Source organism: Shewanella sp. WE21 (genome assembly GCF_002966515.1).
Classification (GTDB): Bacteria; Pseudomonadota; Gammaproteobacteria; order Enterobacterales; family Shewanellaceae; genus Shewanella; species Shewanella oncorhynchi.
This window is the reverse complement of sequence record NZ_CP023019.1, coordinates 4,325,358-4,383,028: the sequence shown is the minus strand read 5'-3', so window position 1 is coordinate 4,383,028 and position 57,671 is coordinate 4,325,358. Positions and strand designations below refer to the sequence as shown.

Annotated in this window: 42 protein-coding genes and 8 tRNA genes (2 of these 50 cut by a window edge); 35 read left to right on the top strand and 15 right to left on the bottom strand. The window is 46.5% G+C overall.

What is annotated here, in order from left to right; all coding sequences use genetic code 11:
• Positions 1 to 765 carry the 3' portion of a pyruvate kinase gene (gene pyk, locus CKQ84_RS19565; RefSeq protein ID WP_105252459.1) on the top strand. 675 nt of this gene lie to the left of the window's left edge, so 765 of the gene's 1,440 nt are visible here — the last part of the coding sequence; the start codon falls outside the window, past its left edge; it ends in the stop codon at positions 763 to 765.
• Positions 766 to 1,008: 243 nt separating this feature from the next.
• Here pyk and CKQ84_RS19560 read toward each other — a convergent pair whose 3' ends face one another.
• Both CKQ84_RS19560 and CKQ84_RS19555 read right to left on the bottom strand, forming a co-directional pair.
• On the bottom strand, positions 1,009 to 3,288 hold the full coding sequence (locus CKQ84_RS19560) for an acyl-CoA dehydrogenase (RefSeq protein WP_105252458.1): 2,280 nt from the start codon (positions 3,286 to 3,288) through the stop codon (positions 1,009 to 1,011).
• Between the two features lie 16 nt (positions 3,289 to 3,304).
• On the bottom strand, positions 3,305 to 3,943 hold the full coding sequence (locus CKQ84_RS19555; protein ID WP_028760001.1) for a TetR/AcrR family transcriptional regulator: 639 nt from the start codon (positions 3,941 to 3,943) through the stop codon (positions 3,305 to 3,307).
• A 220-nt stretch (positions 3,944 to 4,163) separates the two neighbouring features.
• Between CKQ84_RS19555 and CKQ84_RS19550 the strand changes: the two genes are divergently transcribed.
• On the top strand, positions 4,164 to 6,029 hold the full coding sequence (locus tag CKQ84_RS19550; protein ID WP_105252457.1) for a M2 family metallopeptidase: 1,866 nt from the start codon (positions 4,164 to 4,166) through the stop codon (positions 6,027 to 6,029).
• Between the two features lie 84 nt (positions 6,030 to 6,113).
• Here CKQ84_RS19550 and smrA read toward each other — a convergent pair whose 3' ends face one another.
• A complete protein-coding gene (gene smrA, locus CKQ84_RS19545; protein WP_105252456.1) occupies positions 6,114 to 6,704 on the bottom strand; it encodes a DNA endonuclease SmrA in 591 nt (196 codons plus the stop codon).
• Between the two features lie 118 nt (positions 6,705 to 6,822).
• On the opposite strand from smrA, the gene CKQ84_RS19540 reads away from it, so the two are divergent.
• Entirely contained in the window at positions 6,823 to 7,398 is a 576-nt protein-coding gene (locus tag CKQ84_RS19540) for a DUF4440 domain-containing protein (protein WP_028760004.1), read from the top strand.
• Between the two features lie 104 nt (positions 7,399 to 7,502).
• Positions 7,503 to 8,018: a YchJ family protein gene (locus CKQ84_RS19535; protein WP_105252455.1), complete on the top strand. Its 516-nt coding sequence runs from the start codon at positions 7,503 to 7,505 to the stop codon at positions 8,016 to 8,018.
• 173 nt (positions 8,019 to 8,191) lie between these two features.
• Here the strand turns inward: CKQ84_RS19535 and CKQ84_RS19530 are convergent, their stop codons facing one another.
• The 3 genes from CKQ84_RS19530 to CKQ84_RS19520 form a co-directional block, all read right to left on the bottom strand.
• Entirely contained in the window at positions 8,192 to 10,375 is a 2,184-nt protein-coding gene (locus CKQ84_RS19530) for a bifunctional diguanylate cyclase/phosphodiesterase (protein WP_105252454.1), read from the bottom strand.
• Between the two features lie 243 nt (positions 10,376 to 10,618).
• Positions 10,619 to 10,906, bottom strand: a complete 288-nt coding sequence (locus tag CKQ84_RS19525; protein WP_105252453.1) for a DUF406 family protein — start codon at positions 10,904 to 10,906, stop codon at positions 10,619 to 10,621.
• A gap of 208 nt (positions 10,907 to 11,114) precedes the next feature.
• A complete protein-coding gene (locus CKQ84_RS19520) occupies positions 11,115 to 11,603 on the bottom strand; it encodes a VC2046/SO_2500 family protein (protein WP_105252452.1) in 489 nt (162 codons plus the stop codon).
• 125 nt (positions 11,604 to 11,728) lie between these two features.
• Between CKQ84_RS19520 and CKQ84_RS19515 the strand changes: the two genes are divergently transcribed.
• From CKQ84_RS19515 to CKQ84_RS19500, 4 genes are all read left to right on the top strand, one after another.
• Positions 11,729 to 11,813, top strand: a tRNA-Tyr gene (locus CKQ84_RS19515).
• A 71-nt stretch (positions 11,814 to 11,884) separates the two neighbouring features.
• Positions 11,885 to 11,969: transfer RNA gene (locus tag CKQ84_RS19510), tRNA-Tyr, on the top strand.
• Between the two features lie 142 nt (positions 11,970 to 12,111).
• Positions 12,112 to 12,196: transfer RNA gene (locus CKQ84_RS19505), tRNA-Tyr, on the top strand.
• Between the two features lie 341 nt (positions 12,197 to 12,537).
• Entirely contained in the window at positions 12,538 to 13,695 is a 1,158-nt protein-coding gene (locus tag CKQ84_RS19500) for a PLP-dependent cysteine synthase family protein (protein WP_105252451.1), read from the top strand.
• 78 nt (positions 13,696 to 13,773) lie between these two features.
• On the opposite strand, the gene queE is transcribed toward CKQ84_RS19500, so the two are convergent.
• Positions 13,774 to 14,442, bottom strand: coding sequence for a 7-carboxy-7-deazaguanine synthase QueE (gene queE / locus CKQ84_RS19495; protein WP_105252450.1), 669 nt, complete (start codon positions 14,440 to 14,442; stop codon positions 13,774 to 13,776).
• A 171-nt stretch (positions 14,443 to 14,613) separates the two neighbouring features.
• Between queE and queC the strand changes: the two genes are divergently transcribed.
• Together queC and rrtA are read left to right on the top strand one after the other, a co-directional pair.
• The gene (queC, locus tag CKQ84_RS19490; protein ID WP_105252449.1) at positions 14,614 to 15,336 is read left to right on the top strand and encodes a 7-cyano-7-deazaguanine synthase QueC; all 723 of its coding nucleotides are present in this window, start codon (positions 14,614 to 14,616) and stop codon (positions 15,334 to 15,336) included.
• Positions 15,333 to 15,929 (top strand): rhombosortase, encoded by a 597-nt coding sequence (rrtA, locus tag CKQ84_RS19485; RefSeq protein WP_105252448.1) that lies wholly within the window; start codon positions 15,333 to 15,335, stop codon positions 15,927 to 15,929. The genes queC and rrtA overlap by 4 nt, the downstream gene beginning before the upstream one ends.
• Before the next feature lie 77 nt (positions 15,930 to 16,006).
• On the opposite strand, the gene uvrB is transcribed toward rrtA, so the two are convergent.
• Complete coding sequence (uvrB, locus tag CKQ84_RS19480; protein WP_105252447.1) at positions 16,007 to 18,013, bottom strand: excinuclease ABC subunit UvrB; 2,007 nt, start codon at positions 18,011 to 18,013, stop codon at positions 16,007 to 16,009.
• A gap of 305 nt (positions 18,014 to 18,318) precedes the next feature.
• Positions 18,319 to 18,471 (bottom strand): hypothetical protein, encoded by a 153-nt coding sequence (locus CKQ84_RS23805; RefSeq protein WP_158497640.1) that lies wholly within the window; start codon positions 18,469 to 18,471, stop codon positions 18,319 to 18,321.
• Between the two features lie 610 nt (positions 18,472 to 19,081).
• On the opposite strand from CKQ84_RS23805, the gene CKQ84_RS19475 reads away from it, so the two are divergent.
• The 14 genes from CKQ84_RS19475 (at position 19,082) to gloA (ending at position 29,865) form a co-directional block, all read left to right on the top strand.
• Positions 19,082 to 19,157, top strand: a tRNA-Asn gene (locus CKQ84_RS19475).
• Positions 19,158 to 19,214: 57 nt separating this feature from the next.
• Positions 19,215 to 19,290: transfer RNA gene (locus CKQ84_RS19470), tRNA-Asn, on the top strand.
• Positions 19,291 to 19,322: 32 nt separating this feature from the next.
• Positions 19,323 to 19,398 (top strand) — tRNA-Asn (locus CKQ84_RS19465).
• A 43-nt stretch (positions 19,399 to 19,441) separates the two neighbouring features.
• Positions 19,442 to 19,517, top strand: a tRNA-Asn gene (locus CKQ84_RS19460).
• Between the two features lie 50 nt (positions 19,518 to 19,567).
• Positions 19,568 to 19,643: transfer RNA gene (locus tag CKQ84_RS19455), tRNA-Asn, on the top strand.
• Between the two features lie 211 nt (positions 19,644 to 19,854).
• A complete protein-coding gene (locus CKQ84_RS19450; protein ID WP_105252446.1) occupies positions 19,855 to 21,759 on the top strand; it encodes a GGDEF domain-containing protein in 1,905 nt (634 codons plus the stop codon).
• Between the two features lie 125 nt (positions 21,760 to 21,884).
• Positions 21,885 to 22,463, top strand: a complete 579-nt coding sequence (gene rsxA / locus CKQ84_RS19445; RefSeq protein WP_006081543.1) for an electron transport complex subunit RsxA — start codon at positions 21,885 to 21,887, stop codon at positions 22,461 to 22,463.
• A gap of 1 nt (position 22,464) precedes the next feature.
• Positions 22,465 to 23,064 carry an electron transport complex subunit RsxB gene (gene rsxB, locus CKQ84_RS19440; RefSeq protein WP_063884360.1) on the top strand — a complete coding sequence of 200 codons (600 nt, stop codon included), beginning with the start codon at positions 22,465 to 22,467 and terminating at the stop codon, positions 23,062 to 23,064.
• Positions 23,058 to 25,637, top strand: a complete 2,580-nt coding sequence (rsxC, locus tag CKQ84_RS19435; protein WP_105252445.1) for an electron transport complex subunit RsxC — start codon at positions 23,058 to 23,060, stop codon at positions 25,635 to 25,637. Before rsxB ends, rsxC begins: the two co-directional genes overlap by 7 nt.
• A gap of 26 nt (positions 25,638 to 25,663) precedes the next feature.
• Positions 25,664 to 26,713 carry an electron transport complex subunit RsxD gene (rsxD, locus tag CKQ84_RS19430; RefSeq protein ID WP_028760017.1) on the top strand — a complete coding sequence of 350 codons (1,050 nt, stop codon included), beginning with the start codon at positions 25,664 to 25,666 and terminating at the stop codon, positions 26,711 to 26,713.
• A gap of 74 nt (positions 26,714 to 26,787) precedes the next feature.
• Positions 26,788 to 27,426, top strand: a complete 639-nt coding sequence (rsxG, locus tag CKQ84_RS19425) for an electron transport complex subunit RsxG (protein ID WP_105252444.1) — start codon at positions 26,788 to 26,790, stop codon at positions 27,424 to 27,426.
• Positions 27,419 to 28,117, top strand: a complete 699-nt coding sequence (locus CKQ84_RS19420) for an electron transport complex subunit E (RefSeq protein ID WP_105252443.1) — start codon at positions 27,419 to 27,421, stop codon at positions 28,115 to 28,117. The genes rsxG and CKQ84_RS19420 overlap by 8 nt, the downstream gene beginning before the upstream one ends.
• A 204-nt stretch (positions 28,118 to 28,321) precedes the next feature.
• Positions 28,322 to 28,963 carry an endonuclease III gene (gene nth, locus CKQ84_RS19415; RefSeq protein ID WP_105252442.1) on the top strand — a complete coding sequence of 214 codons (642 nt, stop codon included), beginning with the start codon at positions 28,322 to 28,324 and terminating at the stop codon, positions 28,961 to 28,963.
• Between the two features lie 491 nt (positions 28,964 to 29,454).
• Entirely contained in the window at positions 29,455 to 29,865 is a 411-nt protein-coding gene (gene gloA / locus CKQ84_RS19410) for a lactoylglutathione lyase (protein WP_006087315.1), read from the top strand.
• A 159-nt stretch (positions 29,866 to 30,024) separates the two neighbouring features.
• Here gloA and msrQ read toward each other — a convergent pair whose 3' ends face one another.
• Positions 30,025 to 30,687 (bottom strand): protein-methionine-sulfoxide reductase heme-binding subunit MsrQ, encoded by a 663-nt coding sequence (gene msrQ, locus CKQ84_RS19405; RefSeq protein ID WP_105252441.1) that lies wholly within the window; start codon positions 30,685 to 30,687, stop codon positions 30,025 to 30,027.
• 46 nt (positions 30,688 to 30,733) lie between these two features.
• On the bottom strand, positions 30,734 to 31,768 hold the full coding sequence (msrP, locus tag CKQ84_RS19400; protein ID WP_028760022.1) for a protein-methionine-sulfoxide reductase catalytic subunit MsrP: 1,035 nt from the start codon (positions 31,766 to 31,768) through the stop codon (positions 30,734 to 30,736).
• 253 nt (positions 31,769 to 32,021) lie between these two features.
• On the opposite strand from msrP, the gene rmuC reads away from it, so the two are divergent.
• From rmuC to CKQ84_RS19350, 10 genes are all read left to right on the top strand, one after another.
• Positions 32,022 to 33,596 (top strand): DNA recombination protein RmuC, encoded by a 1,575-nt coding sequence (gene rmuC, locus CKQ84_RS19395; RefSeq protein WP_028760023.1) that lies wholly within the window; start codon positions 32,022 to 32,024, stop codon positions 33,594 to 33,596.
• A gap of 81 nt (positions 33,597 to 33,677) precedes the next feature.
• A complete protein-coding gene (locus CKQ84_RS19390) occupies positions 33,678 to 35,603 on the top strand; it encodes a transglycosylase SLT domain-containing protein (protein ID WP_105252440.1) in 1,926 nt (641 codons plus the stop codon).
• Between the two features lie 239 nt (positions 35,604 to 35,842).
• Complete coding sequence (locus CKQ84_RS19385; protein ID WP_105252439.1) at positions 35,843 to 36,547, top strand: EAL domain-containing protein; 705 nt, start codon at positions 35,843 to 35,845, stop codon at positions 36,545 to 36,547.
• A 185-nt stretch (positions 36,548 to 36,732) separates the two neighbouring features.
• Positions 36,733 to 37,644: a MoxR family ATPase gene (locus tag CKQ84_RS19380; RefSeq protein ID WP_028760026.1), complete on the top strand. Its 912-nt coding sequence runs from the start codon at positions 36,733 to 36,735 to the stop codon at positions 37,642 to 37,644.
• 71 nt (positions 37,645 to 37,715) lie between these two features.
• Complete coding sequence (locus tag CKQ84_RS19375) at positions 37,716 to 38,813, top strand: DUF58 domain-containing protein (RefSeq protein WP_105252438.1); 1,098 nt, start codon at positions 37,716 to 37,718, stop codon at positions 38,811 to 38,813.
• A complete protein-coding gene (locus tag CKQ84_RS19370; protein WP_105252437.1) occupies positions 38,810 to 40,969 on the top strand; it encodes a DUF3488 and transglutaminase-like domain-containing protein in 2,160 nt (719 codons plus the stop codon). The genes CKQ84_RS19375 and CKQ84_RS19370 overlap by 4 nt, the downstream gene beginning before the upstream one ends.
• Positions 40,970 to 41,124: 155 nt before the next feature.
• Positions 41,125 to 44,943 carry an exodeoxyribonuclease V subunit gamma gene (gene recC, locus CKQ84_RS19365; protein WP_105252436.1) on the top strand — a complete coding sequence of 1,273 codons (3,819 nt, stop codon included), beginning with the start codon at positions 41,125 to 41,127 and terminating at the stop codon, positions 44,941 to 44,943.
• The gene (gene recB / locus CKQ84_RS19360; RefSeq protein WP_105252435.1) at positions 44,940 to 48,737 is read left to right on the top strand and encodes an exodeoxyribonuclease V subunit beta; all 3,798 of its coding nucleotides are present in this window, start codon (positions 44,940 to 44,942) and stop codon (positions 48,735 to 48,737) included. The genes recC and recB overlap by 4 nt, the downstream gene beginning before the upstream one ends.
• Positions 48,734 to 50,935, top strand: coding sequence for an exodeoxyribonuclease V subunit alpha (recD, locus tag CKQ84_RS19355; protein ID WP_105252434.1), 2,202 nt, complete (start codon positions 48,734 to 48,736; stop codon positions 50,933 to 50,935). Before recB ends, recD begins: the two co-directional genes overlap by 4 nt.
• Positions 50,936 to 51,026: 91 nt before the next feature.
• The gene (locus CKQ84_RS19350) at positions 51,027 to 51,422 is read left to right on the top strand and encodes a hypothetical protein (RefSeq protein WP_231466229.1); all 396 of its coding nucleotides are present in this window, start codon (positions 51,027 to 51,029) and stop codon (positions 51,420 to 51,422) included.
• 164 nt (positions 51,423 to 51,586) lie between these two features.
• On the opposite strand, the gene CKQ84_RS19345 is transcribed toward CKQ84_RS19350, so the two are convergent.
• On the bottom strand, positions 51,587 to 52,057 hold the full coding sequence (locus CKQ84_RS19345; protein WP_105252433.1) for a GNAT family N-acetyltransferase: 471 nt from the start codon (positions 52,055 to 52,057) through the stop codon (positions 51,587 to 51,589).
• Between the two features lie 321 nt (positions 52,058 to 52,378).
• Here CKQ84_RS19345 and CKQ84_RS19340 point away from each other — a divergent pair, with 321 nt between their 5' ends.
• Positions 52,379 to 53,392 (top strand): D-alanine--D-alanine ligase, encoded by a 1,014-nt coding sequence (locus tag CKQ84_RS19340; protein WP_105252432.1) that lies wholly within the window; start codon positions 52,379 to 52,381, stop codon positions 53,390 to 53,392.
• 207 nt (positions 53,393 to 53,599) lie between these two features.
• Here CKQ84_RS19340 and CKQ84_RS19335 read toward each other — a convergent pair whose 3' ends face one another.
• The 3 genes from CKQ84_RS19335 to CKQ84_RS19325 form a co-directional block, all read right to left on the bottom strand.
• Complete coding sequence (locus CKQ84_RS19335; protein ID WP_105252431.1) at positions 53,600 to 55,864, bottom strand: EAL domain-containing protein; 2,265 nt, start codon at positions 55,862 to 55,864, stop codon at positions 53,600 to 53,602.
• A gap of 148 nt (positions 55,865 to 56,012) precedes the next feature.
• A complete protein-coding gene (locus CKQ84_RS19330; protein ID WP_105252430.1) occupies positions 56,013 to 57,227 on the bottom strand; it encodes an RsmB/NOP family class I SAM-dependent RNA methyltransferase in 1,215 nt (404 codons plus the stop codon).
• A gap of 143 nt (positions 57,228 to 57,370) precedes the next feature.
• On the bottom strand, positions 57,371 to 57,671 hold the end of the coding sequence (locus CKQ84_RS19325) for a sugar MFS transporter (protein WP_105252429.1). Its footprint extends 971 nt past the window's final position; the window shows 301 of its 1,272 coding nt (coding positions 972-1,272); its start codon lies beyond the right edge, outside the window — the gene reads right to left on this strand; it ends in the stop codon at positions 57,371 to 57,373.

Sequence of the window (57,671 nt, the reverse complement as noted above, 5' to 3'; positions counted from 1 at the left end):
GAAGCGGTTGCGACCGATGCCGCTATGGATGATGTTATCTTAGCGTCTGACGTTGTTATGGTTGCCCGTGGTGACTTAGGTGTTGAAATTGGTGATGCAGCACTCGTTGCAGTGCAGAAGAAGTTAATCGCCCGTTCACGCCAACTGAATAAAGTCGTCATCACTGCCACTCAGATGATGGAATCGATGATTTCAAGCCCAATGCCAACCCGCGCCGAAGTGATGGACGTGGCGAACGCTGTGCTTGATGGTACCGATGCTGTGATGTTATCTGCTGAAACTGCTGCCGGTGACTTCCCAGAAGAAACCGTTAAAGCAATGGCAAACGTGTGTGTTGGCGCTGAATCTCACCCAAGTGTGATTGTGTCTAAGCATAGATTAGATGTGCGTTTCACTTCAGTTGAAGAAACCATTGCACTATCAACTATGTATGCAGCAAACCACCTAGAAGGCGTTAAGGCGATTATCGCTCTGACTGAATCGGGTGCAACACCACAGTTGATGTCTCGTATCAGTTCTTCACTGCCAATCTTAGGTTTATCACGTCACGCAACAACCTTAGCCAAAATGGCCTTGTACCGCGGCGTGTTGCCAATCTACTTCGATTCAACTATCCACCCAGCCGATGAGCTAGCGCAAAAAGCGTTAGAAGCATTAACTGCGGCTGGTTATTTGAATAGCGGTGATATGGTGCTGATGACCAAAGGCGATGCAATGGAAACCATCGGCGGCACTAACACCTGTAAAGTGTTGATCGTAGCTTAGGTTGCTTAAGCTTCTTCTAACAACTCAAGCTCGTTAGAAAAAAGCCAATAAAAAACCACCTCATGAAGGTGGTTTTTTTATATTGACTATTTTCTGTAAGTGCAGATTTCTGTTGATGAAGATTTGTTGGTCTCTCATTTCAGAGGGAAATCCAAACGGCCTAAGCGGCTTAGCTATCGAACTTAACACCGCTTAGACCAAACTGCACTAACATTAAACGCTAACATCAAACACTAACAATCACTATAACGCTTCGAAATCATTCACATTAATTGCCGCTAAGCGCAGCTTATCAGCATGCTGTAACTTTTGTTCTTCGTCGGCAGTGATAACGCCAGTCTCGAGTGCTTTTGCAAACAAGACTAGATTCGGCACTTTTGCTGGCAACTCACCGGCACGCTGCGCTTTCTTCAGTTTTTTATAGATATCTTTACAGGCATATTGCGCGATAAATGCTTGCTCAACTTCAGCAATACCGCCCTTATCCCCTTCAAATTCAGGACATAAGAAAGTAATACGTTCGCGAGCAGGGCCAGGCTTCAACATGCCGCTAACTAAATCGGTCGCCATTTTGTCGCTCGGTGCAGTGAAGTGATTACCCAGCGGGAAGATTAAGCCACGCAGTAACCATGCCACAGGACGGCTTGGGAAGTTACGAATCGTGTCTTCCAACGCTTTAGCCGCCAAGTGCAAACGATTGGCCATTATATAACGTACCGCAGGCAAATCGTCCTGTTGACGGCCATTATCTTCAAACAACTTCAAGGTCGCTGAGCCTAAATATAACTGGCTGAGCACATCACCCATACGTGCCGACAGCATTTCTTTACGTTTTAAATCGCCGCCCATGATCAGCATTGATAAATCTGTCATTAAGGCTAATGCAGACGAAATACGCGACATATCTTTATAGTACTGCTTAGTTTCACCGCTCACTGGCGCACTGCCAAAACGGCTACCGCTTAACGCGCTAAACAAAGCACTGAAAGCATTACGCGTGGCATAACCCATGTGACCCATTAATAACGCATCAAAACGCTCTAAGGCTTCATGTTGGTTTTCCATCGCTGCGGCTTCCATTTCGGCAAGCACGTATGGATGGCAGCGAGTCGCACCTTGACCAAAAATCATCAAGGAGCGGGTTAGAATATTCGCGCCTTCCACAGTAATCGAAATTGGATTCGACATATAAGGGTGGCCTAAATAGTTTTTAGGTCCTAATTGAATGCCCTTACCCGATTGAATATCCATGGCATCGTTCATCACTGAACGGCCTAATTCAGTCATGTGGTACTTAGCTATCGCGGTCACGACCGAAGGTTTGACTTTAAGATCAATACCCGTGGTTGTTAAACGGCGTGCGGCTTCTAACTGATAAGTGTTGGCAATAATACGCGCCAGCGCTTCTTGCACCCCTTCAAACTGGCCAATTGCCATACCAAACTGGTGACGCACATAGCTGTAAGCCGTTGTCGTCTTCGTCGCCATGTGACCAGAAGCCGTTGCCAATGCTGGCAATGAAATACCGCGGCCCGCTGACAAACACTCAACCAGCATACGCCAGCCTTTACCGGCAAACTCAGGGCCACCGATAATCCAATCGAGCGGAATAAACACTTCTTTACCTTGAGTAGTACCGTTCATAAACGCCATACCCAGCGGATTATGACGACGACCAATAACCACACCAAGATGATCCGTTGGGATCAACGCACAGGTAATGCCTAAGTTTTTCTTATCGCCAAGCAGACCTTCAGGATCGCGCATTTGGAACGCTAAACCCAGAACTGTTGCTACAGGAGCCAGCGTGATATAACGCTTATCCCATGTAAGTTTAAGCCCAAGCATTTCTTCGCCGTTGAAAATATCACGACACACAATACCTACATCGGGGATAGCGCCGGCATCACTGCCCGCTTCTGGACCAGTTAATGCAAAACAAGGAATTTCATCGCCTTTAGCTAAAGCAGGTAACCAGCGTTCTTTCTGCTCGCTCGTACCATAGTGGGTCAGCAACTCACCTGGGCCTAAAGAGTTCGGCACCATCACAGTAACAGCAGCGCTTACGCTACGGCTGGCTAATTTGCTGACAATGGTAGAGTTTGCATAGGCAGAGAAAGCTTTACCACCAAATTTCTTCGGAATGATCAGTGCGAAGAAACCTTCTTTCTTAAAGTATTCCCACAGCTCTGGCGGTAAATCCTTGCGGTTATGCACTATGTCGAAATCATCGATCATCGTCAGTGCTGTCATTACTTGATTATCAATAAAGTCTTTTTCTTCAGCTGTCAGCGTCGGCTTACCGTAGCTGTGCAAGGTATTCCAGTTAGGATTTCCGCGGAATAACTCCCCTTCCCACCAGACATCACCGGCTTCCATCGCTTCGCGCTCGGTATCTGAAAGTGGCGGCAAGACCTTCTTGAAAAAACTAAAAACTGGGCGGGTAATAAACTGCATCCGGATATTTTTCACCGCAAACAACACGACAATGGCTATCAGGGCAAGAATTATAATCGTCAACATTATCAAGACCTTTTAATTAAGAAGAAACGGGGACTGATACACCAGCCGCCATGTAGGGGATCACTTTACGGATCACGGCTTCGATGTCGTTATGCTCACCAAACTCAGCAGCAGCAATGTCATTTAGGGCATCAGCGGACGCCATAGTGAACACGATAGTGCCTAAGGTAAAGTGTAAGCGCCAAAACATTTCAGCGGGTGGAATATGTGGTGCACTGGCCGAAACGGCTTTAACAAAAGCATCCAGATGCTGGCCGTAATGGGTAGTGATAAACCAACGTAAATGCCCTTGGCTTTCGATATAGCCACGGCCTAAAAGCTGCAGGAAGATCGTGGTGCCTTCGGTACGTAGCGCGTTTAAATCCAATAAAGGATCGACCAAAGAAGACAGGATCTCTTCGAGTGTTGCTTGTGCTGGAGCGGCATTTAAACGGTGAATTTGGCTTGAAGCAGCAGGCATAAATACGTCTAAATAGCGGGCTAACACTGCACGGATCAGCTCTTTTTTAGAACCAAAGTGATAATTGACCGATGCTAAATTCACCTCAGCTTTGCTGGTAATGAGTCGCAAGGAAGTCTCAGAAAAGCCCCGTTCGGCGAACAGTTTTTCTGCGGCATCAAGTATTCTAGTTTTTGTATCGGATCGACTTGCCATTCCGTGACCTTGAATTAATTTAAAACACTCGTTTAAATTAAACATTGGCACCACGGATGTCAAACTAAAATTGGACAAATTCACCGCTTTCTAGTCTGTGATATAAGCGGTATGTCGCACATGTCCGAATAAGTGTTAAAAACAAGTTAATTAACCCTTGTGCAATAACCCTGTGGTTTAGGTAAACTGTGTAACACAAAAACAACAAGGACAACTAGACATGGTTATTTCATTGAATCGTCGCAGTAAAATCGCCCTCACAGTGGCACTCGCGCTGGGATTAACGGCCTGTAATGATGCTCAAAGTAAAACAGACAAGACAGCTACTGCAGAAGCAGCTGTCATCAATACCGCCCCAGATAAAGCACAAGCCATTGCTTTTATTAATGATGCTGAAGCCAAAATGGCTGAATTATCGATTGAATCTAATCGCGCCGAGTGGATTTACAGCAACTTTATTACCGATGATACCGCGGCTCAGTCTGCCGCAGTCGGTGAAAAGGTCAGCGCAGCGTCGGTAAAATTTGCAACAGAGGCGGCTAAGTACGCCAATGTGCAACTCGATCCCGTTAATGCCCGCAAGCTCAATATCCTACGCAGTGCGTTAATACTACCCGCGCCGCTCGATCCTGCGAAAAATGCCGAGCTTGCGCAAATTAGCTCAGAGTTAAATGGCTTATACGGCAAAGGAAAGTACTGTTTTGCCGACGGTAAGTGTATGACCCAGCCTGAGCTATCGAGCTTGATGGCCGAATCACGGGATCCCGCAATCTTGCTAGAAGCGTGGAAAGGCTGGCGTGAAATCGCCAAACCTATGCGTCCCTTGTTTCAACGTGAAGTGGAACTGGCCAATGAAGGCGCGAAGGATCTCGGTTATGCCAACCTGTCTGAGCTATGGCGCAGTCAATATGATATGAAGCCCGATGACTTTTCACAGGAACTCGACCGTCTTTGGGGCCAAGTTAAGCCACTTTATGAGTCCTTGCACTGTTATGTGCGCGGTGAACTCAATAAAGAATACGGCGATAGCGTCGCACCGACCACTGGCCCCATCCCTGCACACTTACTTGGCAACATGTGGGCCCAGCAATGGGGCAATGTGTATGATCTCGTCGCCCCTGACAATGCCGATCCGGGTTACGATGTCACTGAGTTACTGGCAAAGAAAGGCTATGACGAGCATAAAATGGTGAAACAAGCCGAAGGCTTCTTCACATCATTAGGGTTCGCACCATTGCCAGAAAGTTTTTGGGCGCGTTCTCTATTCGTACAACCAAAGGACCGTGATGTGGTTTGTCACGCTTCGGCGTGGGATCTCGATAATCTCGACGATATCCGCATTAAAATGTGTATCCAAAAAACTGCCGAAGATTTTAGCGTTATCCACCACGAACTTGGGCATAACTTCTATCAACGCGCTTATAAGCAACAACCATTCCTGTTTAAAAACAGCGCTAACGACGGTTTCCATGAAGCAATTGGTGACACAATTGCACTGTCGATCACCCCAAGCTACTTAAAGCAAATCGGCTTATTAGAAGAAGTGCCTGATGCATCTAAGGATATCGGCCTCTTACTAAAACAAGCCTTAGACAAAATTGCTTTCTTGCCCTTTGGCCTGATGATAGATCAGTGGCGCTGGAAAGTGTTTAGCGGCGAAATCACGCCTGCCCAATATAACCAAGCTTGGTGGGATCTGAGGGAAAAATACCAAGGCGTAAAAGCACCGACTGAACGTAGTGAAGCAGATTTTGATCCGGGTGCTAAATACCATGTACCAGGCAATGTACCCTACACCCGTTACTTCCTAGCGCATATTTTGCAATTCCAATTCCATCAAGCACTGTGTGAAACTGCAGGCGATAAAGGTCCGGTACACAGATGCAGTATTTATGGCAATCAAGCCGCGGGAGAGAAACTCAATAAGATGCTCGAGTTAGGCTTAAGTAAACCTTGGCCAGAAGCATTGAAAGAAGTCACCGGCAAAGAAGCCATGGATGCAAAAGCGGTGCTCGATTACTTCGCACCACTTAAAACATGGTTAGATGAGCAAAATACCACCGCAAACCGCCAGTGTGGTTGGTAAGGGGTCATTAAATTATCACCCAATAACATAAAACAAAATGCCCAATAAAATTGGGCATTTTTATTCAATACTTATCTGTTTAATCTAACGCCATCCCATTCCTTTACGATTGGCTTCACGGTTTTCAAGCTTAAGCTGTTCTGACTTAGTTAACATCACATAAAGTGCCCCAGCACCGCCCTGCTCGGTTTTCGCCGAATGATAGGCAAGCACCATGTCGAGTTGTGATAACCAATAGCACACAGCTGATTTGAGCAATCCTGCAAAGGGTTGACTCTGATAGCCTTTACCGTGGATCAACATGACACAGCGTTCACCATGTGCCTGCGCTGCCAGTAAATAGTTAAGGACGGCATCACGAGCTTGGTTTAACCGATAAGCATGCACATCAAGCTCCATCTTGATGCTGTATTGCCCCATTCGGAGTCGTTTAAAAACACCGCTTTGTACTCCCTCACGCTTAAAGCTCACAATGTCATCTGGCGCTTGCTGTGGAAACGCTTTTAAATCCAGTGGCATACACGCTAGGAAGGTTTCCCGTTCTAAAGCATCGCGTCTGTGTATTTGCTCAGCCGTCAACGCTTTCAGTGCTAAATTTACCACTGGCATATCGCCTTTTAGTGGTACGACTCCAGCCATTTCCTCAAAAAACAGTGCTGATTCATCATCCAGCATGGCAAGCTCCTTTACTTCACACTCTTGTACAGAAACACACTTTGTAAACATTCAAGGCTTTAGTTCAGCGGGCGCCTCCATTATAGTGACGCCATGATTGCCAGATTAGAATAAAGTAATGAAATTTTTACCGCTAGTCCTGATGTGTTTATTGTCACTACCAAGCTTAGCCAATCCAGCTAAAACTCATACAAAATCCACTGATGATCAATTGATCAACGCTAATTACCCTTTGTTTATTAGTGCTTTTAATCAATTGTCCCCTGAGGTGACTCGTGAGATTTACGCTGATGACGCTAGCTACTTATCTGAGAGTCAAAGTAAAGAAATTTACTATGGACGAGACAATATTGTCGCCATTTACAAGAAGTTTTTCGATAAAATCCGCGCCAAAAAAGCCACTATCGACGTGGATTTTCGCATTACTAAACGCAAAATTATCGGTAATGGTGCCATAGATACAGGCTATTATTTGGTTCGATTTTACCCAGCACAAGAAACCGGCGAACCTGTGAGTGAATTTGCGGGCAAATTTGCTATTGGTACAGAAAAAGTCTCATCCACTCAATGGAAAGTGAGCTTAGATACCAATAACCGCGCAGAACCTAGCTATTATCTGAATGCGAAACCAGTGCCTAACTTGTATTATGGTCGCCAATTTCCGCCTTTACCTGCGGGTAAAAAATTACCCTAATGTTAATGCCGATTACGTTTAAATGGATTGTCTAACATCTAACGCATTTAGATATAAATAGAATAAATTCAAAAAAATATAATTAAACTAAAGATTTAGCCAACATGACTACAACTAAGCAAGCCTGCCCCTGTGGCAGTGGGATAAGCTACCAAGATTGCTGTGGTCCACTGCATACGCATGTAGACTCTGGGCAAGTCATTGCCCGCACACCTGAACAGCTTATGCGCTCACGCTACTGCGCATTTGTATTGAAAAATTTTGATTACATTTTAAAAACACATCATCCAGACTATCTAAATGGCCTTACTCTCACGAGCCTCAATGCTGGTCCTCACCCACATTGGTTAGGATTAGATGTACAGAGCAGCACAGAAACACCAAGCCACAATGCTCAAGCGGCGATAGCTGAACAACGACATGGCACAGTTACCTTTAAAGCTTGGTATAAGCTCGATGGTGAAATTGATGCTATCTATGAGCGATCCGAATTTATCTACCAAGCAAGTCGCTGGTATTACAGCCAAGGCCAGCAAATGACGGCTAAATTACCCGGTAGAAATGATCTCTGTATTTGCCATAGTGGCAAAAAATTCAAACAATGCTGCTTAAAATCTTAATAGGTATACAGTGCTGAACTGCACTGGAAAATTACGATGAAGGTTTATAGTGCTGATTGAACAAGCACAGAGATCAACAATAAAGGCAACCTAGATTACAAACCTAGGTTGCCTTTATTTTATCGTGAGCAGCACATTTGAAATAATTGTGACTTAGTGGGTTATGTGTAACTTTAGTGGGTTATGGCCGAAGCGCTTTTAGCCGACAAGATAAATTGTGCAAACTCAGGCTCCCGTAATGCAGGACTATAGAGATAACCTTGTGCCTGATGACAAAAACTTTTCGCTAAAAATGCTTCTTGCTCAAGGGTTTCAACCCCTTCTGCCGTCAGAGATATATTCAATGCATTCGCCATGGCGATAATGGCTGACACAATTTCGCGACTTTCGCGGCTGACGGTAAGATCTGAAATAAACGAACGATCAATCTTAAGTTTACTGATCGGAAACTGCTTCAAATAACGCATAGAGCAGTAACCCGTCCCAAAATCGTCAATCGCGAGCCCTACGCCTAATTCCGCTAATTCTTGGCATAACAAGGTCGCGTGGCGAATATCACCCATCAATTCAGTCTCAGTGATCTCTAAGATTAACGTCTTAGGTTTCAAGCGATAACGCGTCAACAACTGCCACACTTGCTCGAATAAATTACCACTGAAGAACTGGCGGGCCGACACATTTACATGCATTGTCATCTCTGCATTATGATGCTGCCATAGGTTCAACTGTCGACATGCGGCCTCTAAAACCCAACTGCCAATGGAATTAATCATCCCCGACTGCTCAGCAATATCAATAAAGGAAGCTGGAAATAACACGCCTCTTTTAGGATGGTGCCAACGGATTAAGGCTTCGGCGCCAATATAGGTATTCTGCTCAAGATCCCTCAGTGGCTGATAATAAAGCTCAAACTGACGGCCACGGATCGCACTGTGTAAATCACGTTCTATCTGCGCATCCTCTTTAAATGCACTCAATAACGTGCTGTTAAATACTTGGATTGCAGTGCCTTTTTTCTTTTTAGCATACTGCACTGCAATATCGGCACAGGTTAATGGGGCAAACAAACTCGCCACAGAAGCAATATCAACCACAGCTAAAGCAGGCTTAGGTTCGACTTGCTCGCGGCCGATTAAAATAGGCATAGCAAGATGTTGATACAGGCGCGTACTAAAATAATCAAGATCGTAAACCGCATTATCATCGGTCAACAGCACGGCAAATTCATCGCTGCCGACGCGGGCAATTTCGGTGGCCTTATTAATCTCAGAAAAATGTTTCAAACGGCGGGCAATTTCTATCAACAAGCTATCGCCATTTTCATGACCATAGGTATCGTTAAAACGCTTAAATCCCACTAAATCAACTAATAACAACAGTCCCTTCGTGGTACGTTCAAGGACTCGATTAAAATGAGTACGGTTATGGAGTCCCGTTAATCCACAACGCCAAGCAAGCCGTTCAAGCTCTGACTTATAGTTATGCTCGTCGGTATTTTCTTCACACGAGACCAAGGCATAATGATTACCGCGATCGGTAATGAACTGACTCAGCACGTATGTCAGCCAATAACAACTGCCATCGGCACGACTAAACTGCACTTCGCCTTTGGCAATTTCGCCCCTAAAGATTTGCGCTAGGGTTTGCTCGGCTAATTGGGCATGCTGCTTGAAAAAAGCCAACTCACGGATATTCGCGCCGATAATCTGTTCACGGGGCATGCCGGTGATTTCACTGTGCGCCTGATTCACATACTCGACTTTTTCAGTATGCAGATTAATTAACATACTGATTTGTCGTGATTGTTCAGTGGCACAGCGAAATAAACTCAAGCTTTCTTCTTTATCGTAGCTGTGTTTTGTCGCTAAGGTCAGGGCTAATTGGTCAGCCATCTGGCACGCGAGGTGAATTTCACTGTCATGCCAGTGAGGTGTCAATTGTGCCCGCTCGATGCAGAGCACACCTTCGAGATGGCCATTGATACGAATGGCGATGTCAAGACTCGAGTTGATTTGCCGCGGGATAAAATAGCACTCAGCCAATTCACTTAAACGTGGATCGGTCAGGGCATTGCCTGCATCGATATGGCGCAGAGTTTTGAGCTCGTGTACATACCGGGGGCAATCTTGTAGTAACTTAGGTCTATGAATGTCTTGCAACATCATAGAACCAAATTGTGCGACGAGTGATTGGGTTTGTTGATCAGATGAAAAAGTCCACACTGATACCAAAGAAACCGCTAAATTCTGGCACAACAACTCTGTGGTTAACTCTGCCGTCTTTGTGAAATCGCCCTGCTGTTTTGCAGTTGACTGTACCAAAGACTCCAATAAATGCTGATGCTGACGTCGCTTCACGCTGGTTCCCTACAAAACTTCGTGTTGGGCTAAAGGTCTTTGCTGTTAGCAAACTTACCTTGAAATTTAGAATTAAGCTGATTGAATTATTCTTATTTGGAGGCAGATTACACTAACTGTTGCAAGCACAGCAACATGTGGCACAATTTATTACAATTTGGTTAACAATAGCAGCATTTTTAGGCAATTAGCGCGATTTCCGGATATCCATAACCGACTAAAACTAAAGTGCTGCTCTAAAAATTACAGGCCGTTTTCCAATTGAAAAATCATTTTTTCCGCGCTGACATTGAAGGTCAGCAGTAAGTCGACGCCTTCAGCTTTAGTCACAAATTCAGTTTGCACTTCAGCAAATCGAGTTTGAGCGCGTGTTGACATGCTTTCGGCATCCGCTTGAGCGCTATCGCCAACAAAATTTAACGTCAATAACGTATCGTGTTCATCAATAACGGCGCCGATATCGACAAAGCTGCCGCAATCGGTGCAAGTGTCATTCACTGTCGGGCTCTGTGCTTCTATTATGCCTTTCATCTGTATTCCTTAATGTATAGAGCGACTGATTAACGGCATCACTAAAATATGCTCGTTAAATTTTTAACGCGGTAAATTTTAACTCGATAGGTTAATACGAATTATAGGTAATTAAGCTTCAAGATAACTGGCTTTAGCTCACGCTTATTTATCGAAATGGATCAGATTGACCCGATGGGTATTGAAGATCACTTGCGGGAAGACTGCCTTAGGCTGAGGCGAGCAAAGGCACAAGATTACGTTGGATTGCCAATTGATCAGCAAAGTGCATGATCTCGACTTTGGGTGCGGTTAATTGGCCCCTTTGCCTCAGCTGAGTCACATGGTCACAGTTACTTAACGCTTCTGCCATTGCGACTGACTCGCCGCCACGGATGACTAAGGCTTCCGGTCGCAATGCTTGTTGTAATTGAAACGCACGTGGACCTTGATCCATAAAAATACTGCTGTTATCAACCACAGGCTCAACTGACGATAAATCCGCCATTAAACTTTGCTGCGGTGGCAATTCGAACTGACGCTGTAATTTTTGCGCCATATCGAGTTCATTTTGCCATTGGAATTGCGCCATGTCCCGAGCGTCAACCGACAGTAACGACAGCAACAAGGCGAATTCGCCCCGTCTGTCGTTTTCTATCGCCGCGTTTAAGCGGGTGCCAATTTGGGCTTCGTTGACTAAAGGAACATCAATTTGCATAAAAAAACATCGTCAAAACAATTCGTTGTTAGTTAATCGACCATTTGATACATAACTTTAGGAATATTTTTAAATTGGGTATTTACATGGAAAAGGTTTCTGACTACTATGGCGGCCGCAATTGAGGAGGGGTTCCCGAGTGGCCAAAGGGATCAGACTGTAAATCTGACGGCTCAGCCTTCGAAGGTTCGAATCCTTCTCCCTCCACCATTTGCACTGCAAGTTTTATCGTGTTGTTCGAAAATGATGTAGAGTTTTACAAAAGCGTTAAAGGTATTCGTGGAGGGGTTCCCGAGTGGCCAAAGGGATCAGACTGTAAATCTGACGGCTCAGCCTTCGAAGGTTCGAATCCTTCTCCCTCCACCATCTTTATCTCTAACGCAGAGGATCATTTTCAAAGACTAAGCATGGTCAATGTTTAGTTTTGTCTTGATAAACAAGTCCGTTATTGATGATGTTTTGAAAGACAATTTTAAAAGTTAGTTGTAAAGCTAAAAAGAAAGTTTGTGGAGGGGTTCCCGAGTGGCCAAAGGGATCAGACTGTAAATCTGACGGCTCAGCCTTCGAAGGTTCGAATCCTTCTCCCTCCACCATTTCTTTCACTCTCGCATATCCTTCTTGTTCCACTTCCGCTTAGTCTGTTCCAACTTAATCTGACTGTTCCAGCTTAATCTGACTGTTCCAGCTTAATCTGACTGTTCCAGCTTAATCTGACTGTTCCAGCTTAATCTGACTGTTCCAGCTTAATCTGACTGTTCCAGCTTAATCTGACTGTTCCAGCTTAATCTGATTAAATTCTTGGCATTTCTATATTAAGTAAACCTCTTGGTTAACGACATTTTTGATTTCAATTACGTCGTGCTCTACTTTAAGCGAATGACTTCAAGCTCATCCAATAAAACCGCTTTGCCCGTCCCCGTGATATGCTCTGAAAATGATCCCTTTCGATGTGACTACTATGATTTCTAACACGATTCAACCACCAGTGGATTCTCACAGACTCTGCCCAACATGGGAAGCCCACGCGATAGGCAAGATTGAAGCGGATTTTCAGCGCAGCGCCGATACCCACTTGATTAAGCTTGAATTACCTATGCTCGATGGCATAGATATTTATCTCAAAGATGAAAGTACCCACCCGACAGGCAGCTTAAAGCATCGCCTCGCCCGCTCACTCTTCCTCTATGCCCTGTGTAACGGCTGGATTAAGCAAGGCACGCCGATTATCGAATCCTCATCGGGCAGCACGGCGATTTCTGAAGCCTATTTTGCCCGTTTACTCGGTTTACCTTTTATTGCCGTGATGCCCAAAAGCACGGCTAAAAAGAAGATTGAGCAGATCACTTTCTATGGCGGTCAATGTCATTTTGTCACACATTCCAGTGAAATTTACGCCGAATCGGCGCGCCTTGCCGCAGAGCTTGGCGGCCATTATATGGATCAATTCACCTACGCCGAGCGTGCAACCGACTGGCGCGGTAATAACAACATAGCCAACTCTATCTTCAATCAGATGGAGCGCGAGCCACACACAATCCCGCGCTGGATAGTGATGAGCCTAGGCACTGGCGGCACATCGGCGACCATAGGCCGCTACATTCGCTATCAGAGGTTGGCAACACAACTTTGCGTGGTCGACCCGCAAAACTCCGTTTTTTTTGATTTCTATCAGAGCGGCGATGCCAGCTTAACCTGTTGCAATGGCAGTAAGATTGAAGGCATAGGTCGACCGAGAGTCGAGCCATCGTTTATTCCTGGAGTTGTCGATACTATGCTGCAAATTCCCGACGCCGCATCAGTGGCGACGATTCATTGGTTAGAACAATTGATTGGCCGTAAAACCGGCGCATCCACAGGAACCAACCTGTACGGCGCATTGCAACTTGCCGTACAAATGCAAGCGCGTGGAGAGCAAGGCTCAATAGTGACCCTCATTTGTGACTCGGGTGAGCGTTACCTTGATACTTATTACGATACAGATTGGATTGCAGCTAACATCGGCGATATTGCGCCCTATCAGCGCCAACTTGCAGCATTTAATCATTTCGGCCAGTTAAGTGAGCTTGATTTAGCAACTGTATTAAGTCGTTAGGTTTAAAATCCACAAAACATCCACCATAAAAAACGCCCCACAACTGTGAGGCGTTTTTTTATGCTTTGCAAATTAGCATTAATCAATATTCAAATACTTATGGGTCTGGATCGATAAGCGCCAATTACGGGCGATACACACTTTCATCGCCAGTTCTGTCGCTCTAGGCTTTTGACTAATCGGCTGCAGGCAAATCGTTTTCGCTGAAATATCGATGTCTTGCAGTAACTCATCAAGTTCATCGATGTGATTTTCAGTAGCGATAGGATGCTTAATCTCATTGGCGCGGTTCAGCGCCTGTGCAAATACCTGATAGCCCCCTTTCATGTTCACCTTGGGTGATACTGTCACCCAAGTGTCATCGGCACAGTTGATTTCGAAGGTGCCACTGGTTTCGATTTGAGTCGCAAAGCCTTGGCTGTGCAAGGTCTCGGTTAATTCGCGTAAATCGTACATACAAGGCTCACCGCCGGTGATAACGATATGCCGCGCAGTAAAACCTTTAGCGTGAAAAGCAGCGATAAGACTTTGCGCCGTATGATCAGCCCAGCGACCAATGGTGCCGTCTACGGTAATCACTTGCTCTGGCGACACCTTATTGGCTTCAAGCACATCCCATGTCTGTTTCGTATCGCACCACGCACATCCCACGGGACAACCTTGTAGGCGGACAAATATGGCGGGCACTCCGGTAAAGACACCTTCACCTTGAATGGTTTCAAATACTTCGTTGACAGGGTAATTCATACTGACGTTCCACTTTTCTGGGGCGGCATTTATAGTGGATTTTAGCTTGAGCTGCAAGTCTTTGCGCCGAGAAAGCCTATTTCGGCCCTATAGTCAGAGTTTGCAAGCCCTATGGCCTGAGTTACACTAACGCCCTATTAATACCTGTTCTACGGTAAAGTGAAATCCTTTATGTCAACGAGCTTAGTGTCAAAAACAGTGGTGTCCAAAGCAGTGGTGGTATTCAGTGGCGGACAAGACTCAACAACTTGCCTTATTCAAGCCCTAACCCAGTACGATGAAGTACATGGGATCACTTTTGACTACGGTCAACGCCACCGCGAAGAAATTGAAGTTGCCAAATCCTTAGCAAAACGCTTGAAGATCACCAGTCATAAAGTCATGGATGTCACCTTACTCAATGAGTTAGCTATTTCAGCCCTCACCCGTGATGCGATACCCGTTTCACACGAGTTGATGGAAAATGGCTTACCCAATACCTTCGTGCCCGGCCGTAATATTTTATTTTTAACGCTTGCAGGTATTTATGCCTATCAATTAGGGGCGCAGGCGATTATCACAGGCGTGTGTGAAACCGATTTTTCAGGCTACCCTGATTGTCGTAACGATTTTGTCAAAGCGATGGAATCCGCCTTAGTTCAAGGCATGGATAAGCAACTAAAAATCATCACGCCTTTAATGTGGCTCAATAAGGCACAAACCTGGGCACTGGCGGATAAATATCGGCAACTTGATCTGGTTCGCCACCATACTCTCACCTGCTATAACGGCGTGATTGGCGATGGCTGTGGTGATTGCCCTGCCTGTCATCTTCGCAAACGTGGATTAGATGACTATCTACAGAATAAAGCAGCGATCATGGCTGAGCTTGACGCCAGCGAGCCTAAAGCATGACACGCAGTCCCTATTGGGTCGCGCTGATGGTGAGTCTGATCTGTGCGGGTTTGTATGCAGCAGGCTTAGCAAGCCCCACTGTCGATAACCTACTCGCCTATCGCCGCAGTGCAATTAGTGAGGGTGAATGGTGGCGATTAATCACAGGAAATTTACTGCACACGAATCAATGGCATCTATTGATGAACCTTGCAGGGCTGTGGGTGGTGCTATTTTTGCACCATTTTCATTATCATCTCAAAGGCTTAAGTGCACTATTTTTCGTGTTATGTTTACTTGAAGGTATAGGCTTGTATTTAGGCTATCCGCAATTGCTCGGTTATGTCGGCTTAAGCGGTATGTTGCATGGCTTGTTCGCCTACGGCGCAGTGCAGGATATTGTCCGTAAGCTGCGCTCAGGCTATCTGCTGCTCGTTGGCGTTATCATCAAGGTTGGTTACGAACAGCTTTATGGTGCCAGCAGTGATGTCACCGCCATGATAGGTGCGCGCGTAGCAACTGAGGCGCATTTGGTCGGCTTAATCTGCGGGTTGATTTGCGCTTTAGCGGTGTTTATCAAGCTAAAAATGAGCCCATCAAAAGTCCCAGCTTAACCCAAGTCAAGATATTAAAAAGCCGTCGCAGCATGATTGCTGGACGGCTTTTTTTAATGCAGAGCGCAAGAATAAATCTAGGCTTTGATTAACAGGTCCCGCAGGTGCTTGACTTCATCACGCATTGCCGCCGCTTGTTCAAACTCTAAGTTGCGCGCATGTGCATGCATCTTCTTCTCAAGCTGATCGATTTGATGGCTCAACTCTGCCGCATCGGCTTTATGGTAATGGGACTTAGGCTCAGCCACTTTGCCATACACAGCTTTACTGTCGCGGCCATCATCCACATCCATCACATCGGTGATCCGTTTAACGACGCCCTTAGGCGTGATACCGTGTTTTAAGTTGTGCGCCCGCTGACGTTCACGACGTCGGTCAGTTTCACCTATCGCTTTCTCCATCGAATTGGTGATGCGATCGGCATAGAGGATCACTTTACCATTGACGTTACGCGCCGCGCGGCCAATCGTTTGGATGAGCGAGCGTTCAGAGCGCAAGAAGCCCTCTTTATCGGCATCTAAAATACACACCAATGACACTTCAGGCATATCTAAGCCTTCACGTAATAAGTTGATCCCAACCAACACATCAAACTTACCTAAACGCAGATCGCGGATGATCTCAACCCGTTCGACTGTGTCTATGTCCGAATGCAGATAACGCACTTTTACGCCATGTTCGTCGAGGTATTCAGTCAAATCCTCCGACATACGCTTAGTCAGCGTCGTCACTAACACCCGCTCATTGACGGCCACTCGCTTGGCGATTTCAGACAATAAATCGTCCACTTGGGTCCCAACGGGGCGCACTTCTAATTCAGGATCGAGCAATCCCGTTGGCCGCACGACCTGCTCAGCAATCTCACCTTCGCTCTTTTCCAGCTCGTAGGCACTCGGTGTTGCCGACACATAGATAGTTTGCGGCATCAATTGCTCAAACTCTTCAAACTTGAGCGGCCGGTTATCCAAGGCGGACGGTAAGCGGAAACCGTATTCCACAAGTGTGGTTTTACGGGAACGGTCACCTTTGTACATAGCGCCGATTTGCGGCACTGTCACATGGGATTCATCGATAATTAATAAGCCGTCGGCAGGCAAATAGTCGAGCAAGGTTGGTGGCCCTTCCCCCGGTGCGCGGCCAGACAAATAGCGCGAGTAGTTTTCGATGCCAGAGCAGTAACCCAACTCCACCATCATTTCGACATCGTATTGCACCCGCTCATGGATACGCTGAGCTTCAATTAACTTGTTGTTATCGAGTAGATATTGCTTACGCTCACGCAGTTCTTCTTTAATAAACTCAGTGGCAGCGATGATTTTTTCCCGCGGCGTGACATAGTGAGTCTTAGGGTAAACCGTCGTACGGGCGATACGTTTAATAATATGGCCCGTTAACGGGTCAAACTCACTTAAGCGTTCAATCTCATCGTCGAACAACTCGACTCGAATGGCATTACGCTCAGAATCGGCGGGGAAAATATCAATCACTTCACCGCGCACACGATAAGTACCACGTTGTAGCTCAATATCATTGCGCTTGTACTGCAATTCACTGAGACGAATTAAGATGTCACGCTGCCCCATCACATCGCCTTGGCGTAGATGCAGCAACATTTTTAAATAGGAATCGGGATCGCCCAAGCCATAAATGGCCGACACCGAAGCAATCAGCACCACATCTTTACGCTCTAACAGCGCCTTAGTGGCGGATAAACGCATCTGCTCAATGTGAGCATTAACCGAAGCGTCCTTTTCGATAAAGGTATTTGATGCAGGTACATAGGCTTCGGGCTGGTAGTAATCGTAGTAAGAAACGAAATACTCGACCGCATTATGGGGAAAGAACTCTTTCATCTCGCCATAAAGCTGCGCCGCCAAGGTTTTATTAGGCGCCATGATAATCGTGGGCCGACCTAACTTTTGGATCACATTGGCAATCGTGAAGGTTTTACCTGAGCCCGTCACCCCGAGTAAGGTTTGGCAGGCCAGACCCGCTTCGAGTCCATCGACTAATTTGGCAATCGCTGTAGGTTGGTCGCCTGCGGGGGCGAATTGCGATTCAAGCTGAAAAACAGATTCTGACACGCGCACATATCCTTTTAGTGAGTCGCCCCATTCTAATCAAGTCACCGACTAAGCTCCACAGTTATCCTTCCTGTCGTCATATCAATACGATCTAAAACCGCAAGATGACAATTTAAAGGAAGAAACATGAAACTTTTAAACTAAGGCGTTTTAAGCGTTTTTTGCTCACAAAACACCCGCAAACTAAGCAAAAATGCCAATTTAATACACAAGAAATCAATTTCGTTCGATTACAAAATTGCAACCTTGTTTTCACCCTCAACAAAAACCACTTGCTTTTAGTATGCATTTGATAATACTTAAATTTATTTTTGAACCCCAAAATAGTGCATTTTAAGTCCGCCGCCCATACCCCAAGGCTTTGGCGGCCATTTTTCAGGACAACTCACAGGGTTATCCACAGATTTTGTTGATAAGTCGAAATAACCTAGAAACCACGCGGGATTGGAGGCTGTCATGTGTCTTAACAACCGTCTCTCGGCATTTAGTAATTTAATTACATTTGATAAATGTTGCTACTTGTATCAATTTCACTAACTGTAATTAACGCGAGTTGTAGTAGCGCATCTGGTGCCACAACTTATAGTGAAGTGCATCACTTCATTTGAAAAACAGCTCACGCTAATTCGATAAAGCCTCAATTAACACCTCCATCAACAACAGCAAACTTGTTAAAACAGAAAAACGGACTTTAACGGCGAAAAGATAACCCACGTTTTCTATCGACATAAAGAACTGAGTAAATTCACATTACCCCACCTGAGATCCTTTTTTGAGCGGTTTGAGTCTTAAGTACTCGACCAAGTACCGAAAACGGTGTCGATTATTTAGCGAATGATTTCAATTTCATAGAATCACCGCTTAAAAACGATGGACTCAATTATGGCTATATTGCGAATTGTTAAGTGGTTTTTCACGAAAAATGTCGAATTCTGCACCACGATGCACATTAGATGAGCACTTAACAGCATAATTACACTTTTTTTAGTAACTCGAGTTGACTCATCCAACAGAGCGTTTTACTATGCGCTCCGTTCTCAACGAGTCGCTACGATTGTGTGAAACGATTCCCCTGTAGTTCAGTCGGTAGAACGGCGGACTGTTAATCCGTATGTCACTGGTTCAAGTCCAGTCAGGGGAGCCACTTTAAGCACATGATAAAAATGAGTTAGAACAAGCAGTAAGATAAGTTGTAAACAATTCCCCTGTAGTTCAGACGGTAGAACGGCGGACTGTTAATCCGTATGTCACTGGTTCAAGTCCAGTCAGGGGAGCCAATTACATTATCAAGCTGAAGCATTAAAATGATTCCCCTGTAGTTCAGTCGGTAGAACGGCGGACTGTTAATCCGTATGTCACTGGTTCAAGTCCAGTCAGGGGAGCCAATTTAAGCAAGCTAAAAAGTCGATAGTAATATCGCACCTCGATTCCCCTGTAGTTCAGTCGGTAGAACGGCGGACTGTTAATCCGTATGTCACTGGTTCAAGTCCAGTCAGGGGAGCCATTTTAAAAGTGTTATTTCTGTAAAGTCGATAGCAATATCGCACCCTCTACTCCCCTGTAGTTCAGTCGGTAGAACGGCGGACTGTTAATCCGTATGTCACTGGTTCAAGTCCAGTCAGGGGAGCCAATTTATTCTTCGTTTTGTTCCCGTGCCTTTGCCTCTTCCGGCTTCTAGTTACCCTATTCTTTTCCGTTTTGTTTTTAAGCAAATGCAGTTACACTGTTATCAGCTTATTAATAAAAATTTATGAGTGTCATCACACAGATAGCTGCAGTTAAGTATTCTTGACTTAAACTTATCCTGTTTGAGCTCACCCAAAAAAATAGAGCGGATTTTTATGGCCATGTCAAAATCATATCCAATTTTTTTACTGCTTATTTTCTTAGGTCTTTTTGCTTGGGTATATCAAAGCGAAAATAGCCAATTACAAATCCAACAACAGCAAGAACTGGATAGCTTTAAAACCAGTTTAACCCGCTACCAACAATGGCAAGGTGATGGCGCCGAACTCTTCAAAAAGCTTTCTGAAAATTACCCATTCCAATTTTTCCAATATATTGATGATACCGATGGCCAACTGAGTTATACCGAAGGTCGTTTAGACAGCCAACATCCTCATCCCTTAGCCCGTTTATTTTCTATTGAGCTCAGTCATACACAAAAATTGGCAACCGGTCGTTTACAAGTCAAACTCAGTGCAAACCAAGCGATTGAAACTTCGATTAGTCATACTCAAAAGCTCGGTGTCATGTTACTGGTGGCTTACCTTATCTTGCTGTTAGTGTTTATTCTGTTAATGTCAAAACATAGGGCGGCGATACGTTATGCTGCTGATTATATTTCAAAAATACCTGAGTTAGGGTTTTCTGCTGTCGCATCATCAAAACTCACAGGTGAGCTCAACCCCATTGGAATATCCCTTGAAGAGTGTCGTCTTCAACTTAAAGCCCAAATCGATAAACTCAATCAAGAGAATGAAAAGCTGCATAAAGCGGCCTATCAAGACACAGTGACGGGTTTTGGTAGTCGCCAGCGCTTTACCCAAAAATTAGAAACCATAAGCAATCCCGATATTCCTCAATTGGGGCTGATGGCAATGGTTAAAGCCACAGAGCTTGCGCAAATCAATCAAAAACAAGGGCGAACTGCAGGGGATGATTATCTTTCAAGGGTGGCAAATTGTATCCGCAAAGCCTGTAGCAAGTATTCAGATGCAGAATGTTTCAGGGTATCGAGCGCTGATTTTGCCATCTTTATTCCTGATGTCATGCTGAAGGATGCGCCAAAATTTTTAGATCAATTAAAAATTTATCTCGATGAATATTTGCAGATGACAAAAGCGGAATCTGTTGCCCATATCGGTTTAGTTCCCTATCACCAAGGTACCGATGCGGTTAATTTGCTGACGATTGCGGATACCGCAGTCAGCATAGCGCAGACCCTTGGACCTAATAGCTATCATATCCAAGAAAAACTCAATGGTGACGAGCAGTTTGGCGATGATCGCTGGAAAATGGCGATCAATGATTTAGTCACTCGCCAAGCATTAAAATTCTACCAACAGCCAATTCAGCCCTGCCGAACTGATGTAGAGGTTTACCGCGAGTTGTTGGCGCGCTTTTACAATAGCGAAGGTAAGTTTTTACCGACCACCACAGTGATCGCTATGGCCGAACGTCACGGTATGAGTTCTGAATTAGATAAACTGGTGGTGATCAGTGCATTAAGAATGCTTAAGGAAAACCCGACCATTTCGGGTAACTTTGGCATCAATATTAGCGCATTTTCTGCGCATCAAGATATGTTTGTCGCTTGGCTAAAGGACATTTTAGGCAAGCAAAAATACATCGCCTCGCGCTTAGTATTTGAGATCAATGAGTCAGGTATGCAGTCTAACTTAGGGGCAAGCTATAAGTTCGTTCGCGAAATACATAGCGTTGGATCACGGGTGTCGATAGAGCGTTTTGGCATGAGCTTTACGTCCTTCAAATTCTTCAGTGAAGTGCGTCCAGACTACATAAAGCTTGATGGCAGCTACACATCGAATATCGATGAAGACAGCAATAATAAGTTCTTCGTCCGTATGATGGTGGATGTTGCAAGACGGATAGGCATTCGGGTTATTGCGACCAGCGTCGAACGCCAAGAAGAAAAACTCACCCTCGAAAAACTCTTAGTTGATGGATTGCAAGGCTATTACATAGCACAGCCCCAAGCCATGGCGATTACAGATCAAATTTAATACTTTAACGGGTTAATTCGTCGCCAAAATTTACAGTAAAGATGGTTAACCCTGCATTCTATATGTTGTTTATGCAAACGGAAAAGTCGATAATACGGCCAAGATCCGTTTAGAAAAGTATTGAGATGACTGAATATCTCCTCTTGTTGATCAGTACAGTACTGGTCAACAATTTCGTTTTAGTGAAATTCTTAGGCTTGTGTCCTTTCATGGGGGTCTCCAGTAAACTGGAGTCCGCTATTGGCATGTCTATGGCGACCACTTTTGTGCTGACGTTAGCCTCGATTCTCAGTTACCTCGTCAACCAGTATCTACTATTGCCCTTTGATCTGAGCTACCTGCGAACCATGAGCTTCATTTTAGTGATTGCGGTTGTGGTGCAATTTACTGAAATGGTGGTGCAAAAAACCAGTGCTGCACTGCATCGCGCTTTAGGGATTTACCTGCCGCTGATCACAACTAACTGTGCGGTGTTGGGTGTTGCCCTATTGAACGTTAACGAGAAGCACGATTTTATCCAATCGGCTATCTATGGCTTTGGTGCTGCATTAGGCTTCTCATTAGTGTTAATTCTCTTCTCGGCGATGCGCGAACGTTTAGCTGCCGCAGATGTCCCCTTACCTTTCAAAGGCGGCGCCATAGCGATGATCACCGCAGGTCTTATGTCCCTCGCCTTTATGGGATTCACAGGATTGGTTAAGTAAGATGTCCGGAATTTTAATTGCAGTCATATTGTTGACCCTATTGGCATTAGTCTTTGGACTATTACTCGGTTTTGCCGCCGTTAAATTTAAGGTTGAAGGCAATCCGATTGTCGATGAACTCGAAGCGATTCTGCCACAAACCCAATGTGGTCAATGTGGTTACCCGGGCTGTCGCCCTTACGCTGAAGCGATTGCCAACGGTGATAAAGTCAACAAATGCCCTCCCGGCGGCACTGCCACCATGGAAAAACTGGCGACCCTGATGGGCGTCGAGCCAGAGCCGCTGAATGCCGAAGCACAATCTCAAGTGAAAAAGGTCGCCTACATACGTGAAGACGAATGTATTGGCTGCACTAAGTGTATTCAAGCCTGCCCCGTGGATGCGATTATCGGTGCAGGTAAGCTTATGCATACTGTGCTGACAACCGATTGCACGGGTTGCGATCTCTGTGTTGAGCCTTGTCCCGTCGATTGTATTGATATGATCCCAGTCACCCAGAATCTTAAAAATTGGAACTGGCGCTTAAATGCCATCCCAGTGACTCTCATTCAAGAGATTCAGAACCAAGACCCACAGTTAGAAGAGGAAAAGCGGTGTTAACTTTATTAGATCAATTAGATAAAGGAACCCTTTGGCGCTCACCCGGTGGTATACATCCACCCGAAGTCAAATTCCTCTCGAACGCGACGCCGATTAGCCAACTGCCCTTAGCCGCTACGTATTTAGTGCCCATCCCTCAAGTCGGTGAAAACTGCACACTTGCGGTAAACATCGGCGATAGCGTATTAAAAGGCACACCGTTAACTCAAGGTATCTCCATTTGGCATTTACCTGTGCATGCGCCGACATCAGGCACTATCGTTGCCATTGAGCCAAGGGCCAGTAACCATGCTTCAGCATTGCCAGTTAACACTTGCGTTATCCAAGCCGATGGCAAAGACACTTGGTGTGAGCTGGTGCAAAATGAGCTTGAGGATTTAACCCATCAGCAGATGATCGATAAGATCCGTGCTGCTGGCATTGCAGGCATGGGCGGCGCGGCGTTTCCAACTCATATTAAGCTTAATCCAGTCAGTGAAATTGATTTAGTCATCATCAACGGCGTCGAATGCGAACCTTATATCAGCGCCGATGACAGATTAATGCGCGAATACAGCCAAGATATCCTCGCCGGTATTGGCATTATTCATCGGTTATTAACGCCAAAACGTATTGTTATCGCCATTGAAGATAATAAGCCAGAAGCGGCCAAAGCCATGCAAGCTGCAGTCGTCCAATGTGGGCTCCCAGCGGACAGCATTCGGGTAACGGTCATTCCGACAAAATATCCTTCTGGTGGTGAAAAGCAGTTAATTCAAATCATTACTGGCCGCGAAGTGCCCTCGGGCGCTATTCCCGCCAAACTCGGTATCGTCGTGCATAACGTCGGCACTGCCTTTGCGATTCATCAAGCGGTTACCCAAGGTAAACCGCTGATTGAGCGTGTTGTGACTGTGACGGGCAAAAATGTCGGTAAACCGGGGAACTACTGGTTACCGATAGGCACACCTGTTGAGCATGTGCTGGCTGCGACTGAGTTCACGCCAGAGCCTGAACAAAAGGTGATTATTGGCGGGCCTATGATGGGCCATGCATTGGTGAATATCCAAGTACCTATTTTAAAAGGTACTAACTGTATTCTGGTGCCAAGCAGCCAAGAAATAGGAACTACACCAGAAGAAAAAGCCTGTATCCGCTGCGGCGAATGTGCCAATGCCTGCCCTGCACTCTTATTGCCACAGCAACTCTTTTGGCACGCCAAGGCCGAAGAATATGACAAAGCTGCCAGCTACAATCTAAAGGATTGTATTGAATGCGGTTGTTGTAGTTACGTCTGCCCGAGTGATATTCCCTTAGTCGAGTATTACCGCATTGCCAAATCTGCACTTAAACAAGCCGCCGATGAGAAGCAGCAAGCGGAGCGCGCTAAACAGCGTTTCGATGCCCGTTTAGCGCGTCTTGAAGAAGAAAAGCTTGCCCGTGAAGCTAAGGCCAAAGAAGCCGCAGAGCGCCGACAAGCGACTATGACTGGCACGGATAAAAATGCCGTCGCCGAAGCCATGGCACGGATCGCCGCGAAAAAAGCCGCAGCGGCACAATCAGCAACTGAAGAGTTGTCGACTGAAGAATCATTGAATCATCAATCAAACGTAACAAGCACTGATACGACAGACGCGCCCAAGGGTAAAGCTGCCGTTGCCGCAGCCATCGCCCGAGCTAAGGCGAAGAAAGCCGCCCAAGTGAATGCCAATGGTGCTGATACAAATGGTGCAGATACAAACAATGTGGTGAATGTTGATGCCAGTGATGAATCCTTCTTAGCAACAGATGCAATCGCGCAAGAAGCGCCGTTATCTCAGAAGGACAAAGTCGCCGCGGCCATTGCTCGCGCCAAAGCTAAAAAGGCGGCTCAGCAAGCCGATACCGCGCCGCTTGAAACGACTGACAGCACACCAGAAGCCAGCGCTGCCGATGATAAAAAGGCCAAAGTGGCTGCCGCAGTCGCGCGGGCAAAGGCCAAGAAAGCGGCGCCGCAAGTAGAAACCGCCGCTAGTGATATTGAAGTTAGCAATACTGAAATTATCGTTAGTGACGTTAATGATTCAGAAGCGATTAAGAAAGTCAAAGTAGCCGCCGCGGTTGCCCGTGCTAAAGCGAAAAAAGCCGCGCAGCAAGCTGAGACAAATGCTGACAATAATTTAACTCAGACCGCGACTCCAGCAGTTGATTCCGCAGCTAGCGTTCAAGCAGATGTGAATGATGATACAGAAGCAGCCGCTACTGACGTTAACAACGCTGAAGCGATTAAAAAGGCGAAAGTGGCTGCCGCAGTTGCTCGTGCCAAAGCGAAAAAAGCAGCGGCGTCAATTGTTGAGCCTAAGTCTGATTTAGAGGCAGAGTCCACGTCAGTTGACGACATTCAAACTAAAGCTAACGTGGCATCGCCGTCGATAGCAGCAGCCAATCCTGAAGCCGTTTTACCATCCGCAGAACCCATTGAAACGGCAGCCTTATCAGGCGATGAGCTTAAAAAAGCACGGATTGCTGCGACCATCGCCAAGGCAAAAGCCAAAAAAGCGGCACTCGCTCAACAAACCGAAGCTTCGAGCGATTCAAGTGTTGCTAATGATTAAGAACAGAATGATGAAAAGGGAACACAATGGCGTTTAAAATAGCCTCATCACCCCATGTTACACGTAATTTGCATACCTCAACTGTGATGCAAAGGGTGATTTTATGTTTACTGCCGGGCCTTGTGGTGCAATGCGCCTTTTTTGGCTGGGGCACGCTTGTTCAAGTGCTGCTTGCGATTATAGTTGCCTTAAGCTGTGAGGCTGCGGTGATGAAACTTCGCAATCGTAATATCAAAGCCAGCCTTAGCGATAACAGCGCCATGCTGACCGCAATCTTGATTGGTGTCGCCATTCCTCCCCTAGCACCTTGGTGGATGATAGTGATGGGCACCGCCTTTGCGATCGTTATCGTTAAGCACCTTTACGGCGGTTTAGGCCATAACCTGTTTAACCCTGCAATGGCGGCGTATGTATTGCTGCTAATCTCATTCCCAGTGCAAATGACCACTTGGATAGCACCGAGTACCGTTGCGCTGCATTCGCCTAGCCTAGCTGAGAGCTTGCAACTTATCTTCAACATTGGCGCCCACGTTAACTTGGAACAGTTTCGTTTAGGGATAGACGGCATCGCAATGGCGACGCCACTCGATACCCTTAAAACCGATTTATCCCTAGGATTAACCACCACAGAAAGCCTGACTAAAGCCATTTTTGATGGCAGCACAGGCGTAGGTTGGTTCTGGGTGAATTTAGCTTATCTGGCTGGCGGTTTAGTGTTACTTAAACTGAAAGCCATTCGTTGGCACATCAGTACTGGCGTGTTATTGGGGCTCTTTGTTGCATCGAGTATCGGTTTCTTATTGTCGCCCGATACCCAAGGCAGTCCCCTATTACATTTGTTTTCTGGCGCGACCATGTTAGCGGCATTTTTTATCGCAACCGATCCCGTCACAGCAGCAACCAGCCCCCGTGGTCGCATTATTTTCGGCGCGTTAATTGGTGTGTTGGTGTACATCATCCGCATTAAAGGCGGTTACCCTGACGCCTTTGCCTTTGCCGTGTTATTGGCTAACCTCTGCGCCCCCTTTATTGACTACTATGTGCGGCCACGCACCTATGGTCATTCAGCTAGCTAAGGCCATTTAGCGGACTACCGTCATGCTACAAGATAATGTCATTCTGCTGGCAACGAGAGCTTAAGGAAAAAGAGTTGAAAAATCCGATGATTAAAAATGGTTTTTTATTGGCACTGTTTGCCTTGATTTGCACGGGTCTCGTCGCCGCGGTCAATCAACAAACCTTTGACAAGATTAAGCAGCAAGAACAACAGGAATTGATGCGAGTATTGCAACAATTAATCCCTGATGAAATACATGATAACGAGCTTACCGCTCAGTGTACCTTGCTATTAAACAAAGAAGCATTAGGCACGGATAGTCCAATGCCGGCCTATATTGCTACCCATGCAGGCAAGCCTGTCGCTATCGCCATGGAAGCCATAGCACCCGATGGCTATAGCGGTAATATCAAATTAATTGTTGGAATTAATATCCAAGGTGAAGTCTTAGGCGTACGTACCTTGTCCCATCAAGAAACCCCTGGGCTGGGTGACAAAATTGAACTACGTAAATCGAATTGGGTCACTCAGTTTGTTGGTAAAGTGTTGGGCTCTGCAGATGATAAGCAATGGTTAGTTAAAAAAGATGGCGGCGATTTTGACCAATTTACCGGTGCAACCATTACCCCGCGCGCTTATGTTAAAGCAGTCAAAAACGCGGTATGGTATTTCAGCACTAACCAAGCACAAATTTTCAGCCAGCCGCTAAATTGTGAGGCCAACCATGACTAATTATCGCGAAATTGCGTGGCAAGGACTGTGGAAAAACAATCCAGGCCTAGTGCAACTGTTAGGTTTATGTCCGCTACTCGCGGTTACTGCAACGATCACTAACGCCCTTGGCCTTGGTCTAGCCACTATGCTGGTGCTGATTGGCTCTAACATTTTGGTGTCACTGGTGCGCGACTATGTGCCCAAAGAAATTCGTATTCCTGTGTTTGTGATGATCATCGCCGCGCTAGTCACCACAGTGCAACTGCTCATTAATGCCTATGCCTACGGCCTGTATTTATCCCTTGGGATCTTCCTGCCATTAATTGTGACGAACTGCATCATCATCGGCCGCGCCGAAGCCTTTGCCTCGCGTAATAATGCGTTTAGTGCCGCCTTCGATGGCTTAATGATGGGCCTTGGTTTTACTTTAGTGCTTACAGTGCTGGGCGCAACGCGGGAAATCTTAGGTCAAGGCACACTGTTTGATGGAGCGGATCAACTGCTCGGCCCATGGGCTAAATCGTTAACCATGCATCTATGGCAAGTCGATACCCCATTTCTCCTTGCTATGCTGCCACCCGGCGCATTCATCGTGATGGGATTATTGATTGCATTGAAAAATGTGATTGATAAAAAAGTCAAAGAACGCCAACCTCAAGTCGCCGTAGAGCCGAGTGTTACCCGCGCACGGATCACTAAGGTAGGTTAGGCTTTCAAGTAACGGCAGGCATTATGGCGATCAGATATGCCCTAGTGTTAACGCGTTTAATGTGTGCCTAGCACATGATTAGCGGCAAAACTCAAAGCATAAGAAAATCAGCGAACGTGGGTTGTAAACTCATCAATCATCATTAATAGGATATTAATAATGAGCGGTTGAGAGTTGAACCCCACCACAGCGCAGGAATCGTACATGAATCAAGAAAAACGTATCCAGATCCTCACTCGTCTTCGCGATAACAATCCCAAACCTGAAACCGAACTCAATTTTTCAAGTCCCTTCGAACTGCTAGTGGCAGTGACGTTATCGGCCCAAGCAACAGATGTGAGCGTCAACAAGGCAACAGACAAGCTCTTTCCTGTGGCAAACACAGCCCACAGCATTTATGCCCTTGGCGTAGAAGGTTTAAAGCAATACATAAAAACCATAGGCTTATATAACAACAAAGCCATCAATGTGATCAAAGCCTGTGAGATCTTGATTGAAAAGTACAATGGCGAAGTACCAGAAAACCGCGAAGCCCTAGAGTCTCTGCCCGGCGTTGGCCGCAAGACGGCTAACGTGGTACTAAACACTGCCTTTGGTTGGCCAACCATCGCCGTCGACACCCATATTTTCCGCCTCGCCAATCGCACTAAATTCGCGCCCGGCAAGAACGTAGTCGAAGTGGAAGAGAAAATGCTAAAAGTCGTGCCGGCGGAATTTAAAGTCGATGTGCACCACTGGTTTATCCTGCACGGACGCTACACTTGCCTTGCGCGCAAACCCCGCTGTGGCAGCTGTATCATTGAAGACTTGTGTGATTTTAAAGAAAAAATTTATCCTGAAGATTAAGCTTCGAATCAACTGAGTGGAGCAAATTGACGTTTCAGTGTTGTTTTCACATTGATTAGACTGGATTTCAGACAAACAAAAAGCCGCAATAGCGGCTTTTTTGCTTAACTTGGAACTGGGTTAACTCAAACTTGTATTAGTCGTTAAAACATTGAAACAAAGAACGCACTGAAAAATAAAGCAATAACAACTGTGGTGCCTAAAGCCATTTTAAGTTCGGTGTTCATCATTCACTCTCCTAGTTGGTATGGCTACATTATTATCAACCCAGTGATAAAAACCCATGTTTGTCTCTGTGTTTTGTGAGCGATAGCCAATTTATCGGCAATTTTCTCTTCTAAATCCTGAAAATCCCTCTTACAGATATTCATTTCCCTATCCTAAGCTTTAATCTGGGTCAAGCGCTGTAAAAACAATGGCTGACATTTATCGAGGTCCATCTACGGATTTTTGGTATACTCCACCCCGTAATCTATTTAGAGAGAGGACCTATGTCGCAACTATTACATACTATGATCCGCGTCGGTAACTTAGAACGCAGTATTGCTTTTTATACTGAAGTGCTCGGCATGAAACTACTTCGCACCTCTGAAAATCCAGAGTACAAATATTCTTTAGCTTTCGTGGGTTACGGTGAAGAATCCACAGGCCAAGCCGTGGTTGAACTAACCTATAACTGGGGCACTGACAAATACGATTTAGGCACAGGCTTTGGCCACTTAGCAATTGGTGATGAAGATATCTACGCCCGTTGCGCAGCGATTGCCGCAGCCGGTGGCAAAGTGACTCGTGCTCCAGGTCCTGTCGCAGGTGGTACCACTGAGATTGCGTTTGTTGAAGATCCAGACGGTTATAAAATTGAGTTCATTCAAATGAAATCAGCGACTCAAGGTTTAGGTTAAGTCCTGCCTACTGACCCCGAAAAAATAGCTGAGCAAGACTATTTATTCAGCGACAAATGCCGGATCTTCATTCGGCATTTTTGTTTTTATACTTTAGATCTCACATTAGGCACAAAGAAACATAAATCAAGCCAGTGATTTACTGCTCGCGCCATGCGTCTAAACCGACTTTATCGAAGCTTTATCTTGTGTCAGCTTTCGCTCGGTTTTGTTCGCCACTTTACGGCTGAAATGACGTTTAAACCAAGGCGTGCGCCACAGCAGCAACACACTAAAACCTACGATATACAGACTCGGCTCGATGATTTCCGATTTTACCGACCAGTAAAAATGGATTGGCGCTAATATCGCGACTAAATACACCCCATTATGCAAGGTCTGCCAACGACGTCCCATCTTACGCATCAAGGCCTTAAACGAAGTTATCGCCAAAGCGGTGACGATAAGATAAGCCACTGCACCGACTAAAATATACGGCCGTTTTACCACCTCGCTAAACAGTAATTCCCAAGCAAACAACAGATCTAAACTAAAAAAGGCCAAGATATGCAAAGTGGCATAGGCAAACACATATAACCCCACTAAACGGCGAGTCTGCATCAACAGCCCTTGTTTGGTCAACTTGGCAATCGGTGAGATCAGCAAGGTAGCCGCTAGCGCATTTAATGCACCTATGCCTGTGTAGTGAATAATGTGCTGCACGGGATCGCCACCCGCACGGCCAAGCACTACAGTGAGCACAAGGTAGACGATGGGCACTAAACCCAACAAATGAAATAACGCTTTTAGCCAAAACAAGTGCTTAGCGGTTAATCTCAACATACCTTGTCCCCGCTTAATGGCGAATATCCAAACAACAAACCAATCATCAATAGTATTTCCTCAGATCCATGCCGTCATACAGTGAAGCCACAAACTCGCCGTAACCGTTGAACGGCTGGGTATCGATTCGGGTTGCTGAAAACAATCCGCCCTCGCCGATACGACGCTCTGTGGCCTGCGACCAGCGTGGATGATCCACCGCCGGATTAACGTTGGCATAAAATCCATACTCGTGTGAGGCAAGCTGATTCCAGCTGGTCGGCGGTTGTTTATCCATGACGCGAATTCGCACTATTGATTTAATACTCTTAAAGCCGTATTTCCACGGCACCACTAAGCGAATGGGCGCGCCGTTCTGCGGTGGCAAGGTTTTACCGTACAAACCCACCGACATTAAGGTTAAATCGTTCATTGCTTCGGCTATCGTGAGGCCTTCAACATAGGGATAATGAATACCGCCCCCCATTAATCGGCTCTTCTGCCCCGGCATTTGCTCGGGATCAAAAGCGGTTTCGAAGGCGACATACTTGCCCTTACTGGTGACGCCAACTTTTTTCAATAATGCCGCCAGCGGGAACCCCACCCAAGGGATCACCATAGACCAAGCTTCAACGCAGCGCAGGCGATAGTTACGCTCCTCAAGCGGGAACATTTTAGTCAGATCATTAAAATCTAAGGTCATGGGCCGTTCAACTTCACCTTCGATACGCAGTTGCCAAGGGTCGACTTTAAAGCCTTGGGCATTATTGAAGGGATCTTGCTTGTCCGTACCAAATTCGTAGAAATTATTATGCTGCGTCACTTTATCAAACGGGGTTAACACATCGGCGTCACCGTACTGCTTATTGGATTGAAACGTCAGTGGCGTAGTGATAAATGAGGACTTAGGTTGATCGCCAAATAGATCGAATAATCCAGCCTGCACATAACCGGGCACGCTGGCACCGATAGCACCGAGTCCCATGGCTTTTACAATTTGCCGACGCGAGCGAAATACCGCTTCTGGCGTCACTTGGTTGTCTTGCATGTGCCACTGCGCTTTTTTAAGAATACCTGGGGTAAAACGGGAATGTTTAGCCAATTGACACCTCTACCATCCAATGATTAAAGCCACCGAGTCGCGATAAAAACCTTCTCTGGCGCTCGTCTGTATCGCTCACTCTTATATAGACAGGTAAAAGCCAGAAAAACTTTCCACCCGTGAATAAATTCACCTTAAACGTATAAGACTTGCTCATTCAAGCATTAAGCGCAGATATAGTTGATTAAAGGGCTTGAAGCCTGTTGGGGGGCATGCGAACCTAAGCGCCAAAGCTAAAGGAGTGCTATTGATCATGCCATTTTCTCAATCTTTTTCTGTCGCCGAAATCATCGGCCTTCTCGCCATTGCCTTCTTAGGCCTGTTGATCGGTGCTCTGCTCAATCAAAGACTCACCCGCCAACGCTGGCAACTACACAAAGACCAACTTGAGCAAGAAATGCGTCAAGTAAATGAAGATGCAGAATTATCCTTAGCACAACAGCAAATTTTGGTCGATGACAAAGAAGCGCAATTACGTCAATACCAGCAACGCCTTGAGCTCAAAATTGAACAACTGGGCAAAGCCGAGGCCTTAGCCGAACGCGTTCCCACCTTAGAGCAGCAATTAAATGATAGCCAGCGCCGTCAGTTAGAGATCCAATTAGCCCTGTCGAAATCCAATGCCATGCAGCAAACCATTCAAGCCAAGGCCGATGCCCAGCAAGAATCGCTGCAGGATAAAATTGCCAGCTTAGAATCGGCCGAAGTGCGTTTGCAAACCCAATTTGAAAACCTCGCAAACCGTATTTTTGAAGAACGTAGCGAAAACTTTAAGCACCAAAATGCCAGCCAACTCGAAGGCGTGCTTGGGCCATTGAAGCAACAGCTAGAAGGATTCAGACAGCAAATTCGTGAATCCTACACCCACGAACAATCCGAACGCAGCGCCCTCAAACATCAGCTTGAGCACTTAAGGGAGCTCAATCTAAAGATGAGCCAAGATGCTATCAACCTGACCAAAGCACTCAAGGGCGATAACAAGCAACAAGGTAATTGGGGTGAAGTGATCCTCGATCGCGTGCTGCAAGAAAGCGGTCTACGTGAAGGCCATGAATACCATACTCAGCAAGATCTCAAGGATGATAGCGGTAAACGCTTTAAGCCGGATGTGATTGTGCATCTGCCAGAAAATAAGGATGTGGTCATCGATGCTAAGATGTCGTTGGTCAGTTATGAGCGCTACTTCAACAGTGAAGATCCGGCACTGCGCCAACAGGCGATTAACGAGCATGTCATTTCAATTCGCAGTCACATTAAAGGCTTAAGTCAAAAGGATTATCAACATCTGCATGGGCTTAAGAGTCTCGATTATGTATTGATGTTTATTCCTATCGAACCGGCATTTTTACTGGCATTGGAGCATGATCCTAGCCTAGTCAATTTTGCCCTTGAGCAGAATATCATGTTGGTTAGTCCAACGAATTTGTTGGTAGCCCTGCGCACAATTAACAATATTTGGCGCTACGAATATCAAAATCAACACGCACAAACCATTGCAAAACAAGCGGGTCGAATTTACGACAAGTTATGTGGTTATATTGAAGACATGGAAAAACTCGGCCGCGCCTTAGATAATGCGGAGAAAACCTATCACAGTGCAATGAACAAGCTGTCATCGGGCAAAGGCAACCTAGTGCGTCAAGCCCATTTGATGCAACAGCTCGGGGTCGATACCAGCAAACAACTGGATAAAATGCTGCTAGAAAAAGCGCTCAATGAAGCCCAAGACGATAACGACACTCAGGATGACGACGCTGAACTTAATCTGTCGCATACCCGCGATCCTAAGGACACAGAACTCGAGCCTGTCGAGTGCGATGATAGATAACAAGAATTGAACACCCATTAATTACCTCAAATCGATACGGACATGTCGATTGATACCTTGATGCCCGGAGGCAAACGCTCCATGTGCAAAGCAGTTATAAATGTGGTTATATCCAGTGCAATATTGCTCGCAGGCGCATTGAATGCCCCTGCTGCACTTGCGTTAACGTCAACGCAGAAAACCTTTCTTGAGGCTGAAAAAGCCCTGAAGAAGCAAGATTATGCAACCTATAAACCCCTACGGGCAAAACTAGGTAATTATCCGCTCGCGATTTATTTAGATCATGATATCGACATAGGTGCTCTTAATGCCTTACAGGGTTATGCAGCTAAAGCCTTGATTGAAAAATATGAAACCACCCCCATGTACAATAGGCTAAGGTCTAAATATTTAAACAATGCTGGTAGCCAAAAACGCTGGAATGATTATCTTGCGATCACCCCAGAAGCGCCTACCGACATCCGCCTGCAGTGTTATTACTATGAGGCGAAACTCGCCAAGGGCGATCTAAAAACGGCTTATGCGGCCGCACAATCACTTTGGGTATTTGGGGGTTCGCGCCCAAAGGAATGTGATCCTCTTTTCAACACATGGACCAAAGCCGGTAAACGCACTCAAGATGTCGTATGGGCGCGAATGATGCTGAGTTTCGAGGCTGGCGAAACGAGTTTACTGAGTTTTTTATCCCAAAAAATCACCACCCATAGTAACGAAGCTAAGCGTTTAGTCGCCATCTATAAAGATCCCAATAGCCTGCGCCATACCGAAAAGTTTAAAGATAAAAATCCCATTGTCGGTGACATTGTTGCCGCAGGATTAAAACGCCTTGCCCGTAAGGATCTCGACCAAGCTATTAATTTGTATGAACGGTATCAAAAGGCCCATCGTTTTACCCCAGAACAAGCGCAGCAACTCGATAAATACCTTGTTCGCCGCATTTTAATTGAACAAGATGATAACTATAAAAACTATGTCGACAATGTGCTCACTGAACTGAAAAATGACGACTTATTTGAGCGCCGTTTAAGATGGGCTATCCGCGATCACGACATGCGCAGTATTGCCCGTTACTTGAACCTACTCCAACCAGAAACCTTGGCAAAGGAACGTTGGCAATACTGGCTTTATCGCACCAATGCCAAAGAAGCGCCTGAAAGCGCCATAAAAGCGCTCGCGACAATCAGTAATGAACGTAATTTTTACGGTTTTGCTGCTGCGCAGTTCTTAAATAAACCGGTATCACTCAATCAAAGCCCTGAGCCTGTTGTTGATGCCAATAGCCAAAAGTTAACCGATGATCTCGGCTTTGTCAGAGTACAAGAGTTAATGGCACTCGACCGTTATTTCGATGCTCGCTATGAATGGATGTCGCTACTAAAACGCAGTGACAATACGATGCGAGCACGTTATGGACGCTATGCCCATGAACAGGGCTGGTACGATTTTGGTGTTGAAGCCAGTATTCAAGGTAAGTTGTGGGATGATATTCCTCTACGCTTCCCTATGGCGCACCAAGCCGGTTTTGAGCACGCCAGCAAAAAGCATAGGGTTAACATCGATGAGATCCGTGCGATTAGCCGCCGCGAAAGTGCATTCTATCTTTATGCGACCTCGGGTGTAGGTGCCCGTGGCCTAATGCAAATTATGCCCGCCACGGCCAAAGCTACCGCCAAAAAACACGGGGCCAGATATAGCGATCCAAAGGATCTCTACAGCGCAGAGCTTAACCTCAATCTTGGTAGCGCTTACTATGCCCAGCTGTTGAAAGAGTTTAACCAAAACCGTATCCTCGCCACGGCGGCCTATAACGCGGGTCCCTCTCGCGTGCGTCGCTGGTTATCAAACTCTGATGGCAAACTCGATGCCATGGGTTTTATCGAGGCGATTCCCTTTACTGAAACCCGTGAATATGTTCAAGCCGTCCTCAGCTATCGATTGATTTATGAGGCGCAAAAGCAAAAAGCACAGCCATTATTCAGCGAAGCTGAGCTTAAGTTTGCTTACTAACTCGTGACATGAAAAGGAACTCGATACTCAGCAGCATCGAGTTCCTCCTTTTCAGCATACCCTAGGGTAACGCTCATGCTTTAACCACCAAAAATTCTAAATGATATTCTCTAAATTCAAATAATTAGCAAAGCGAATAATTATTCAGCAATCACGCCGTTTTATCGAAAACTTGTTTGCACTAAAAGGCATTAAATGCGAATAATTAGCATTAAAGCATTAAGAATCCCATTACACCCATGATTAACCTTAGTTCGTTAACCCTTAGCTGCGAATACCAACCCTTTGTCAATCCTCATACTTTAGCCATCGACGGCTATGAAGCCTTAGCACGCTTTTACTTGCCTAATGGTGATGCGGTTGCACCTAATATTGTGTTCGAGCAGTTGCATGAATCCACAGAAATACTCGCTGCAGTTGAATATCAAGCCAAGGCATTTCAACTCATCCATGCGCCGAGTCAGCAGCGAATTTTTATCAATGTTGATCCCCACGCCGTCGATGGACCACATACCGCCAAGCTCATTCGTTTGCTGTCCCACTATGAACGAGTCACGGTCGAGATCATCGAAAACACCTGTATTAACGATGCCCAGCTGGCCAGTCAATTATTCACTCAATTTAAACAAGCTAAGATACATGTGGCGCTGGATGATATTGGTGCGCCCCACTCCATGCTCAGTGTCGATCTGATGATGAACGTGGATTATCTTAAGTTTGACCGCCATTGGTTAACACACATAACACACCCTGAGGGAGCCCAATTATTAATTGCATTGGTCAACTTTGCCAAAAAGACTAACAAACAGTGCATTTTAGAAGGCATAGAAACTGAAGCTCACTTAGCCTTTGCGCGGAATATCGGTGTCGACTTTGTCCAAGGCTTTTTGTTTAAATCCTGGTTTATTCGCCCCACCAGCAGCCAAGCACTGTGCCTTACGTAAGATCAGGCTAAAACGGTTTACATTCGCGCCACCAGCCCACTCAAGACCAAACCTAATGCTGTCGAGTAATTGATTTAGCACTAGAAATGCCACTGGATATACGGGCTATGATCCGCCATAGTGATAACGCACATCAGCTTGCAAATGCACCTTAAGCACACTTCCAAATGTATTAGGAGTCGCCCGTGGCACAATCTGGGATCAGCGAATTACTACAACAACTCGAACAAGTATTGCTGGGCAAGCCTAGACAAATTCGTCTCGCTCTAGCCTGTATTCTCGCCCGTGGGCACCTGTTGATTGAAGACTTACCCGGCATGGGTAAAACCAGTATTTCCCATGGTATAGCCCAAAGCTTAGGTTTGAGCTATCAGCGGATCCAATTCACCAGTGACATGCTGCCTGCCGACATTCTCGGCGTATCGATTTTTGATAAACATCAAGCACAATTTATCTTTCATCCTGGACCAATTTTTAAGCAGATGATTTTGGCCGATGAAATTAATCGCGCCAGCCCTAAGACACAAAGCGCTTTACTCGAAGCGATGGCCGAACAACAAATTTCCGTCGATGGCATCACCCACAGATTGCCCAATCCTTTCTTTGTAATAGCGACTCAAAATCCCACCGATCAATCCGGTACATTTTCGCTACCAGAATCGCAGCTCGACAGATTTATGATGCGTCTGTCTATTGGTTATCCAAGCCACGATGCTGAACTCGCTATGCTTAAGAGCAATCATAACCACTTAACCTTAGATCAATTGCCCCAATGCCTGACACCGATGGCCTTAATGCAACTGCAAGAGCAGTGCGACAAAGTCAGCGCTTCCGATGCCTTACTCAATTATATTCTGGCCTTAGTGAGTTTTTCCCGTAGCCAAAGTGACAGCGTGGGGTTATCACCGCGTGCCACCAAAGCGCTATTACAAGCGGCTAAGGCATGGGCCTTTTTAGAAGGCCGACATTATTTAGTCCCCGAAGATGTGCAAGCGGTATTTTGTTGTGTAGCGGAGCATAGACTCAGAACCAGTAGCCAATTACAGGGTGAAGCCCTATCTGAGCGAATTCTCGCCAGTGTTAACCCTATTATGTAGCAAGATACTGTAATGAGAAGATATCGCTAAAGTATGCAGTTAACGCATTAAACTAAGGAAATAACTCAGAAGTGAAACGACTGATACTCCCGACTTTCATTCCGACGTTAGTCCCGATTTGGCAACGTTGGTTAGCAAGACGCTTGCCACCGAGTCCCGAAATAACCTTAAGCCATCGCAGCATTTTTATTCTGCCGAGTGGTTTTGGGTTAGTTTGGCTCGGTCTGGTTTTACTTTTATATCTATTCGGCACTAACTATCAAAATAACTTAGTCATTGGCCTCAGCATCTTACTCCTAAGCCTCTTTAATACCTGCATTCTCTACAGTTACAAAAATCTGGCCGGCTTACATTTACGGGCCACGACGCCGCCCGAAGTCTATGCGGGCGAAACCTTAACCTTTCCGGTCCTCATCAGCACTCACCATAGTGGCCATAACATACAACTTAACTATCCGCATAATCGCACTTATACGGTGCAGAACCTTGGTACAGATGAACAACAAGCGCTCGTGCCCTTCGAATATCATCAGCGGGGCCAAGTGTCACCGGGTCGGCTCAAAATTGAATCCTTCTATCCCTTAGGACTTTGCCGCGCATGGTCCCATGTGGATTTAGCCATTAGTCACTTAGTCTTTGCCCAGCCGATTGAAGCGCCGCTGCAGCTTGAGGCTAATCATACCCAGTCGGAGCAAGATCCCCTGTTACTCGCGGGTAAACATGTATCGGGGATTGATGAGTTTAAAGGCCTTAAACCCCATGTGCTCGGCGAATCCCTCAAGCAAGTGGCATGGAAACAATGGGCACAGGGTCGCGGCATGCTGACTAAAGAATTCCAGCAGCCCCAAGGTGATCCCGTCTGGTTAAGGCTCAGACCCGATGCCAAACGCCTCGAAACCCAATTGAGTCAGTTAAGCTGGCAAGTCAATAAACTCACGCAACTTGAGCAGTATTTTGGCTTACATCTGCAAAACCCAATGGGAGACGATGTTCTGATCGCGCCCGCGATAGGCAATCACCATAGGATCGCCTGTCAAAAAGCCATTGCCTTATATCCACAATTAGCGCCTTCAGCCGTTAATTCGTCATCAGCGGCAAAGCACTCGAATAAAACGGCGAAAACCACCAGCACGAAACGTCATATCCCTACCTCGAGGGAACAGGCATGACATTAACGGCCAGCAGTACAACACCGCAAATTGGCGATAACATCAGCCGTCAGACTTTATTTTGGTTATTGATCACCAATATCGCCGTACTGAGCCCACTATTTGATAAAACCACGCCTTGGACTTTGGGCATTTGCGCTATCTGTTTGCTGTGGCGTGTGGGGATTTATGTCGGCAAAGTGGCAAAACCACCGCGTTTTCTGGTCACCAGTCTTGCGATCGGCGCCGCAACCACACTGGCACTCGTCTCAAAGGAAATAGGCTTACTCAATGCGCTAGTGAATCTGCTGCTGTTAGGTTATGCCTTAAAATACATTGAAATGCGTAATCAAAGGGATGTGCGCGTTGTCGTCCTCGCGGGCTATTTTATTATCGCGCTGACCTTTATTGATCACCAATCCTTACTCAATACCGCGCATTTACTCGTGGTGACGTTGATCAACACCTGCGTGCTCGTGACTTTGTATCAAGATAAGCAATCCTTAAAACACACGGCTTGGATCGGTGGCAAATTTTTACTCCAGAGCCTTCCCCTCGCGCTGCTGTTATTTTTAGTGTTACCGCGTCTTGCACCGCTCTGGTTAGTGCCCAACATGAAAGAAGCCCAAACGGGCTTGTCCGATAGTCTGGCGATTGGTGATATAGGTAAGCTCACCCGTTCGACTGAACTTGCCTTTAGGGCGAGCTTTACCAATGCAACGCCCATTAATGCCGAGTTATATTGGCGCGCCCTCGTGATGGAGAACTATGATGGTGTCACTTGGCGCCAAGAAGCGGGGATTAAACAGTTGCAAAAAGATGCGCTGCTGTTTCCGCCCTCACGGCCCAGCCCAGCATTGATGGTTAATAATCCTGATCCCATGAGTAATAGTCCTGCTTCGATAAGCAGTGAAGATCAAGAGATGGCATCAAGTGCGCAAGATAAGCATAGTATTCGTTATCAAGTGATTGCTGAGCCGAGCCACCAGCCGTGGTTATTTGGTCTCGATGTGGCCTATAGCCAAGATGATAACGTGGTCAATATGCCCGACTATCGGCTGTTGGCGCTGCGCAATATCGATCAGCGAATGAGTTATCAAGTAGAGTCTTGGCCTAAGGCTAAGATGGATCTCAGGCTATCTGCGCGGCAAAGGCAGATTAACCTCGAACTACCGAGCCAAAGTAATCCACGCACTTTAACGTTAGCAGAGCAGTTTAAGACTCAGTATCCCGCGCCTAAGCCACGACTATGGGCCATGATGGGCCACTTTAATAGTGAGCCTTTCTTCTACACACTCACGCCTCCCCCCCTTGGGCCGCAGCAAGTGGATGATTTCTTATTTGAAAACAAAGCCGGTTTTTGCGTGCACTATGCCGCAGCCTTCATTTTTATGGCGCGGGCCACAGGCTTACCCGCGCGTATGGTCACAGGCTATCAGGGCGGGGAATATAATCCGCAAGCGGGTTACTACAGTGTGTATCAATATATGGCCCACGCATGGGCTGAGGTTTGGCTCGAAGATGAAGGTTGGGTGCGTTTCGACCCCACCGCTATGGTGGCGCCCGATCGTATCGAGCAAGGTTTCGACGCCCAATTTGATCCCGAGCAGAGTTACCTGCAGGAAAGCCCTTTTAGTAGCTTACGATTTAAATCAATGCCTTGGCTCAATGAGTTAAGACAACGTTTTGCCAGCATAGATTATTACTGGAGCGTGTGGGTACTGGGTTTTAACCAAGAGAAGCAAAATCAAGTGCTCAGTGGCATTTTAGGCGATGTGACTCACACTAAAATCGCGGTCTTTATGGGGCTCTGTATCAGCCTTATCGTGCTCTATATCGCCTACAGTGCGGGCTTATTACATTTTAGAGTTCAAGGCGATCCTATTAGCACTCGTTATCAACAGCTCTGTAATCGTCTCGCACACCATGGCATTAAGCGCAAAGACAGTGATGGACCAAATCAATTTGCGCAGCAGATTATTGAGCAATACCAACACAGTGCACCAAAGCTTTGCACGCTGTTCCAAACCTTGACACAAAGTTATGTGGCGCTGAAGTACCAAGATTTACCGGCTAAAGACTATCAAGCGCATTTAACCGCATTTAAAGCGGCGGCGAAGCAACTCAACTGGTTATTGCTCAGAGCCAAAGTGAAAGATAAGTTCAATCTAGCCTAGCATTCGTCAACTCAGCTTTAACTGACGATACATCATCGGAGCAAGCACCAATAAACACCTAAAATTGCGGGTTAATTCTACAGAAGCAGCAATAGTGTTGAATCTTATAAATCAAACACATAGAATTGTTTTATTGTCACCATGCCGAGTTGCACATGCTAAAGTTAATCCAGTCCAATCAGATGGAAGTGCTCTGCGCCCATTTAGCCGCTTACCTGACCCAACCCCTTGCTTTTGCACGTCTACTGAGTAACGAGCATATTCTGGTACAGAGTCCCGGCATGTCGACTTGGCTACGCCTCGAAATCGCCAAACAGAATGGAATTGCTGCCGCACTGGAATTCCCGCTGCCATCGAGCTTTACCTGGCAGTTGTGCCATGACTTATTGCCCAATGTGCCTAAGGATAACGCCTTCACTAAGGCGGCAATGACGTGGAAGCTGATGCAACTCTTACCGCGCATGCTACAAAATGACGCCTTTGGGCCGTTGAGACACTATCTAGGCCATGTGCAAAGTAATAGCCTAGACAATATGCTAGACAGCATGTCCACCACAAATGCCGCCGACACGAGTGAACATCTCAACGCCAGTAACCTGACGGCTGATGATATTAAGCTGTACCAACTCTGTGGCCGCATCGCCGATATCTTCGACCAATACTTAGTGTATCGCCCCGATTGGATTTTAGCGTGGGAGCAAAACGAGCAGCCCGACTCACTCACCAAGCCGCTGAATGAAGACCAACGCTGGCAACCTATTTTATGGCGCGCGCTCATTGCCTTTAACCGTGATGAGCTTAATCAAAGCCATTACCACAGGGCCAACCTGCACAGTGACTTAATTGCCGCGCTGAATCATCCCGACACGTCACTCGCCAAATTACCGCAACGCCTATTTGTGTTTGGCATTTCCTCGATGGCGCCGCAAACCCTTGAAGTGCTTTACCATCTGGCAGGCCGTATCGATGTGATCGTGCTTGGCTTAAGCCCGTGTCAGCACTATTGGGGCGACATTGTTGATCCCCGTAATCGTGCCCGCATGGCGGTGCAATATGCGGGTAAACGCCAATTAGCCGAACTATGGGAAGATAAACTCGAAGTGGGCAATCCGCTGCTTGCCAATAACGGCAAGATGGGCCGTGAATTACTCGATATGCTGCTTGAGCTCCCCGCCGAACACTGCGACTTTGGCGATGATGTGTATTGTGAGCCCTGTGACGATCCCAACTCGCCACACAGTAACGCCAGCATGCTCCACGGCGTGCAATACGATATTTTAGAGATGCAAACCTTAGACAGAGTGCTAGGGCCAGATGCCGAGCTGTACCAAAATGTCGAGAACAGACGCCTACTAAAGCGCGACGATGAATCTATTCGAGTCAAGAGTTGTCACAGCCCACTGCGGGAAATCGAAACCCTGCACGATCACTTGCTTGAGTTACTCAGCAATGATATCGACCTGACGCCTAAAGACATAGTGGTCATGATGCCCGATGTCGCCGCCTACGCGCCCTACATCGATGCAGTCTTCTCGGCGAAGCAAGGCCTGCATTACATTCCCTACGCCATTGCCGACCGCGGCGCAGCGCAGGAATCACCGCTCATCAATAGCTTTTTAAATTTACTCGGGATTAATCAGAGTCGTTTTGGTCTGACCGACATTTTGAGCATACTCGAAGTGCCCGCCATTTTGCGCCGTTTCCAGCTCGATGACGATGAATTGCAACTGATCCGCCGCTGGTTAGATGAAGCGGGCGTGCGCTGGGGCCGCGATGAACAAAGCCGCCTTAAACAAGGTGTGCCAGCGTTTGAGCAAAACTCTTGGGCCTTTGGTATTAAAAGGCTGATTTTAGGTTACGCCTTGAGTGACGATGCGCCGCTCTATCAAGACCATCTTGTCGTCACTGGCATCGAAGGCCAATCGGCGCAGGCGTTAGGTAAGCTACTCAATTTTATTGAAGTACTCGATGAAACGGCGCAAATACTCGCCCTGCCGCAAGTGGGCGCCCTGCGTTTAGCGGAATTAACTGAGCTACTAGATGCCTTCTACGACACAGATGAAGACGAACGCGAACAATTACAGGAAATCCGCGATGCCATTGCCGCCCTAGAGCAAGAGTTACTATCGGCGGGCAGGCCCTTAGATACAAAAACGTTAGAGACAAATCCGCTAGAGGCGCTAACCCAAGAGCGCATAAGCGGGCTTAGCCTCAGTATTGAAGTGCTGCAACAGTGGTTTAATCAACGCTTAACCAAATCTCGGGTCGGCCAGCGTTATCTTGCGGGAAGCGTGAACTTTTGCACCTTGATGCCGATGCGCTCGATTCCTTTTAAGGTCGTGTGTTTACTCGGCATGAACGATGGGGTTTATCCTAGGGTTCAACATCCCGTCGGCTTTGATTTAATGGCGCATTTCGGTGCCCGTAAAGGCGATCGCTCCCGCCGCCTCGATGACAGATATTTGTTTTTAGAAGCCTTATTGTCGGCGCGGGAACAACTGTATATCAGCTATATTGGCCGCAGCGAACGGGATAACTCTGAGCGTATCGCCTCTATGCTTGTCTCTGAGCTGATTGAATATTGTCAGCTGTGCTATTTACCTGAAGCCCTATTGATTCAATCGCAAAACGCTGCAAGCGTAATTGAACCAGAGGATGCCGAAAAAACCCTCTATAACGCGATTGTCAGCCACCAGCCACTGCAACCCTTTGATCCCAAGTTGTATCAAGCCACAGTAAAACGTGATGACAAAGATGGCTCAGGCAGAACCCCAAGTAACTCGGGCATAGGCCAAAGTTACAGCCTGCAATGGTGTCCACCCAATACGGACACTGTGGGCACACATGCGGGCCGCTTTATCGGCGTGCAAACTCGCATCATGCTCGAAGCGGATGAACAAGACTCAGTGCCAGATACAGAGGCACAGCCCGCTTCTGAGCACGAACAACAACAAAGTAAGAAAGTGGATGTGTCAGCCCTGATCCGTTTCTTTCGAAATCCAGCGCAGTACTTCTTCAACCGTACATTAAAAGTCGATCTCAGCCTTAATATTCAGGCCGATGATAATGACGAGCCCTTTAGCTTGAATGCCCTAGAGCGCTATATGTTACAGGCCAAGTTACTCGATGATGCCATAGGCCAAGGCCTAACTGAGCCCGATATCGAGCTGATTAAACGCCTCAAAGCCAGTGGCACTTTGCCCATGCAGCCCTTCGATGATTTGCTACTGCGCCAATATCAGCATGATATTAAACCTTTGATTGGCAGAACCTTGTTCCTCAAGGGAGAACAAGCCAGCAGCCATGCGGATATTAAACTCGTGTTTGACTTGCCCATCACGGCGGATAAATCCCAGCAAGTGTTACTGCAAGGCCGTATCGATGATATTAGCCCTAAGGGGTTAGTGAATTACCGTCCTGGTAGCGCCCACGGTCGCGATGTGCTGAGGTTGTACCTTCGCCACCTGTGTTTAATGGCAATGGGCCACACACATGCAAGCTATCTACTCGACATGGGGCACTTCCACGCCTTGGCTCCAATCACTGCTGAGCGCGCCCATGCGTTACTGGCCGATTTGTTGGTGTTGTTTTACCAAGGCCAACAACACCCACTGTGTTTTATGCCGCGCACGTCACTGGCCTACGTCAGCTGCGAGGGTGAGCACGATGAGCGTTTGCAGCAAGCGTTACCCGAATGGTTAGATGAGCAGAGTCAATTGGGTGAAGGGAACGAACCCCATTACCAGCGATTATTTAGTTTCCCGCGGGATTTCTCTGAGGATAGCTTTGGCGCATTAGCCGAGCGTATCTATCGCCCTATGGTGAGTTTATATCTCAAAGACACACTGGCTCAGCTTGAGGAATTTGCGCTTAACGATGGCATGAGCCAAGGCCCTGCTAATGAACACGCGACTGACACACAAGCTCTCGCACCACATTTGAACCGCAATAGTGCACAGGGAGAGCAAGCATGAGTGAACAGATGCCGTTGAACACGCAAGCCTTACATTCAGCACCACAAGCGCTTGATCCTCTCACTCTGCCCTTTGGCGGTAGTCGTCTTATTGAGGCCAGCGCAGGCACAGGTAAAACCTACACGATTTCAGGTCTTTATTTACGCTTATTGCTTGGGGATGGCATTCCTGCGCCGCTCACCTGCGAACAAATTCTCGTGGTTACCTTCACCAATGCGGCCACCGAAGAGTTAAGGGATCGTATTCGCCGGCGTATTCAAGTTGCCTTTAAGTGTTTCTTAGGACTAACGATTGCCGATCCCTTTGTGCAGGCGTTGTATGACAACACCCCAGAAAGTGAACGCGCCATTGCCTTGAGACGGTTCGATCTCGCCCTTAAATCCCTCGATGAAGCAGCAATTTTTACCATTCACGGTTTCTGTCAGCGAATTTTATCGGATCTCGCCTTTGAGTCTTCCTTGCTGTTCGAATCGGACTTTACCTTGGACGACAGCGAATTTTTGCACCATGCCGTGCGGGATTTTTGGCGTGAGGCCTGTTATCCGCTGCCCGATTACTTAGCGCAAATCATTGCCAAGGAATTTGGCGAGCCCGATGGTTTAGTCAAACAGTTGCGACCGCTCCTTGGCGCCAGTCAAGCAAAGCCTTTGAAACCCGGGCTTAAGTTTGATGTCTTAGCCCTGTCACTGCGCCAAAGTTTAGAACGCTTTAAATTAGCTTGGCCAAGGGGACGCGATGGCTTATTGGCATTGCTACACAGTTTGCCGCTGAATGGCACCCGCTTTGGCAAAGCAACGGATAAGTACCCTAAGCTCGCCGCCATGTTCGATGCACTAGATAACTGGCTCGCCTTCGGTCATGGGTTACCGCCGCTGAAAGAGTTAGAAGCCTTATCGTTGTCTGAGTTAAAACTCAACAAGGGCGGCGTGATCCCAAGTGTGAGTGAAGCGCCGCTAATGGATCATATGGAGCAACTCGCCACATTGATTGCCGCCATTAAACCGGCATTTTTATATAGTGCGAAACTCGGCATAAGCGAGCGATTTGCCCAGCAAAAACAACAAAAAAATGTGCTGACCCCAGATGACTTACTCACGACATTAGCGAGCGCGTTAAACGCCAATAATGAAACCTTGCCCAAAGCCGTGGCAACACGTTTTCCCGTCGCGCTTATTGATGAATTCCAAGATACCGATCCGCTGCAATTTGCGATCTTCTCTGGTATCTACCAAGACCGCTACTCGTTTGAGCAGCAAGGCAAAAACGATACAGAAAATAAGCTCAGCCTGTTGATGATTGGCGATCCTAAGCAAGCCATTTATGCCTTCCGTGGTGCCGATATCCATACCTATATTGAGGCCCGTCATCATACGCAGGCCCACTATCATCTGGATACCAACTACCGCTCAAGCGCAAACATGGTTGCTGGGGTTAACCATCTGTTTAGCCAGCATCACGATCCTTTTATCAGTCAATCGATCCCCTTTGATAGCGTGAAAACGCCCAGCAGTGCTAAAGGGAAAATCCTCACTGAAAAAACCGCCAATCCAGCCGCTTTAAGATTAAGACTCTTAAGCGAAAGCGCAGAAAACGGCCTCAACAAAACCACGGCAAGACACTTGCTCGCCGAAGACGCGGCGGCACAAATTACCCGTTTACTGACAGATGCGGCCAATGGCGAATGCCACAGCCCTAAAGGGCCTTTGATCGCTAAAGACATCGCTATCTTAGTGCGGGATCGCAACGAAGCGGCAGTGATGAAAACCGCATTAAGTAAACGCCACATAGGCGCGGTGTTTTTAAGTCGCGACAGTGTGTTCGATACCCTTGAAGCGCGGGAAATGGCGTTAATTTTGCGATCTCTAGCGAACCCAAAAGATGAACGGGCACTGCGCAGCGCCCTAGCCACGGCATTATTAGGTTATAGCGCCGAGCAAATCCATGCCTTTAACCAAGATGAAGAGCACAGACAGCAGTTATTAGAGCAATTTTTTAACTTGCACCAAGTGTGGCAAAAACGCGGCATCATGCCCGCGCTACTCAGCCTTGCCAATAGCACTAAGCTGATTGACCGTTTACTGCACACCGCCAGTACGCAAACCGATGCACAGGAGCAAGATGCCACGAATGGCGAGCGCCGTTTGACGGATTTTCGCCACCTTGCCGAGCTATTACAACAAAAGGCCACCGAACTTGATGGTATGAGTGCCCTACTCAATTGGTATGAACAGCAACTGATTGATAACACAGGCACCGATGAACAGCAGCTACGCCTTGAGAGCGAGCAGAATCTAGTACAGATCGTCACTATCCATAAGAGTAAGGGTCTTGAGTATCCCGTGTGTTTTGTGCCCTTTGTCAGCCTAGCCCGCGACAATCGCCGCCGCCCTACGCCTATGCTGTACCACAGAACTAACGATGCAGGTGAGCAAGAGCTAGTATGGGATATCGAAGGCACGGATGACGGTTGGGAGCGCACAAAACAAGAAACCTTAGCCGAAGACTTGCGCCTTTTGTATGTGGCGCTCACTCGCCCTGTGTATTTGTGTTACTTGTATATCGCCAACCACAGTCGTCAGCTTAAAAATGGCCTTAAAAGTCAGCTGCATGAAACCGCTATCGGCTATCTGCTCGGCATAGGCGACTCAGAATGTGACTTTGCCCGTATCTGCAATGCTGTGCAGCAGCTCGCTCAAGATGTGGAAGCCATAAGTATTGATAAGCTGCCCGATGACATAGACGAGCGCCCATTGCCCTCAAGCCAAGACATAGCGCAAATACTTAGCGCGAAAACCTTAACCCGCCAATACTGCACGCCGTGGCGAGTCGGCAGTTATTCAGGCCTAGTTAAAAATACCAGCCATGGTAAAGCCGCTCCGGGTGCCGACGATGAAATATTAGGTACGCTTGAATATACGGCTGCGCAAACACTCTCTATTCCTGATGAGGCAAGTCATGATCTGCAGGATGACATGCTCAATCGCTTTAACTTTGAGCGCGGCGCCAATGCCGGTAGCTTTATGCATTTAGTGTTAGAAGAGATTGATTTTACGCAGGCCGAAATCGACTTACCGCTGCAATTGCCTAAAGCCATGCTGCAATACGGTATCGCGCCCGAATGGCAAACAGTATTACATACTTGGTATTTGGATGTGCTGCATGCACCGCTCTGCGCGATACCGCACGCCTTAGAGTCGCAGGTCACTAGCCATGTAAGAGCCGTAAGCGCCGTCAAACCTGCTCATCCTGATTTGTGCTTAGCCCAGTTATCGCCGCAGAATACCTTAGTCGAAATGGAGTTTTATTTACCCTTAAGCGAACTTAAAGATACTGAGCTCAATGCACTACTGCAGCAGTTTGGCTATGAGTCGACACTTAAGTTTGATGATCTCAAGGGCATGCTCAAAGGCTTTATTGATTTAACCTTTGAATACCAAGGTCAATATTATATCGCCGACTATAAGTCGAATCATTTAGGCGACAACATCAATGCCTATCATCAGAGCGCGCTGCAAAGCGCAATAACCGATCATAGGTACGATTTGCAGTACATTCTCTATTCATTGGCGCTACACAGGTATTTGAGTTTACGCCTGCCAAGTTATGACTACGATAGCCACATAGGCGGTTGTTATTACTTGTTCTTACGGGGAATGTCAGCTCAATATCCCGGCTATGGTATTTACTACGACAAGCCGCCGAAGGCACTTATTCTCGCGCTAGATTCACTTTTTAATGACAATTTATTTCACAGCAGATTGGCTCGTGCAATAGATACAGGAGTCACGGCATGATGCGCTCAACCCAAGGGCTAAATGCACATTCACTCACAGCAGCGAAATGGATAGACCATGGCGCAATTCAGCTTACAGCGCCGCTGCCAGAGCTGTTAAAACAGTGGGAGCAAGAACGACTGCTCACACCGCTCGATCGGCATTTCGCACTCGAAATGAGTCACTTGCATCCAAGCGACAGCCAACAGCCCTTGTTTATTTTGCTGTGTGCGCTATTAAGCCAGCAATTATCTTCACAGCACAGCTGCCTAGTACTCGCTCATATCGTGCCGCTTAATCCCATGGCCGAGCAAAATAGCCATTGTAAAATCAGTTTAAGTCTCGAAGCGCTCACTGAGACCTTGCAAACCTTTGATGCCGTCGGCCAAGCGGGCAGTAACAAACCGCTTATTTTTGATAATGGCAGACTCTATTTACAACGTTATCATCAATTTGAAACCTCAGTGGCCGCCTCATTAATCCGCTTGTCCGGAAGTGTATCTAGGCAATTATCTGAAGAAACAAGCCACCAAAAGCAACCGCAAATCGCTAAGTTGAGGTCACTGCTAGATCAACTGTTCCCTGCCAATGTGCTCGCGCCCCATGCACTCACTACCAATGTACTAACTAACAGTGAAGACACAGCACCCATTGATTGGCAAAAGGTCGCCACGGCCACAGCGCTGGGTAAAAAACTGTCAGTGATCACTGGCGGCCCAGGGACGGGCAAAACCACTACTGTGACTAAGCTTTTGTTATTGCTACAAATGGAATCACAGCAGGAAATCCGTTTAGTCGCGCCAACGGGAAAAGCGGCGGCTCGCTTAAGCGAATCAATCAAAGCCTCAAAAGCGCGTCTGGCGAAGGAACTCAGCGCCCATGCTAATGTTATTGATGAAGCTCGCAATAGAAATAACAAAGACTTTTTAACAGCTCTGGGACGTATTCCAGAGGAAGCTTCAACCTTACACAGACTGCTTGGGGTGATCCCCAATTCGCCGCACTTTCGCCACCATCAAGGTAATCCGCTTAGGCTCGACTTATTGATTGTCGACGAAGCCTCTATGGTCGATTTGCCCATGATGTATAAATTGCTGAGCGCATTGCCTGAGCACGCCAGTTTGATTTTACTCGGCGATCAGGATCAACTCGCCTCGGTTGAGGCGGGCGCTGTGCTCGCCGATATTTGTGCGGGCCTTAAAATACCAGTAGATCCCAATAACCTTGCTCAGAACAACATAGCGTCAAACAGCCCAGCTCTGTGGCAAATGCGCTATTCCAAGGAACAAGCCGAGCGTCTGAGTGCTTTAACGGGTTTTGAGTTAACGCCCTGTATCAGCAATGCCCCTAAACTTGGCGATAGCTTATGTATGCTAATGCACAGCCACAGATTTAAAGGCGATGCAGGGATTGGACTGCTCGCCAGTGCCGTCAATCGCGCTGATCTTCAAGGTATTTTGCAGGTATGGCAACAAGGACCTGCAGAATTGAGCTGGTTAGAACACAGTATGATCGTAAGCCAAACCCAAGCCAAAGTAAGCGAGCCTGCTAATAATGTGGGACTCAATTTACTGCTGGAGCAAGCCTGCCAGCAATATGGCGCTTATCTCGGTGCCTTGAATAGCCATGCAAGTAACAATGATGCAAGTAAGCGTCCAAGCACAGCTGACATCATTGAACGCTTTAACCAGTACCGTATTCTATGTGCTATGCGCTCGGGCGATTATGGGGTTGAAGGCATTAATCAATTTGTGACTCAAGCACTGGCCAATGCCAAGCTGATTAAACCGCTACAGGAGTTTTATCTGGGTCGGCCCATTATCATCCAAAGCAATGACTATAACTTAGGCCTGTTTAACGGTGATATCGGATTGATTTTGCAGGATGAAGATAAACCCGAACGTTTAATGGCGCACTTTATCAAGGCCGATGGCAGCCTGTTAAAAGTCTTGCCAGCCCGTTTGCCCAGCCATGAAACCTGTTATGCCATGACAGTACACAAAAGCCAAGGCAGCGAATTTAGCCGTGTGGCCTTAGTATTGCCGCCGAGCCCCAGCCTAGCCCAATGGCAACTGCTGACCAAAGAATTGGTCTACACCGCCATCACCCGCGCTAAAGTCCACTTTACCTGCTTAGGCACCCAGCACGTATTCGAGCGGGCCAGTAGCCAAGCAACCCAACGCGCATCGGGTCTTGCCGACCGCCTTTGGGGTGAATGAAGCTTTGTGGTCAATGGGGAACACTTTAGGAACTACATTTTAAGATATGACTTTTAGATTTACTCTAACCATGAAACTAAGGATTTAAACATTGATTAAAAAGGACATTATTACACTTAAGGATCTACAAGCCGTTATTGCCTTGTTTGACGCCATAGCACCAGATGCCGCTTTACCTAAGCGTTATTATGAAAAAACCCGCTATATCAAGTGGTCAGAATTTAAAGACATGCAGATATACGCACTCGACTTTGAGCCCTATTTAACGATTAGCCAGCGTTGTAATATGACGTATTTTGGCATACATCAAAGTACGCGACGTTTATACCTAGCACACTGTAATGATGCTGGCCACGCACCGCGCTGGGAAGCGAGACCAGTGACCTTAGCACAACTGATGGATGTCGAGTTAATGGTGAATTTACATAAAAATCATGCCTATAACTTAGGGCTAAACATCTGTTTTGATCTGAACTACTTACTCTGAGCTTTGGTATTAATGTACAAATTCGGATGACTGAATATCGGTTATAGGCCAGACATTATCAGTTGCTAAAATCAATTTGAAATTATCAATGTCACCTGCAACGTTTTTCCGGTACCCGAAGGCACAAGGACAACGGATCTGTTTATGCTCGCTCGAGCCAAGAATTAGCCGTTTGGTTCGCTCAAAACTAAGCTGTAGCGAAAGGATGTTTTGGTAAACCCGATACTTTCATAGTATTGCTGTGTGGCAATGCGCTGCATCGATGTAGTGAGTTCGAGTAACTGGCAATTCTCTTGCTTTCCCCTTTCTTTCGCAAAGGCAATCAACTGAGAGCCAACGCCCTGCCCCCGCATGTCGGCATCCACCACAATTGCGGTTATACGACAGATACGACTCAAGGCGGGGAAATAATCAAAGAACATTAAGGCCATCACAGCGACAACTTGCAGGTCACCCTGCGCATTATGTTGCTCATACACCAGTAATTCATCACTGCGGCGCAGAGAATCATGCTGATATTGGCTTAACGTCTGGGCTAACGCGGCATGGGGCAAAGAATAACCGAGTTGCTCAAGTAATACCTGCACACTATCTGTATCCTGTAAGCGGGCTAACCGAATGTTTTTATTCACCATGAGATACCATGCTGTAATCTGCCTAAAGTCAATGTCACTCGTATCGGGTTGCACAGTTTAGATGACGGTGACGAAGCAATAGTCCAACGACATTGCCATCTCACGCGACAAAAATCAAAATAAACCCGACAAAGGCACAACCCCATATTTGCAATGCGATGTAATGCGTTAAAATTCACCACTTAATAGCCATCAGTCAGCAAAACCTTGCACTCATAGGGGCAAGAAAACTAAGATGACAGCGGCTGTACTATAGGATGATATTCGTATTGCCACAGGCCGATGTCATCCGATTTTGCTCACTTTGAGGAATCACTCACAATGTCTAAGATCAACCTGCTTTTGCTGTGCGGCGGCGGAAGTGCCGAACACGATATTTCACTCATGTCGGCCAATTATTTTGAAACCTCACTGGCAAAATCCGAGCAGTTTTGTGTATTGCGAGTCGAACTGGATAAATTTGGTCAATACCGCACCGCTGCGGGTGATGATTGTGAACTGACCAATAGCCGTGAAATTCGCTTCCGAGATGAGAGCAAAGCCCCATGGCCGGTCGATTACGTCATTCCCTGCATTCATGGCTATCCCGGCGAAACAGGTGACATTCAATCCTATTTTAACCTAATCCAACTGCCCTATTTTGGCTGTGAATCCGAGGCTAGCAGTAACTGCTTTAATAAGATCACCGCTAAAATGTGGTTCTCGGCCTTAGGTATTCCGAATACCCCGTATATTTTTCTAAACCAATTCGATGATGCAGCAATAGAGCAAACCCAAGCCGCATTAGCACTATGGGGATCCATCTTCGTCAAAGCGGCCTCACAAGGTTCCTCTGTTGGTTGTTATAAAGTCGATGACAGCGATAAAGTCGCTGGCGTGCTTAAAGATGCTTTCGGCTATGCGCCCTATGTTATCGTTGAAAAAACCATTAAAGCCCGTGAGTTAGAAGTCGCAGTATACGAGTACAACGGTGAAGTGGTGGCGACAGTACCAGGTGAAATCATCTGTGATACCAACACCTTCTACACCTTCGATGAGAAATACGCCAAAAACAGTAAAGCACGCACCGATGTGGTGGCACAGCATGTGTCGGCTGAGATCAGTGAACAAATCCGCGCCTATGCAATCAAGGCATTTAAAGGTATGAAATTGCGTCACCTGTCGCGCATCGACTTTTTCTTAACCGCGGACAATGAGATTTTACTAAATGAAATCAATACCTTCCCAGGTTCCACGCCGATTTCTATGTTCCCCAAAATGCTGCGGAATCACGGTCATGACTTTACTGAATACTTGAGTCTAGTGATTAACAGCCAGATAACAGCTAAATCTTAGCGCTCACCACCTGACTCAATGTGAACGCAGAGACTCAGTGCAGCACCTTTTTTCAGTAATAAAAAGAGCGCCTCGGCGCTCTTTTTATTTATTACTTTTTCAATGTTTTATATCTAAAACTTGAATTATTACCTTACATCTAAACCCAATATCAAAATCAGACTGTCACTGATTAAGCCGCCCTCACATCTAGGTCAAACATCAAGGTCAAACGTCAAAACCCTTATGCAGCTCAGCTTGCTTTGCCAACAGGGCAAAGAATGCAGCTTTGGGCATAGGCTTATAAAATAAATATCCTTGAATTTCTTGAATATGATTCGCCATTACAAATTTAAGCTGGGACTCAGTTTCTACCCCTTCTGCCGTCACAGTTAAATCTAACGCATGGCTTAAACGCACTATGGCCTCCACTAACGCTTCGTGACGTTTGCCTTCATCTAATCTGTCGATAAAGCTCTTATCGATTTTAATTTGATCGATAGGAAAATTAGCTAAATAAGATAGAGATGAGTAACCCGTCCCAAAATCATCTAAGGAGATTTTAATCCCTTTAACTCGCAAACCATTAAGTACATCAATAAGATACGTATGCTGCTTCATCAATAAAGATTCAGTGATCTCAAGGGTTAATCTGTCATAAGGGAAATCTGTCACCTCAAGTTGCTCGGTAATCGCAGCAAAGGATTCCACAAAGGCATCTTGTAGTTCATGGGACCAAAACTCAAAAGTCGAGACATTCACCGATAAATTAATGGGCCAATTTCGTTCCTGCATTTCTAAAATAGTCTGCATAGCACCAAGGCGAACATCTCGACCAATATCAACGATTAAACCACTGTTCTCAGCGATGGGAATAAATTCATCGGGTGGAATAAACGTTCCCTCATGCTGCCAGCGCAACAGCACTTCAGCACGGACAATCAAGCCTGTGGTCGCATTGACTATGGGTTGGTAATAAAGCTCGAAGGTATGCTGATCTAATGCCTGCTTAAGCTGATTATGAAGGCTAGCAACACGCTCGGCATTTAGCTGCATTTGTTCAGTAAAAAAATGATATCGATTGCGACCATTTGCCTTAGAAATATACATGGCTTGATCGGCACAATTTAACAACTGTTCAAGATCGAGGGCATCTTCAGGAAAACGTGCAATCCCTATACTGACCGAGCTATAAACGCCTTTTCCATCGGCTAGCACATAATGTTTTGCCACATTTGTGTTAATTGTATCTGCAATTTGTGCCAATTCTTTCTGGTTAACAACCCCAGGTAATAGCAAGGCAAACTCATCCCCTCCTAAGCGTGCAAACACCATAGTGTCATCGACACACTCGCTGATCTGTTTAACCACTTGCACTAACAGTGCATCACCTTTGTCATGGCCATGGGTGTCGTTGACTTGCTTAAAGTTATCTAAATCCATCAACATAAAACTAAAGCCGGGTGTCAAACTGTCGGAGGTAATTAACGCTTGGATCTGCTTGAATAACGCATTGCGGTTAGCAAGTCCGGTAAGAGAGTCATTATTGGCCTGATACTTAATCAGCTGCGCCGCTTTCTTACGTTCACTAATGTCTGAAAATAGCCATGCAAAACAGGGTTGCTGGCCATTGGACTCTCGGAAGGTCGTGACGATAAGGTCAAGATAAAACTCCTCGCCATTTCCCCTAAGACCCACCAACTCACCCTGCCACATTCTGTCCTGAGCTAAATGCTCAAATAACCCCACTAAGTCATTAGATTGGGATAATGCTAAAAAAATTTTAGGATGAAAGTTAGCTATATCAGTATCTTGAGGAATAACTATATGTCTGAAAGCGGGATTAGCATAGAGAACTGCATCGTCAGAATTGGAAATAACCAGAGCAAGAGGTAACCGGTCAAAAATTTTCACAGCTAAATGCTGAAATTCCATTGCACGACTGCGTTCAATGGCTAAACTCGCCAGTCTTGCCGCCTCTGAAATGAGTTCTAAATCCTGCTCTGTTGGGGACTTTATCGTATCATAATACATGGCAAATGTGCCTAGCACTTTACCATGAGTATCTTTGATAGGTTCTGACCAGCAAGATTTAAGACCTGCACGTAATGGTAGTTCTTTATAATTAACCCAGTAAGGATGTTGAGCGATATCTTCAACGATAACACGCTGCGCATAATAGGCAGCCGTGCCACAAGAACCCACATTGGGGCCAATTTCGACACCATTAATGGCTTGATTGTAACTGTCGGGTAAATTGGGGGCGGCACCTAATAACAGACGTTTACCGTCAGCACTGAGCAGTAACACAGACCCTCTGGTTCCTACTTTTTGAGCCTCGATTTTTAAGACTAAGGCGTGCAAGATTTCATGTAGCGGTGCGCCATTGAGCAGCATAGAAAGAATACTGCTATAACAAGCTATGCTGACATTGTGGGCGAGTTTAACGTCTGCATGATCGAGCAGATCTGGAAGGTTAACGCCGTACGCCATAATTTCCTTAAGAGCAAAGTTGCAATATAAATACTGATTAACAATGTTAAATATTTATAACTTATAAGAAATTCTAGGCATTAATGTTAATTAAGTAAACCCTTTACCTGCGCGGTAAAAGGTTTACTTTAGTCTAAAAAGCAATGCTTTATTCTTGAATACGTTCAAGTTTGGCAAGGTAAAAGCCATCAAAGCCGCTATCGGCTGGGCTGATACTTTCATCCTCAATCAGGCAAAAGTTGGGGTTCTCGGCTAAAAACGCATCCACTTGACCGCGGTTCTCGCAAGGGAAGATAGAACAAGTCGCATAGACGACTATGCCACCGACTTTGACCATGCGGCTATAACTGTTCAAAATGTGTTTTTGCAGTTCCATTAACACAGGTAAACGCTCTACGGTATCACGCCATTTTGCATCGGGATTACGCTTTAATACACCCAAACCAGAGCAAGGCACATCAAGCAATACCCTATCGGCACTGAGCTTTAAGCGTTTAATGGTTTTACTGCTGGCGATAACACGGGTTTCGACATTGTGTGCCCCATTACGACGGGCACGCTCTTTGAGTTTGTCGAGTTTCCATTGCTCCACATCCATGGCCAACAAGCGTCCTTTACCCTGCATTTGCGCAGCTATGTGTAAGGTTTTACCGCCCGCACCCGCGCAAGCATCAATCACTTTCATGCCTGGCTTGGCATCAAGCGCCGCAGCTACGCGCTGAGAGCCCGCATCCTGCTGCTCGAATAAGCCATCTTTAAAGCTTTGGGTACGGAACAAGGCTGAATCGGAGGTCACTTCAAGGGCTGAATCGACCCCATCAACACAGAGCGTGCTCACAAACTCGGCAGCAAGCTTAGCGGCCAGTTCATCACGAGTCACCTTAAGGCCGTTAGCGCGTAAAAAACGTTTCGGCGCAGTACTTAACGCGGCGCGCTCTTTTTCCCAAGACTCACCTAGTTGCTCACGGCCCATAACATCGAGCCACTCAGGGCAACCATCCCACAACACAGGCTTAGTTTTCGCTTGCTCGATACGCTCAGCTAAACGCACCTCATCAACTTGCAGCGAATATTGCATTTTAGGCAGTTCAAGCCCGTGAAATAAATGCCAGGCATTAAGCAATTTAGAGCCAAAACGCTCCATCTCATCTGGGCTGATTTCCGCCAGATAACAATATAAATTTAAACGACGTAGGATATCACCCGTCGTTAATGCGATACGCGCCTGCTCGGCGGGTACTAATTGCAACCCAGAAAAATGCTGAGAATAGGCCCGATCTAAGGGTTTTCCTTGGCTCAGCACCATAGTTAAGATACTGATCACTAATTCGTTCGAGCTGGCAGAAAGCGGAGAATTCAACATTTAAAAGGTCACCATGAATGATAAAACCGGAGGATCATAGGAGGTCAGGCCTTAATACGCAAGCACGCTGGCGCCGAGTTAAGGTTAAAGCCATAAAAAAAAGCGATCCTAAGATCGCTTTTTGCCACAGTCAGTTTAATCCATTACATTTTTGAGCCTTTAGCCCCGTAGAACAGGATAAACCCATAACAAATCACGGGCAGAATAAAGGCGAGTTGCACGCCAAGATTATCCGCTAACATGCCTTGGAATAAAGGCAAAATCGCGCCGCCCACAATCGCCAAACATAGAATGCCACTGCCCTGTGAAGTGTGTGGACCTAAATCACGAAGCGCTAAGCTGAAGATCGTTGGGAACATAATCGAGTTAAATAACCCCACCCCAAGGATTGCCCACATGGCAATGCTGCCACTGGTTGTCATCGCTGCAACCACAAGTAGCGCC

Bases quoted from the DNA above. Each gene is read 5' to 3' on its own strand.
- CKQ84_RS19520 (WP_105252452.1), bottom strand. From the start codon at position 11,603: ATGCAAATTGATGTTCCTTTAGTCAACGAAGCCCAAATTGGCACCCGC.
- rmuC (WP_028760023.1), top strand. From the start codon at position 32,022: ATGCCATTTTCTCAATCTTTTTCTGTCGCCGAAATCATCGGCCTTCTC.
- smrA (WP_105252456.1), bottom strand. From the start codon at position 6,704: ATGCTGGATGATGAATCAGCACTGTTTTTTGAGGAAATGGCTGGAGTC.
- recC (WP_105252436.1), top strand. From the start codon at position 41,125: ATGCTAAAGTTAATCCAGTCCAATCAGATGGAAGTGCTCTGCGCCCAT.
- rsxD (WP_028760017.1), top strand. From the start codon at position 25,664: ATGGCGTTTAAAATAGCCTCATCACCCCATGTTACACGTAATTTGCAT.
- CKQ84_RS19385 (WP_105252439.1), top strand. From the start codon at position 35,843: ATGATTAACCTTAGTTCGTTAACCCTTAGCTGCGAATACCAACCCTTT.
- CKQ84_RS19525 (WP_105252453.1), bottom strand. From the start codon at position 10,906: ATGAAAGGCATAATAGAAGCACAGAGCCCGACAGTGAATGACACTTGC.
- CKQ84_RS23805 (WP_158497640.1), bottom strand. From the start codon at position 18,471: ATGACAGCCTCCAATCCCGCGTGGTTTCTAGGTTATTTCGACTTATCA.
- nth (WP_105252442.1), top strand. From the start codon at position 28,322: ATGAATCAAGAAAAACGTATCCAGATCCTCACTCGTCTTCGCGATAAC.
- CKQ84_RS19560 (WP_105252458.1), bottom strand. From the start codon at position 3,288: ATGTTGACGATTATAATTCTTGCCCTGATAGCCATTGTCGTGTTGTTT.
- CKQ84_RS19345 (WP_105252433.1), bottom strand. From the start codon at position 52,057: ATGGTGAATAAAAACATTCGGTTAGCCCGCTTACAGGATACAGATAGT.
- rsxB (WP_063884360.1), top strand. From the start codon at position 22,465: ATGTCCGGAATTTTAATTGCAGTCATATTGTTGACCCTATTGGCATTA.
- CKQ84_RS19540 (WP_028760004.1), top strand. From the start codon at position 6,823: ATGAAATTTTTACCGCTAGTCCTGATGTGTTTATTGTCACTACCAAGC.
- CKQ84_RS19450 (WP_105252446.1), top strand. From the start codon at position 19,855: ATGGCCATGTCAAAATCATATCCAATTTTTTTACTGCTTATTTTCTTA.
- rrtA (WP_105252448.1), top strand. From the start codon at position 15,333: ATGACACGCAGTCCCTATTGGGTCGCGCTGATGGTGAGTCTGATCTGT.
- CKQ84_RS19500 (WP_105252451.1), top strand. From the start codon at position 12,538: ATGATCCCTTTCGATGTGACTACTATGATTTCTAACACGATTCAACCA.
- CKQ84_RS19340 (WP_105252432.1), top strand. From the start codon at position 52,379: ATGTCTAAGATCAACCTGCTTTTGCTGTGCGGCGGCGGAAGTGCCGAA.
- recB (WP_105252435.1), top strand. From the start codon at position 44,940: ATGAGTGAACAGATGCCGTTGAACACGCAAGCCTTACATTCAGCACCA.
- CKQ84_RS19335 (WP_105252431.1), bottom strand. From the start codon at position 55,864: ATGGCGTACGGCGTTAACCTTCCAGATCTGCTCGATCATGCAGACGTT.
- recD (WP_105252434.1), top strand. From the start codon at position 48,734: ATGATGCGCTCAACCCAAGGGCTAAATGCACATTCACTCACAGCAGCG.
- queE (WP_105252450.1), bottom strand. From the start codon at position 14,442: ATGAATTACCCTGTCAACGAAGTATTTGAAACCATTCAAGGTGAAGGT.
- msrQ (WP_105252441.1), bottom strand. From the start codon at position 30,687: ATGTTGAGATTAACCGCTAAGCACTTGTTTTGGCTAAAAGCGTTATTT.
- CKQ84_RS19535 (WP_105252455.1), top strand. From the start codon at position 7,503: ATGACTACAACTAAGCAAGCCTGCCCCTGTGGCAGTGGGATAAGCTAC.
- CKQ84_RS19555 (WP_028760001.1), bottom strand. From the start codon at position 3,943: ATGGCAAGTCGATCCGATACAAAAACTAGAATACTTGATGCCGCAGAA.
- rsxA (WP_006081543.1), top strand. From the start codon at position 21,885: ATGACTGAATATCTCCTCTTGTTGATCAGTACAGTACTGGTCAACAAT.
- queC (WP_105252449.1), top strand. From the start codon at position 14,614: ATGTCAACGAGCTTAGTGTCAAAAACAGTGGTGTCCAAAGCAGTGGTG.
- CKQ84_RS19370 (WP_105252437.1), top strand. From the start codon at position 38,810: ATGACATTAACGGCCAGCAGTACAACACCGCAAATTGGCGATAACATC.
- CKQ84_RS19550 (WP_105252457.1), top strand. From the start codon at position 4,164: ATGGTTATTTCATTGAATCGTCGCAGTAAAATCGCCCTCACAGTGGCA.
- gloA (WP_006087315.1), top strand. From the start codon at position 29,455: ATGTCGCAACTATTACATACTATGATCCGCGTCGGTAACTTAGAACGC.
- CKQ84_RS19390 (WP_105252440.1), top strand. From the start codon at position 33,678: ATGTGCAAAGCAGTTATAAATGTGGTTATATCCAGTGCAATATTGCTC.
- CKQ84_RS19420 (WP_105252443.1), top strand. From the start codon at position 27,419: ATGACTAATTATCGCGAAATTGCGTGGCAAGGACTGTGGAAAAACAAT.
- CKQ84_RS19330 (WP_105252430.1), bottom strand. From the start codon at position 57,227: ATGTTGAATTCTCCGCTTTCTGCCAGCTCGAACGAATTAGTGATCAGT.